Genomic DNA, 57,671 nt, shown 5'->3' with positions numbered 1-57,671 from the left:
TTGATAAGCTAATTGAAAACGGCATGAGCAAAGAAGATTTCGAATCAACTCGTAACTTCTTAACTAACTTTGTGCCGCAAATGGTTGCAAGCCAAGATCGCCAGTTAGGTTATGCACTTGATAGCAAGTTCTACAATACTGATGAATTTGTTGCGTATGTTCGTAAGCAGCTTGCGAGCTTAACCGTTGAAGATGTAAACCGTGTTATTCGTGACAACCTGCAAAATAAAAACATTCACTATGTATTTATTACCGGTGATGCGAAAGACATGAAAGCACGCTTAGCAAACGAAACGGTTTCTCCGCTTAAATACAATGCTGAAAACCAAAATCACTTACTGATGAAGATAAGGTAATTGAAAGCTACAAGCTAGCTATCGATAAAGCCAACATCGAAGTGATGGATGTAAAAGACGTTTTTAAGTAATTTAATGTCCGTTTAATATATTTTAAAAAGCCCACTAAATGTGGGCTTTTTTATTGGCTAGATTGTAACTTCAGCGATTAACTTTTTAGATGCGTTAAACTCTCTACTATGCTGCTGACATTCGATTGATTAATAGCTAATAATGTGTGTTATTTTATTTAAATAAACCTGAAGCTTAGTGATCTTTGTTTGGTACATCTCTTCGAGGTTGTCATCATGGGTTAATTTAAGTGCTGTTTCAAAAGCATTTTTTGCCTTACCTGCATTATTTAACTTTAAGTAAGAACGCCCTAACCCTTGGTAAGCATTCCTGAGATAAGGTGCAAATTTGGCCGCTTGTTTGTAGTATTTAATAGCCAGTTGATAATCCTTATTGTGAAATGCTTCGTCAGCTAAATTAAGCCAGGCAAATGGTGTCGGATCATTGGAATTGTTTATTCTAGTTGTGATGCGATTAACTGTTTCATTGTCTTTGATGTTTTTGCCAAAATCCGATAGTTGATTAAAATATCGAGATTATCAGGTGCGACGTTTAGCCCTTGTTGATAGATACTTTCAGCTTCATCATAGCGTTTTAATCGAGATAAACTAACAGCCAACGTATTAAGTAAATTTAAGTTTTGGGGAGAAATAAGGCACGCCTTGTTTTGCTATTGCAAGCGCTGCTTCATAGTGGTTATTCGCAATCGCTTCAGATGCTAAGTTTTGATAGTAAAGGCTGATAAAATAGTCATGATCGATGTTTTTTTTGATATGTGTTCTTCTTGCTGGAAAGTAATCGACGATTATACCTCCTCTTAATGAGAGTAGCTGTTGCTCTGTTTCCGCCTGAGATGCGAACAGCTTAGTTCTTACGTGGTTAGAAATTAGATCTAAGCCATCTTGTCTCAAATACAAGGGACTACTTGAGATAAGATCAAACCCATACTCAATGTCGACTAACTGAGCATAAGCCGAGGTTAATATTGCCAGCGATAAACAATTTCCTCCTTTTTTATAAATAGACTCAGCTGCCGTTAATGTATTGCCATAGTAATTAAAGTTAGCAAGTTTGCTCTCTAAGTATTTATAGAGATGATCGTATGCTGTCTTGTTTTCTGGCTTACGCTGCATATGTTCAAGTACTTTGAAGCGCTCAGCTTGGGGTAAATCAAAAATATGTTGGTGTGAGATCTCTAGAAGCTTATTGGTTTTAATCGCTTGCACAGAATGTTCGAGCGTATGTTTAGGCTCACTAATTTGTTTTGGCGCAGTTTTATATGCACACCCAGAAGTAGCTAAAGCCAGTAATATGATCAGTACTTTCAATGTTAAATGTGAACCTTACTAAAGTGAGACGCTAAATTTATCCTAATACTTAAATCAACCTATTAAAAGCTGTTATTTGAGGGGAAAAAACAGAGGCATTACCATTCATACTCAATTTATTTTCGTTGCATAGCGCAGATGTCTTTCAAAATATTTCGCTTTCAACAGATGTGAATGAAATTTACCTGTACGGTCGAAAAGTCGAACATGAGCCGTTGTTACATTATGCCAAACCTGGTTTTATTCAATATGCCAAGTTATTTTTGGGTTTGAGCGGTAAGGCGATTGGTTAAGTTAATCACAAGTTTACTTACAAATATTAACTAATAAGTAAATTACATGGCTGGATAAATAGCTAACGCAATGAAATAATGAGGCTAACTTAGCGCATGTTTGCTCATGCGACATATTGATAGGAAGCTTTATGATTAAAAAATTTGCGTTGGTAAGTGTTTTACTAGCTAGCTTAACAGCCTGTAAAACGACAGTGCCGATGAGAGACTTTAACAATAATTTAGTAGCCAACAACGAACCAAACATTAACACAAACGATGTTGCCAAGGCGATTTTAAAAGCCTGTGTTCAGCTTGGTTGGCAATGTCAAAAGCTAGAATCAGGTAAGATTGCTGGACAGCTTAATATTCGTAGCCACCAATTAATGGTTGATATTAACTACAACGCTAAAACCTATGATATTAAATATAAAGACTCGGTAAATTTAAAATACAATGGTAAAAAAATTCACCGCCAATATGTTAACTGGGTGAATAATTTGATTCGTCATACTAATGCAGAACTGATTTAAGCTTAAAGGCAGCCAAGGCTGCCTTTATTCGTTTAATGTTATATTAATCTCAAAATTAACGGAGCGCGCTAAAAAGCAGGCTTCATGAGCTTGGTGGTGTAACTCTACCAAGCTTTTTTTATGCGCAATTGATTGCTCTGCCAATATCACCTCAGGTTTTAACGTGACACTCGTAATACATAGTTTGCCTTCATCGTTCTTAGCAAGTTCGCCAACTGGGTTATCAGTATAACCTTCAATCACAATACCTTGATTAGCGGCAAAGTGCAGAAAAAAATAACATATGACAACTTGCAAGCGATGCAATAAAGGCTTCTTCAGGGTCGACAAAATCAGGGTTAGAAAAAGGGGGGAGCACTATCATTGGAGAGGGTGAGGCAGGCATTGAAAAGCCGCCATCAAAACGCCATTGATGAACTCGGTTGTAACGTCCATCAATAAACATTTCATTAGGCGCTTTTGCCATTCAATATGAGCACTGTGTTGCGACATCTGGTTTCCTAATTTAAAACAGCTTTAAAGGAATTTTGCTGGTTATCTGTGATTAAATAAAGTGATAATATTTTCAAGTGATGTGAGTAAAATTTGAATCATAATTATGAACACTAGCCTGTTATCCAATTTACACACCTTTGTTGTGGCCGCTGAACAGCTTAACTTTAGCCGAGCAAGCGATTTACTTCACATAACGCCAAGTGCGGTAAGTCACCAAATGAAACAGTTAGAAACGCATTTAGATGTGAAATTATTTGTTCGCAAATCAAAAGGGGTAGCACTTACCAATGAAGCGAAACTGCTTTATAGCTCAGTAAAAAAAGCCTTTTCAGAAATAGAGTCTGGTGTTGAAAAAGCGCAAGCGCCGAACACCCAAAAGCTGGTTATAGCGGCTATCCCGAGTGTTGTTTCTTGTGTATTAGTGAATAAATTAGCCGAGCTGCAAGCTTTGTTACCTAACTATCAAATACAATTTATTAGTCAGCATCACATTGTTAACTTTGAACAGCAAAATATTGATTGTCATATTCACTTTGGTAATGGCAAATATGCTAATGCAGTTGCTAAAAAATTGGCAAATGAAGTTGTGTATCCGGTGTGTGCACCGGAATGTGATTAATCAACATAACGCATTGAAGCTTATTCAGTATGCTGCCGGAATGGAAGATAAGCCCGGAGGCTTAAGCTGGCAACAGTGGCAAAAGCACTTTAATCTTCCCATGCAATCACCCTGTTTGGTTTTTGATGAGGTGGGGCTTGCATTAAGTGCAGCGCAGCAAGCGCAGGGTAAGACATTGGCTTGGCATCAATTAGCGAAACATGCGATTTCTCAAAACCAACTGGATCGTATTGGCACTGAGCAAATAACACTGCCTTTTAGCTATTATTTTGTTACTCACAAAGATTACAGTGAGCGCGATGAACTTAAACTGCTTTTTACTTGGTTAGAGCAGTTATTTTGTCCTTAACTCGCTTTTAAATTGGTTTGTAAGTTACCTTTTTGTTTTTAACTTATAAACTGTTAACCACGTAATTGTGATAAGTAAAATCGGCAAGGTAACAAGGTTTAAAGTCTGCCAGCCTACGGTGGCTTCTAACCAACCTGCACTTAATGCAGAGAGGGTTACCATGCTAAACACTAAAAACTCATTGGTGGCTTGGGCTTTAGCACGCTCTTGCGGTAGGTAAGTTTGGCTCACCATTTGTGTCGCGCTGATAAACATAAAATTCCAACCTACGCCTAATAAAAACAGTGCTGCTAAAAAGTGCCAATGGCTTAAACCAAGCAAATTTACTAAGCAGCAGAGCGCTATCAATACTATTCCAGCATACATCATGGTGACTTGGCCAAAACGTTCTATTAATTTGCCGCTAAAAAATGACGGTAAAAACATGCCCAATACGTGCCATTCAATCACTAATGCAGATTCTGCTAAGTCAAAGCCATGGCGATGCATTGCCAGTGGCGTTGCCGTCATCAATAAGTTCATAACCGTGTAACTCACCATGGCAATAAACACCGCGGTCATAAATTTAGGTGAAGTGGCGATGGTTTTTAATGATCTGCTTTCTCCAATATTTTGTGTCTGTGACACTTCATTAAATTTAACGAGCTGCAACAGTAGCAGTGCAATGGCGTATAAAAACGCAAGGGCAATAAACGCATTTGCATAGTTTAATGTTGGATAGTGAAGGTTGACCCATACCGCTAAATTGGGGCCAAGTATCGCGGCGACAACACCACTTGCCATTACGGTTGATATTGCCACAGCTGGTTTGTCGCTTGCTTCAATTGCAGCAAAGCGATAGAGCGTGGCAAAGCCTATACCAATGCCAATTAAGAAAGTGGCAAAGCTAAATAACCAAAACTGACTTTGTATTAAACTAAAATAACCTAGTACAGCACCACTTATTCCAATGGTATTGCCTAGACTAAAGCCAAGTTTGCGACCTGTTTTTGCCATAATCAATGACGCTGGAATAGTGGTTAACAATAGTCCAAACATTTGCATAGCCACAGGGAAGGTGATAAACGTCGTACTGGGACTTAATGCTTGCCCAACGAGCGCAGAAATCGTCACAAGTAAGATGTTTCCAGTAGTAATAAGTCCTTGGCAAAAAGCCAAAAGTACAACGTTCTTATTCATTAAGCGGCACGATTAAATTTGGATTTGGGGCACCATTTCTAGCACACATTTATCTAAAGGCAAATAAATCAGTCTAACAACTTGTCTTTAATTACTTACTCAAGTTAACAAAAAGCGTTAAACTCGTTTAAAATTAAGCTATAAAGCTAAAAGTAGTTAAAGTGATTGGTGTTGTTATGCGTCATAATATTTGGCAAGAATTACGTAAAGAAGCAGAAGCCCTTGTGCAAAAAGAGCCATTACTGGCAAGCCACGTTTATTCGTGCGTATTAAATCACGAGTGTCTAGGTTCTGCGTTAAGCTTTATTGTAGCCAATAAGTTATCTGACGCGGTGGTTTCAGCTTTCACATTCCGTGAATTATTTGATCAGGCATTTGTTAATTGCGATACCATGCTTGATCACGTCGCTCATGATATAAAAGCAGTGCGAGATCGTGACCCTGCAGTTGATAACTACCTAACAGTGCTTTTGAACTTAAAAGGTTTTCAGTCAATTCAAGTTCATCGTCTAGCACACTGCTTATGGCGTCAAGATAGAAAAGAACTCGCACAATTTATCCAAAGTCGTAATTCAGAGGTATTTGGTGTAGATATTCACCCTGCATGCCAGGTGGGTAAAGGCATCATGTTTGACCATGCAACGGGTATTGTTGTAGGTGAAACCGCAATCATTGAAGACAATGTCTCTATTTTACAAGGTGTAACTTTAGGTGGTACGGGTAACGAACAAGGCGATCGTCACCCGAAAATTCGCCACGGTGTTATGATTGGCGCAGGCGCCAAAGTACTGGGTAATATTGATGTTGGGGAAGGTGCTAAAATTGGCGCAGGCTCAGTGGTTGTCGCTGATGTTGAAGAACACACGACGGTGGTCGGTGTACCAGCTAAAGTAGTGGGTAAACCAACTACAGAGTGTCCAGCGGAAACTATGGATCAGTGTTTTGTTTCAGATATGTCTGACGAAGCTGTTTGCTCGCTATCGAGCGCTGCATTGTAAAACTGCTTTTCTAATCTAGCAATTTCTCCACTTTCAGACAGCGCATTAATTGCTTTGGCAAATGCGCTGGCTTTCGAACTCTCATCAACTTTATACGGTAAATTATCGACTGATGTGGCTTTATCGGCTTGGTAATTTTCGTTTGTTATTGCTTTAAAATGTTTTGATCTTTTAGAAAAACCCAAAAACATCGGTTTTGCGTTAAAGCAGCAGTCGTGAACATTGACGTGTGCATTTGGGTTGTTATTTAAGTAATAGGTTATTGATGCTTTGTTGTAGATAAAAAAGTCAGCTTGTTTTTTCTCAAGTACTTTAATTGCATCGCTAATACCCAAATCTTGCCCATAACGCACCAAGATATCCTGCTGCTCAACTTGCGATTTTCTGCCGCCGTAAGGTTTTAATAAGACTTTGTGGTTTAAATCATCAAATGACTTTATTTCGGTTATGTCCTTATGCGTTAGGATAATGCTATGACTGCTTAGGCCATTCTCAAAAAAGTAAATATCCTTACTACGTTCAATACTAAAACCGAAACCAGGGTAAAAATCGATATTGCCGTCTTTGAGTAATTTGATAATACGTTTTTTGGGTGCTCTTTTTACTTTTAACGTGCAGTTAATAAGCGTAGCGGCACGTTCAAAAATAGCATGGTAGAGTCCGTTATTTGATGGCAAAGCATCAATCAAAGGTAGGCGAGCACTTGTGCGGTAACCCATGGTGATTTCGCAACCTAAGGTAACACCGCTGCAAACCAGTAAAAATAATAAAAAAGATAAGCGATACATCATGTTGCATTTAAATATTACTGTCTGCTTATAACAGCATATTCTGCTTTTTTACTCAAATAAGTTCAAAAATTTCATATTCTTTATCGAGCCAATCAAAATAAACGTCATCCCCCACAGACTGTTTTAGTAATTTCTTCGCAATCGGCGCATTGGGAGTCACAATTTGGCATATGACATCATTTAGTTTTACCTTATTGCCGCCAGCTACGGGAAGAATAAATACCCATAGTGGCGCATCTGTTTGGTTATCAACTAGATGTACAAGGTGGGCGAGTTGTACTTGCTCGCGTTGGCTGGGAAAAGCGGTTTCTTTAAGTACCTGTATATCTTGTCTTAGTGATTCTATACGTTTGCTTTGGCCTTCAGCGAGGTAAGCCATTTCTATGCCGAGACTATCGTATTGAGTCTCAGCTTTACTTTGCTCATGCGTAGCATCTTGATGGGCGTGAGTTGCAGATTGCACGGCGATATTTAAGCTATTTTCAAGTTGCAAAATAAGCGTATCAATCACTTGGTGTTTATTTATCATTGCGTTTTGATACCTGTGTTACTGTGCTTTCAATGTGACCATCGGCAAGCTGGGTAACCAAGTTATCGCCTTCTGTAATGTTGGCTACTGTGTTAACCACTTTAGAGTCTTTTTGAGTCATAGAATAGCCGCGTGCTAATACTGCAAGTGGGCTGGTGGCATTTAATTTTGCAGCCAGTACCGCAAGTTGCTTTTCGGAAAACTCTAATTGTTTTGCTTGGCTTGAATGAAGTCGTGTCACTAAATTTTGCAGCGTTTGTCCTGCGTGACTTAGTTTGGTTTGCGGCGTTGCTTTTTCTAATCTTGCTTTTAAAGTGTGTTGTGTATATTTAGCCGATTCAAGCTGGCGGTTTATGCTGTTTAGCAAGCGAATTTCGAGTTCATCTCGTAATTGTGCTTGTTGGTTTAAACGATTAGTTGGGTGGTAGCGTAATAGACGCTGCTCAAGTACTTGGTAATTGTGTGATGCAACTTGCAGGTGTTTTCTCATATGTTGATGTAATTGGCTTTGCAGTACATCGATATGCTGAGTTAAATGATTTTTATCTGGGCTAACAATTTCAGCTGCTTGCGATGGCGTTGCTGCACGTAAGTCCGCAACATAATCAGAAATAGTGGTATCAATTTCATGACCAACAGCACTCACTACAGGAATGTGTGAGTTGAAAATAGCGCGTGCAAGCATTTCATGGTTAAAGCACCATAAATCTTCCATTGAGCCACCACCTCGTCCAAGAATAATCACATCGACTTCGTTTCGCTGATTCGCGAGTTGTAACTGTTCTATTAACTGGGTGTGAGCTTCATTACCTTGCACCAGTGCAGGATAAATCACTACCTCAAGTTGCGGCGCACGTTTTTCGAGTACCGTGAGAATATCTTTAATTGCAGCGCCAGTCGGAGAGGTGATCACCCCTAAGCGGCGAATGTTATTAGGTAGCGGTTTTTTAAATTCACTGGCAAATAGGCCTTCGCCAGCTAGTTGCATTTTTAGCGCATCAAACTGTTGCTTTAGCTGGCCTTCACCTGCTGGTTCAATGTGCTCCACAATCAGCTGATAATCACCGCGAGGTTCGTACAGTGATACGCGAGCTCGTACTAATACTTGGTCACCGTTTTTTGGTTTGAAAGTTGCGCTACGGTTATTACCACGCCACATTGCCGCACGAATTTGCGCGTTATCGTCTTTTAAACTGAAATACCAATGGCCAGAACTTGGGGAAATAAAGTTCGATATTTCCCCAGTAAGTTGCAAAGAATAGAAATTTTGTTCAAGTAAATAGCGTATTTCTTTGTTTAGTAGGGAAACGGTATAGGTTTTTTGTATCTGATTTTGCAACATAACAGTTTGATTTAACGCTGAATGGGAAATATTCTAACATAAAATATCAAATTTTATTTTACTAGAATGAGATTCGCTGATAAAATCCTCCCGCAACTCCCTACACCCACATATATCATGAGAAGTTGCAAATGCTTAGGATCGCTAAAGAAGCTTTAACCTTTGATGACGTACTATTAGTACCAGGCCACTCAACTGTATTACCTCATACAGCTAACCTTAAAACGCGTCTAACTAAATCAATCGAACTAAACCTACCTATCGTTTCTGCGTCTATGGACACAGTAACCGAGGCACGTTTAGCGATTGCGTTAGCACAAGAAGGTGGTCTTGGTTTTATCCACAAGAACATGACAATTGAAGAACAAGCTGCCAACGTACGTAAAGTAAAAACGTACGAAGCGGGTATTGTTTCTCACCCTGTTACTGTTACTGCTGACCTGACAATCGCGGGTGCACTTCAATTAGCACACGATAAAGGTTTCTCAGGTTTCCCTGTTGTTGATGCTGAAAACAACTTAGTTGGTATTGTAACAAGCCGCGATATGCGTTTTGAAACAAAACTAGACCAACCAGTTTCAACGGTTATGACGAAAAAAGAGCAGCTGGTAACGGTAAAAGAAGGCGCAGATCGTGAAACGATTCTAGGCCTGATGCACGAGCACCGTATCGAAAAAATCTTAGTTGTTAATGATGACTTTAAACTTAAAGGCATGATTACTGTTAAGGATTACCAAAAAGCACAAGATAAACCAAATGCATGTAAAGACGAACAAGGTCGTTTACGCGTAGGTGCAGCTGTTGGTGTTGGTGCAGGCACAGATGAGCGTATCACAGCCTTAGTTGAAGCGGGTGTTGATATTCTGCTTATCGATACTTCTCACGGTCACTCACAAGGTGTTATCGACCGCGTAAAAGCAACCCGTGAAGCATTCCCAGATTTACAAATCGTTGCAGGTAACGTAGCAACCGCTGAAGGTGCAGTCGCACTTGCTGATGCTGGTGCAAACGCTGTTAAAGTAGGTATTGGCCCAGGTTCAATTTGTACTACGCGTATCGTAACAGGTTGTGGTGTGCCTCAAATTACTGCAATTTCAGATGCTGTTGAAGGTTTAAAAGGCCGTGATATTCCAGTTATTGCTGATGGTGGTATTCGTTTCTCTGGTGACATCGCAAAAGCACTTGTTGCTGGTGCATCACTGGTAATGGTTGGTTCAATGCTAGCAGGTACTGAAGAAGCACCAGGTGAAGTAGAGCTTTATCAAGGTCGTTACTACAAGTCTTACCGTGGCATGGGTAGCTTAGGTGCAATGAACCAAAAAGAAGGTTCATCTGACCGTTACTTCCAAGATGCTAAATCAGAAGAGAAGCTGGTTCCAGAAGGTATTGAAGGTCGCGTAGCGTATAAAGGTCCAATTGCGAACATTATTCACCAACAAGTTGGTGGTATTCGCAGTGCGATGGGTCTTACTGGCTGTGCAACAATTGAAGAGCTAAACACTAAGCCTCAGTTTGTACGTGTTACCGCTGCAGGTATGGGCGAATCGCACGTTCACGACGTACAAATCACAAAAGAAGCTCCTAACTACCGTTTAGGTTAATTCGCGCTTTAATTTATCGATAAGGCTAGCTTTTTGCTAGCCTTAGTTAATTGTATCCCGATTGAAATTGCCGTTTTCAATCGAGTTGTTGGATTTTTAGAAAGAGACAACTAATGAGCAAAAATATTCATGATTCTCGCGTACTGATTTTAGATTTCGGTTCGCAATACACTCAACTAATCGCCCGCCGCATTCGTGAAATCGGTGTTTACTGTGAACTATGGGCATGGGATGTAACTGAAGAGCAAATTCGCGAATTTAACCCGCAGGGTATTATTTTATCGGGTGGCCCAGAGTCAACGACAGAAGAAAATAGCCCTCGCGCGCCTGAGTATGTATTTAATGCTGGCGTACCTGTACTTGGTATTTGTTACGGTATGCAAACAATGGCAATGCAACTGGGTGGCCAAGTACATAGCTCAGATAAGAAAGAGTTTGGTTACGCGAAAGTTGAAAAAGTAGGTAACTGTGCGCTGTTTGATGCGATTGAAGATCATATCGAAGATGGCATTGGCAAACTTGACGTTTGGATGAGCCACGGCGACAAAGTTGTTGAAGTGCCTGAAACGTTTGTTACGTCAGCTAAAACAGATACCTGTCCACATGCAGCGATGTCATGGGAAGAGAAAAAGTTCTACGGTGTACAATTTCACCCAGAAGTAACGCACACGCACCAAGGTTTACGTTTATTAGAGCGTTTCGTAATTGACATCTGTGGTTGTGAAAAACTATGGACGCCAGCCTCAATTATTGAAGATGCTGTTGCGCGTATTAAAGAAAAAGTAGGTGATGATGAAGTTATTCTTGGCCTATCAGGTGGTGTTGATTCATCTGTAGTAGCGATGTTGATTCACCGTGCAATTGGTAAAAAATTAACCTGTGTATTTGTTGATAACGGTTTACTTCGTTTAAACGAAGGTCAACAAGTGATGGACATGTTTGGTGACAAGTTCGGTTTAAACATTATCAAAGTTGATGCTGAACAGCAGTTTTTAGATGATTTAGCGGGTTTATCGGATCCTGAAGATAAGCGTAAAGCGATTGGCCATACATTTATTGATGTATTTGATGCTGAATCTAAAAAGCTGAAAAATGCGAAGTGGTTAGCACAAGGTACAATTTACCCAGACGTAATCGAATCAGCAGCATCTAAAACAGGTAAAGCACATGTAATTAAATCACACCATAACGTAGGTGGTTTACCTGACGACATGGAAATGGGCTTAGTCGAGCCACTGCGTGAACTATTTAAAGATGAAGTTCGCAAAATTGGTTTAGAGTTAGGTCTTCCTTACGATATGCTTTACCGTCATCCGTTCCCTGGTCCAGGCTTAGGTGTACGTGTACTTGGTGAAATTAAGAAAGAATATTGTGATTTATTACGCCGTGCTGATGCAATCTTTATTGAAGAACTTCACAAGGCTGATATTTACCACAAAGTGTCACAAGCATTCACTGTATTCCTACCTGTTAAGTCAGTAGGTGTAATGGGTGATGCGCGAAAGTATGATTGGGTTGTATCATTGCGTTGTGTTGAAACAATTGACTTTATGACGGCACGTTGGTCACACTTACCATATGATTTCTTAGGTTTAGTTTCAAACCGTATTATCAACGAAATCGACGGTATTTCGCGTGTGGTTTACGATATTTCTGGTAAGCCGCCAGCGACAATTGAGTGGGAATAAACCCTACTTAAAAGATAATAAATAACGCCAGCTAAAAGCTGGCGTTTTTATTTGATTAGAACAATTCAATATCGTTAGTCGGAGGAATATTTTCGTTTTCCGAGTTAATAATATCACCATAATAAACACATTGATTTCGGCCATTATTCTTAGCCACATACAATGCTTTATCGGCATTTTCGATAACTGAAATTGGGAAGTCGTAAGGGCTCATTCGGGCAAAGCCAATACTTAACGTGAGTTCTTCAACAAAAGGAAATTTCTGGTCGCTAATAAAATCTTGAAAATGTGCGAGTTTGGTTGCGATATGAAGCAAGGTTGTGGGTTCAAATACAATTACAAACTCTTCGCCACCAAAGCGAAAAATAAGATCGCTTGAACGGAAATATTGCTGCATTCTTTGCGACAGGGTTAATAACACTTCATCACCACAAACGTGACCATAGGTATCGTTCACTTTTTTAAAGTGGTCTATGTCAATCATTGCCAGCCAAGAAGACTCATCATAGTGTTTATTACGAACCCCTTTTTCAAGCGGTGAGTTATGAGAGTGGAGCTGATCTTCAAGAAGCTGTTTGATTTTTCTATCAAATGTTTGTCGATTAAGTAAGCCCGTTAGCTTATCACGCTCACTTTCATTGAGTATAGTGAGGTAGTTTTCATATATGCGGCAAAGTGCGTTGAGAGTAACTTGCTCTGTTGAAGTGAGGTGCTTAACCACAAGATAAACTGCGCCCATAACTTGGTCATCAATGATCACTGGGATCCAACGTTTTTCATTGCCTTGTTTGTCTTGCAAACTGATTGTGCAAGCCGATTCAATACAACACAAAAGTTCTTTGTTTGGGGTGGCAATCATTTTTCGTGATGACCATTTTATTGCACCGGTTTTATCGGTTTCTATTGAGGCGCTCTTTTCGATACCAGCGCTGTTAAAACGCGATAAATCTTTATATAAAGCTGCTTCGCTCGGTGACAAAAACTCACTAATAGTAGATAGCAAGCTCAGCTCAAGTGAATCTACGTCACGGTGTTTTGTTATTTTAACAACGGAGTTTAAGAGATCTTTTTGCAAAATTACCTCTGCTTCAGATTCCATTCCGATATATTTAAGCACTTACCTAAATTTCGGACAAACGCTATGCAAGGTCAATCATGATTTGTAATATTTGCCTGTTAATTGAGCAACTAAAAAATTTTGCTCATTTTTTTCTTTACCTTTAGTAAAGAGTCCTTATAATGCGACGTCATTGCAGGGGCGTAGTTCCAATTGGTAGAACAGCGGTCTCCAAAACCGACGGTTACGGGTTCGAGTCCTGTCGCCCCTGCCACTTCCTTTCTCAATATTCTTTTGTTCCACTACGAAATCAAGATATGCACACAAACTGGCTTTGTTCACTTTTTGACATTGAGTTGCTGCAACTAAAGCAAAAGAATGAATCACAAAAATCGCTTCCATCTCAGCTGGAAAACGACTTAAATTTTGTATTAGCTTCTAATGATATTAAAGTTGAAGTATGTGTATTAAATGCACCATTTAAAGTTGAAAAGTCGCGAATCAAGGTGAATAATCAAGGACTGACAAGCGCGGAGAAACGCGCGTTATGGCAAACGTTATGGCACCATATCCAATAATAAAATTAGATCCTACTCAGATAAATGACTTGATGGCGATTGAAAAGCAATGTCATCAGTTTCCAATGTCTGAAAAATTAATGTTATCTTGCTTGACGGGTCGTTACAGCGCATTTGGTTGTTTTGAAGAGCAAGTGCTAATCGCCTTTTATATTGTGGAACAAGTAGGGCCCGATTATACATTAACAGACATTTGTGTAAGCCCGTCAAACCAAGGCGCTGGTATTGCAAAATATATGCTAAACCATCTACTGGACTTAGTTAGATCTGCACAAGGTGAAAATATTTTTCTCGAAGTACGTAAGTCAAATGAGAATGCAATCGGACTGTATTCATCTATGGGCTTTGCTGAGGTTGGTGTACGTAAAAACTATTATCCAAATGAGAGCGGACGTGAAGACGCTATTTTAATGGCGCTAACGGTTTAAGGTTAAATTTCTAGCCATACGACAGCAGCTCTTAATCATCTTCTTTTAGGTTTAAAATAAAGATAATTGCTTGTTCCAGCTTTAACACATGATAATCCAATGCTTCTTCATTATGCTCTCGAATACACAGTTCTAGTTCAGCTGCAGCATCACTAATATGGTTAAAGCCAAAGCATCCAGCACTGCCTTTTATGCTGTGTGCAAGTGCCAATAGTTCATTTAAGTCTTGCTGCTCATTGAGTGAAGCAATTTGTTTCAGCAGATTAGGTAATTTAGATTTGTAATTATCACTAATTTGCTTGAAACGTTCTCCTTGGAACAGCTCTTCCCAATTCTGTTGACCGTCACGTTCAAGGGCCAAGTACTGCTGTAGTGTTTGCTCAAGTTGCATTTTATCAATGGGTTTAGCAAGTGCTTTATCACAGCCAGCTTCAAGATAAGCGTCAACATCGTTTTTCATCACATTTGCAGTGAGCGCCACAATTGGGCCATCATAAGCGGCGTTTCTTAGCATTTCAGTTGCTTCTAAGCCGCCCATAACAGGCATTTGCATATCCATTAAAATCAAATCATAGTCATTGGTAAGTGCTTGCTCTACGGCTTCTGCTCCGTTATTCGCAAAATCAGGCGAAATACCCCATTGACTGAGCAATAACCTTATTAGGTCTTGGTTGTCTTTATTATCTTCGGCAACCAGAATATTTCCTTCAAACTGTTGCGCATGCGAGCCTACGTCTTCTTTTAGCATTGCTTTAGCGGAGTTCGCGCTATTAACCATATCTACACTATGGTTTTGGTTGTTGGTGGCAATAATAACCTCAAAGCGACTTCCTTCACTTAGCTTACTTGTTACTGAGATATCGCCTCCCAAAATTTGGGCTAAGTTTTTCGCAATACACAGGCCAAGGCCGGTACCTCCAAATTTTCGCGTCGTACTGATATCTGCTTGCTCGAAGGGTTTAAAGGCCCTTTCTTGTTCTTGTTGTGACATCCCAATACCACTATCGATCACGGTAAAGATAAGTTTTTCGGTAGAAGGGGAGTAGCGCACATTAAGTTCAACTTCGCCCTTTTCAGTAAATTTTACGGCGTTAGTACAGATATTTAGCAGTACCTGTTTTAAACGCGTTTCATCACTGTGTATTATGCTAGGCAGTGGGTAGTCAATATTTAACGAGAGTTCGAGCTTTTTCTCAGCCGCCATAGGCTCAATAATGCTTTTGATATCATTGATAAAAGGAATAAGCTCAACAACACGGGTCTCAACTTCGAGTTTATCGGCTTCTATTTTTGATAGATCGAGAATATTGTTAATTAATTCAAGCAGGTGTTTGGAGTTTCTTAATACAGTACTTAAGTATTTCGCTTTTTTGTTGTTTGACTCTTGCGCCAGGATGGTTTCAGTAAATCCCATTATCGCCGTAAGAGGTGTACGGATCTCATGGCTCATATTTGCTAAAAATCGACTTTTTAGGTGATTAGCTTGTTCAGCTTCAATAATGGCTTTTTCTAACTTTTTATTTATTTTTGCAATGGCTTGAGTACGAGTAACTACCTTTTCTTCAAGATGCTCTCGATAATCAAGTAATTCTGTTTGATATTGCTTAATTTGATTAACCATGTGATTAAAATCACGAAACAACATGCCCAATTCATCACTGCGATCTTGTTGTAGTTTTACATTTAAATCACCATCACCGACTTTATGACTTGCTTCAGCCAATGATTCAATCGGTTTTAACAGCATTCGGCGCACCACTAAAAAGATAATGCCGGGTAAAAATATCGCTGTAGATAAAATTAATAACGCGGTGTACATGGTAATGGTTTGGCCGGCCTTATACAGTGAGTTTTTATTTAAGGCGGTCACAAAATAGAGATCATTCCCCATTGAGTTTGCTAAGATCATGCGCGTATCGTCAGCAAGAGTGTGTAACGACAGTTGATTAAAGACTTCGGTATTTGCGGTGTTTTTTAGCAGTTGCAATTCGTACTCAGAAACATAGCTATTGTTCAAGCTTGTTTGATTACAGAACAAAATTTTACCTGAGCTATCCATAATAAAATTAATTGTATCTGAGAAGTAATCATTGGCAACGCTACGTGCGATTTCATCACTATCGATGTGAAAAATTAAATACCCAAGTACTTTTGGAGAATCTAACGTAAAGCGGGAATCAAATAAGCGGTAAGAGAGATAGATAGATGTTTTATCTTCTTCAGGAACAAAAAACGTATTTTGTTGCTTTCTGTTATTGGCAAGTTGGTCACTGAAGGGGTAACTATCTCGTGTTTCAAGTACCGCTTTTGGGTAATAGCTAAGTACATCACCCTCAGGGTTAATGACACCGATGCTGAGAATATGTGGAAACGAATCAACATAATTGCCAAATTCATCGACTAGTGAAGATACTAGCTTTGTACGCGCTTTAGATGGTTTGTTATCTTCATCATAACTGTAAATTAAATAATTATTGAGTACAGGTGAAGCCGAGAGTAGCTCGATTATTGAGTTATAGAATTGTGTAAAGTTTTGGCTTTTATTAACTTGTTGCTCAACAAAGCGTGTTACGATTGCCTCAGCTTGTTTTTCTGAGGAGCTTGTAACATTAGTTAGGGAGAAAACGCCTTGAATTGCCATAGGAATAATCACAAGTGGGGTAATATACCACAGCAGTCTTACGCTCAACTTGTTGTTATTCATCGTTTTCCATTTCTCGACAAAAAGTTACTCTATAATCTAGCATATTTTTGTACTAGTATAAGAATATAATTACAATCAGTACAATAATTTGCGTGTGTGATACATCAATTTTAATGTGCAGTAGCTTATTAATAGGGAGTGTTTAAGTAAGTGTATGTGTAAGGTGTGTTCTAAGACGGCAGGAAAACAGTGTCGTTAAGCTTAACAAGGAAGAGTTACTTCTTAGCTGCTCTCACACTTTTGTTTTTGAGTTCATCTTGGCACGCAGTGGCCAATGAATTGCCTGCGAATTTGCAGGTAGTATTACTTTCTAAACTAATGCCTTATGAAAAGGTATTGTCAAAAAAACCGAAGCTATCTGTTTTTGTTGTTAACAATCGCGATGTTTATCAAGCGTTCAACTTGTTGAAAGCAAAGCAACGGAACCAGCAACTAGGCACCATTAAATTTGGTAATGAGCTGCCAAAGAAACCTTATGATATTGTCTTCCTCGATCAACAAATAGATTTGAGTGATGCACTTATTTACAGCTTAAAACACACTAGTTTATTAGTAACGAATGATATTGATATGGTGAAACAGGGTATTACGTTAGGACTAAGTGTGAAAAATGGACGCCCAATTTTTTATTTGAATAAAAAAAGTAGTGATGCAACGGGTCTTAGTTGGGATAAAACAGTACTCGATATTGTCACACTTTATAATTAAAACGCCTCTCTTCGCCTTTTTACAAGCCTAGAAACTGACTAATAGTTGCAATGCGACTGTCCGCCCAAGTTGTGGGTGATAAGCTGGTGTAAATCCATCCGGGTCTGCATTGTTATTAATATCATATGCGTTCACGTCACTGGCACCGTCTTGTCTGCCGACTAGAACATAGTCTTTGTCAAATAAGTTGTTGACGATAAATTGTGGTGTTATTGATACACCTGACAAGCTTAAATCAGGCGCAGAAATAACTAAGTTATAAAGTGATAAATTACCAATATCACCTGAAAAATAAGCATTGCTTACAGGTGCGTTTCGTCCAATTAAATGGTTTGCTCTTAAATCTACTGCTAAATGTGGCAAGAGGCGATAATTAACACCCCAATTGATTTTATGATCCGTAATATGATTCAGTGCATTGGTCGTTAAATCTTGTTCGCCATCAGAGTAATGATAATTAAAATAAGCTGTTAGAGATTGTTTATAACTATAATTTGCATCAAATGATAATCCCCAGTAATCACTGTGTTTGGCATTTTCATAACTAACGTTACTGGCCGATGCAAAGCGCATATTTGCATCATCGTCTTGGATATTGAGGGTAATGCGATTGTCTTCTTGGCTTAAGTAAATGGCTGTTTTTAAGTCTAGTTGATGTTCAGCCTGCTCATAAAAATAATGGCTTACTAACTCAGTGGTTTTAATTTTCTCTGGCTTTAGGCTGCTATTTCCGCGAAATTCATCGTTGAGCTCAAAAATACTCGGTTCACGAAAGGCTTCGCCATAGAGTAACTTAAACACTAAGTTTTGGTTGGCGTTATAGTTAATTGCAGCACGCGGGTTTGTGGTGCTGCCAAAGGCGTCACTGCGGTCATAGCGAAAACCAAGCGTGTAGTTGATTTTATCCGTTAAGAACCCTTGAGCTTCTGCATAAAACGCTTTTTCATCAACCTCTTCAACAGGATATTCCACATAGGAATTTAGTCCAAGTCCTGCCTCAGCGATAAGCCAATCTGAGGCAGTAGATGCTTGGTTACCTAGTTGATAATCACCCAGTGAGACGATTTGCCCCATTTTTTCTGAGCGCATTAATCTGTAGCCAAACTGCCAATCAATGTCGTGCCATTTGGAAATGGTTAGTTGTTGCTCAAATGCGCTTTGCTTGCTCACACTGTGATAGCTTTTCACTAAATCGACGAAGCGATAGCTGTATTTAAACCCGGTGTCGGGTTCTTGGGTATTTTCTCTTTGCCATAGTCTGCTAGCGAGTTCTAGCTGGTGAGAAAATTGATAATCCAAATCAAGGTAATAATGTTGTGCACTGTGGTGTTTTTTATATGAAGTATCACGTGTTTGATACTCAAAACCCGCTACATAACTAGCAAGTCCTTGTTCTTGCTCCCAGCTGTTAAAACCAAGCTCAAAATGTGTGATGCCAACAGTATGTTGAGATGGGTTTTGCCAAACGAGCTTGCCCCTAAGAGCGTTATCATCACTTTGATTATTGTACCCAGCGAGTTGGTATTGCCCAGCAAGTGGGTTATTGCCTGCAACAATATATTCGCCATTAACATACTGTTGCGTTAGATAATTAGGATACAGGTGATTAGTAAAGTAACCTGCAGGATCATAACTATCTAATCCTGAATCACCATCACGGCTTGAAAAGCGACCAGAGAGTTGCAAACTTAACTCAGAAACTTGATGGTTGAACATAAATTGAACTGACCGTTCGCCATGTTCACCCGTTAACACACTTAATCGTTGACCTGATGATTGCTTTGCCTGTTTCGTTATAAAGTGGATCACCCCTGAGTAAGCATTTGCCCCATAACTTGCAGAGCCTGGGCCTTGCACTATTTCAATGCGCTCAATATCAGCGAGAATTTGTTGGTTGCCCCAAGGTTGTGACCAATTAAAGGCTATGTGGTTTTGCACAATACCATCAACCATAATTAGTAACTGAACATTGCCAGGAGTACCACCAATACCACGGTTTATACTGTGACTTGTGTATTCACCAGCGCCGTCTTGGTAGTTGGCAAAGTCAAAGCCAGGTACATCACGCAAAATATCAATTAGGTTCTGATAGCCGCGTTGTTTGATTTGTTCAGCAGTAACGATTTTTATATTGGCAGGGGCATCTAATAAAGATTGTTGTTTTAGGCCAGCTGTTTTCACTTGAACATTGAGTAAATCTTTTAAGCTGAGTGCTTGTAGAGCATCAAGATCATAATCAGCATCAACAGCAGCGACTGTGGGTGCATAAAGTGATAATACTATTGCAGACGTAAGCAAATTTATTCGGCTAGCCATAATTGCGAAATTTGAATCGACATTTATTAGATTTATAGCTCAACCATAGCACAGTTTAATTGCAATAGGTATTTATGCTAAAAGCCTATCTTGTTGGTTGTAAACAACTTAACACATCAGCCAAATTTTAGACTATTGCGCGGTGATTTTATTGCTTTAACGAGTGTTTTTAGCCATTCATGAAAAATCGTTTGATTTTTATTTTAAAAATAATTCTCGTGAGATGAACAAAAACCACATTGCAATTTTGGCAAGTAAATAGAAGTGAATTTTGAGAACCACAGTTATTGTAAAATTAAAAAACAAAATTCAGCGAAAAAACACACATATTAACTACGCTTTAATTGCACTCTAAGTGGGTAAACAGGTATAATTTCGCCCCATTTTTAACCTTGAATTTTAAGCGATTGGCGGGTATTCATGTCCAGTATTTCAACTGAAGTTGGCAAACGTCGCACCTTTGCGATTATCTCCCACCCGGATGCGGGTAAAACAACCATTACTGAAAAGGTACTTCTTTTCGGACAAGCTCTGCAAAAAGCAGGTACAGTAAAAGGTCGTGGTTCGAATCAACATGCTAAATCAGACTGGATGGAAATGGAAAAAGAACGTGGTATCTCGGTTACTACCTCTGTAATGCAATTCCCGTACAATGACTGTTTGGTTAACCTACTGGATACCCCAGGACACGAGGACTTCTCGGAAGATACTTACCGTACACTCACGGCGGTTGACTCGTGCCTAATGGTAATTGACGCTGCGAAAGGTGTAGAAGACCGTACCCGTAAGCTTATGGAAGTAACGCGTCTACGTGATACGCCAATTGTTACCTTTATGAACAAACTCGACCGTGATATCCGTGACCCAATGGAAGTCATGGACGAAGTTGAAAGTGAGCTAAACATCGCGTGTGCTCCGGTTACCTGGCCAATTGGCTGTGGTAAAGAGTTTAAAGGTGTTTACCACATTCATCGCGATGAAACGATTTTGTACCAAACAGGTCAAGGTCACACAATTCAAGACGTGCGTATTGTTAAAGGATTAGATAACCCAGAGCTTGACGCAGCCGTGGGTGAAGAACTGGCTGAATTACTACGCGAAGAACTTGAGCTGGTAGTTGGTGCATCACACGAATTTGATCAAGAGCTTTTCCTAGCAGGTGAATTAACACCGGTATTCTTTGGTACCGCACTTGGTAATTTTGGTGTTGACCACATGCTTGACGGTTTAACAAAGTGGGCACCAGCACCACAGCCGCGTCAAACAGATGACCGCCTCGTTACTGCTGACGAAGAAAAGTTCTCAGGCTTTGTCTTTAAAATTCAAGCTAACATGGACCCGAAACACCGCGACCGTATTGCCTTTATGCGTATTGTGTCGGGTAAATATGAGCAAGGTATGAAAATGGACCATGTGCGTATTGGTAAAAAGGTCAGCATCTCTGATGCGGTAACCTTTATGGCCGGTGACCGTGAGCGTGCAGCAGAAGCGTACGCTGGTGACATTATTGGCCTTCACAACCATGGTACGATTCAAATTGGTGATACCTTTACGCAAGGTGAAAAAATTAAGTTCAGCGGTATACCAAACTTTGCGCCAGAATTATTCCGTCGTATTCGCTTACGCGATCCACTTAAGCAAAAGCAGCTACTTAAAGGCCTTATCCAGCTTTCGGAAGAGGGTGCAGTACAGGTATTTAGACCACTGCAAAACAATGATCTAATCGTAGGCGCGGTAGGTGTACTTCAGTTTGATGTTGTTGTAGCGCGTTTAAAAGCCGAATACAACGTAGATGCCATGTACGAAAGCGTAAGCGTTGCAACAGCGCGCTGGGTAACCTGTGATGATGCGAAAAAGCTAGAAGAATTCCGCCGTAAATGCGAAGTAAACTTAGCACTCGACGGTGGTGATAACCTAACTTATATCGCGCCAACACGCGTTAACTTAAACTTGTCGCAAGAGCGTTATCCGGAAGTTGAGTTCCATCAGACACGTGAACACTAATTTTTACGTCATAAATTTGCGATAGCGTCATTGCTATCGTATTTTTTGTAAGTTTTTAGCGGACTAAACTCCTAGCGAAAAATACTCTGTGGCTTTGCTCTCGCTGCATTTATTTAGTAAAAAAGTTAAGTTACATTGATAACGTGTTATGTCGTTATCAGTTTTAAAACGAATAAAAATGACATGGCTTGGTTGAGATTACTCCCAAGCGGTGTGTAACAGGAAATAGAGAATGAATATTCGTCAGATATTAGTAGAAAAAGCCATAGCAGCCATGGTTGCAGCAGGCTTACCAGAAGATACCAACCCAGCGGTAACACAAAGTACCCGCCCGCAGTTTGGTGATTACCAAATTAATGGTGCAATGGGCGCTGCAAAAAAGTTAAAAACGAATCCGCGTGAACTGGCACAAAAAATTATCGACAATTTAGATGTAAGCGACATTGCCTCGCAAACTGAAATTGCTGGCCCAGGGTTTATTAATATTCACTTAAAGCCGGAATTTTTAGCTGACACACTTTCGTCTGCAAACCAAGATGAAAAACTGGGTGTAGCTGAGCATGCTAGCGCACAAAATGTGGTAGTAGATTACTCATCACCAAACCTTGCAAAAGAAATGCACGTTGGTCATTTACGCTCAACCATTATTGGTGATGCAGTTGTACGTGCACTTGAGTTCCGTGGCGACTCCGTTACACGTCAAAACCATGTAGGTGACTGGGGTACGCAATTTGGTATGTTGATTGCGCACTTAGAGGATTTACTAAACCAAGGTGTGGATCTTGAATCAGTTGCCTTAGCTGATTTAGAAACCTTCTACCGCGATGCGAAAAAACGTTTTGACGATGAAGACGGTTTTGCTGATAAAGCACGTGACTACGTAGTTAAGCTGCAAGGCGGCGATGCACACTGTGAAAAGCTGTGGAAACTGTTTATTGATACCTCAGTAAAACACTCTGAAGAAGTGTACGCAAAGCTAAACGTTACCCTTAAGCCTGAAGATATTAAGGCTGAAAGTGCTTATAACGATGCGCTACAAGGTGTTATTACACTACTTAAAGAGAAAGGCATTGCTGTTGAAGACCAAGGTGCACAAGTTGTATTCCTTGATGAATTGGCCAATAAAGATGGTGAACCATCTGTATTTATCGTGCAAAAATCAGGTGGTGGCTTCTTATATGCAACTACCGACTTAGCAGCGTGTGATTACCGTTCTAACAAACTAGGCGCAGACCGTATTTTAATCTTTGTAGATGCGCGTCAAAGCCTTCACTTCAGCCAAGTTGAGTTAACAGCACGTAAAGCTGGCCTGTTACGTGACGAAACAACGTATGAGTTCTGCCCATTCGGCACCATGATGGGTGAAGATGGTAAACCATTTAAAACCCGTACTGGTGGCATAGTTAAACTAGCTGAACTATTAGAAGAAGCAGTAAGCCGCGCAACTGACAAGCTAGCAGAGCGCGAGTCAGACCTAAGCGTTGAAGAACGCGCCGAAATCGCTCGTAAAGTGGGTATTGGGGCTGTGAAATACGCGGATCTTTCTAAGAACCGTACCAGCGATTATATCTTCAACTGGGATACCATGTTGAGCTTTGAAGGTGCAACAGCGCCTTACTTACAGTATGCCTACACGCGTGTACGCAGTATCTTCCGTAAAGCAGGTATTGACGCTGCAAGCTTAAATGCACCAATCTCAATTGTTGAAGCGCAAGAAAAGGCGTTAGCAATCAAACTAATCCAGTTTGAAGAAGTGCTAGATCAAATGATTGCTGAGGCGACGCCGCACGTTTTATGTAGTTACTTATATGAGCTTGCGAGCCTATATATGAGCTTCTACGAAGCATGTCCGGTACTAAAAGAGGGTGTAGAGCCAGCTACCAAAGAAAGCCGCTTAATGCTGTGTAATTTAGTGGCGAAGACGCTAGCGAAGGGTCTAGATCTACTAGGTATCGAAGTAATGGAGCAAATGTAACCTACTGCATATGCTTCGCTTTGACAGCGTTACATAAAGCTTTTTACCGAATCACATACTAAAGTATGCTCAGCGGCTAAAAAGCTTACTCTTTGTTTGGAAGTAAGGCCTTGCCAATTTCTCGCCTATTTGTAGGGGTTTGCTTCCTGCGTCAGGTTTTTAATCTACCCCAATCACATAGCGCACTATGCTCATGGGGCTAGATTAGCTCTTATTTACAAGATGCTTTCTTGTCTAAATGCAAACTAGTTTGCAAATAGTATCAATTTTTTTCTTCAATAAATCTCCAATCACATACTAAAGTATGCTCAGCGGCTAAAAAGCTTACTCTTTGTTTGGAAGGAAAGCCTTGTCAATTTCTCGCCTATTTGTAGAACGTTGCTTCCTATTTACATTGATCCTTCGTTAGAGTTTTAATTTACCCCAATCACATAGCAGGCTATGTTCATGAGGCTAAATTAGCTCTTATTTACAAGATGCTTTCTTGTCCAAATGCATATTAGTTTGCAAATAGTATCAATTTTCTTCTTCAATAATTTTCCAGTCACATACTAAATTTTGCTCAGCGGCTAAAAAGCATAATTTCTGTTTCAATCTTTCGCTTATTTTTAGGGAGTTGCTTCTTATATCTCATTAATTCAACTTCAGACTTTCAATTTAATAACAAGTATCACTTAATCTATTGAAAAAGCTGATAAAAGCAGATAACTTAAAAACTGATTCACAAGGAAGATAAATAACTAAGGAAAGAATTATGAGAAAAGTGGTTTTATTAATCGTATTGTCTTTGCAATGTTTTACTGTTAGTGCTCAATCACTCTTTGGCGACGTGAAGTTGACACATTTACAACCGACTGAAGAAAAAGCTAACTGGGTTAGGAAAAAACAAGTAACACCAAAATACCCAATATCATTAGCGAAAAAAGGCATCGCGGGTTGTGGGATTTTTAAGGTGGTTGTAAATGACGAAGGCAAAACAGACTCTGTTGAACTTATCCAAAGCGTTCCCGAAAAAGTGATTTACAGACCAAGTAAGAAAATTATTAGAAAGTGGAATTGGGTGCAAGCTAAAAATGGTAACCCTGTCGCTGAAGAGAAATTAATTCGCCTCGACTTTTGCTTAGGTGGTAACTCAGTTGAAGAGGCTGAAGCAATTTGCCTTAAACAGTCACAATATCGATGCAGTGTCTAAGAATTTTGATGTAATAAATTAAACCAATGTCAGCAAAAACATTGGTTTTTGATTATTGTATTTTGCCAAGAAGCAGCTTCAGTTTTGAATTTACTTTTGGGCGTCGTTAGAGACTGCGGTAGTCGAGCTGTAAGACTCACCCGCTGCTAAGATTGATTCAAATATTCAAAACTAAAATCTAACCCCCAACCCTTTATTTTAAATCAACTATATAACCAATCTTTATTGGTATTTCACACGTATCTGTTTACCATAAGCTTATACAATATCTTTTGGAAAAGATGATGAAAATTGATGATATTCGCCGTGAGTATTTAAAGGATGGTTTGTCTGAAGAGAAGCTATTAGACAACCCAATTGAGCAGTTTGAGTCTTGGTTGCAATTAGCGGTAGACGCTAAACTGGATGACCCAACAGCCATGGTTGTGGCAACAGTAGATGGCAATGGGCAGCCGTCACAGCGCATTGTGTTATTAAAGGATGTAAATCCAAATGGGTTTGTCTTTTTTACTAATACAGAGTCACGCAAGGCTCAGGAAATTGCGGGTAATAATAAAGTGAGCTTACATTTTCCATGGCACAGCTTGGAGCGTCAGGTGATTGTTTATGGCACGGCGAAGCCATTATCAAATTTGGCGGTGACTAAGTACTTTTTATCGCGTCCTAAAGAGAGCCAACTTGCAGCGTGGGCATCGGCGCAAAGTCGCCCGGTATCATCACGTAAAGTGCTGATGGAAAAATTCCAGCAAATTAAAAATAAGTTTAGTGAAGGTGAAGTGCCATTGCCGTCGTTTTGGGGTGGTTACTGCATTGAACCGCATCAAATTGAGTTTTGGCAAGGTGGTGCAAACCGATTACACGACCGCTTTATGTATAAACTTGAAGATGGCGTGTGGACTAAGCAGCGCTTAAATCCATAGTATGACGTTTTTTGATACGCACTGTCATATCGACTTTGATGAGTTTGAAAATGACCGTGACAAGGTGTTAGCAGATGCGGCGCACTTCAATGTGTCGCATATACTGGTACCGGGCGTAACACTTGCACAAAGCGCCAAGCTACTTTCCTTTGAAAATACCCAAGGCATTACGTTTTACAAAGCTCTTGGATTACACCCTTATTTTTTTAATGAGCATCAACAGGGTGACTTTGAACGCCTTGCCACACTTGCAAATACTCATCGCGAATTCTTGGTGGCAATCGGTGAGTGCGGTATCGACCGCAGTATCGAAAAGCTCGATTACCAACAGCAACTTTTTATACAGCATATTGAGCTTGCGAATCAGTTGTCACTGCCGCTGGTGGTGCATCACCGAAAAAGTCATGATTTAATAGCCGAATCATTTAAAACACTCAAACCAAAATGTGGCGGCATTATTCATGCTTTCAGTGGTTCTGCGCAGGTGGCTAATTACTACATTGAGCAGGGCTTTAAATTGGGGGTAGGCGGTACAATTACTTACTCGCGTGCCGAGAAAACGCGCAATGTGATAGCCAACTTACCGGCTGAACACCTAGTGCTTGAAACCGATGCACCATCAATGCCGCTTTCTGGTTATCAGGGGGAACGCAATGTGCCTGCGCAAATTATTCGAGTGTTTGATGCTCTGTGTGAATTGAAAGGTGTTGAAACGCAAAGTGCGCGACAGCTTCTTGCCGAACAGCTTTATGCCTCTTCTTGCTCGGCGTTACGGATATAGCGTTTAACCTGCCAACGCTTGATCTTGCGTGCTAAGACCCAGGTAAGTATTACACTTAAGATCAACATAAGGGCGATTTGTTTACTGACTTCGTGAAGGTAATCGTGAGCTTCGCGGATAGCCGCTGGAAAGGTATAGGTTAGCCTGACAAAACCCACCCGTTTACCTTGAACAAACACATCACTTATAACTGGTGTGGCAAGCTTAGAAAGCCCAGGTAAAGCACTGGGTGTCTTTAATAAATCTTGGTATGACGCTGCAAAATTACTTTGTACCAGCAAATTGCCGTACTTATCGAATATAGCTGCAGTTTGAATAAATTCATCTTGGGCAAAATTATTGACCAGTTGTGAAAGTGATTTTTTATCTTGCTCTTTGATGGCAGTTCGGGCACCGAGTGCAAGTTGTTTAGCGAGACCTTGAGCCGTTGTTTTGCTTTGCTGTTCAAGTATCTGATGGCCTTTAAAGCTAGTATTAAAACCAATATGAGTAAGCGCAACGAGGCATATCGCAGCAATCATTAAGCGCGATATGCGTTGATATGTGGAGGCGAAAGCCGGGTTACGGTCTTGGTTTTTTTTCATATTGCTCAATGCCTTTTGGACAGTGTGCTGTTTTCTTGGTTAAATTGCAACAACACAAAAGTCTAGCTGTAAGAGAGTCGCTGATGTTTGAAAGTATGGCGCAGTTTGAGCAATTTTTCTCGAATATTCACACCAATAAATGGCACGAAGTTGCTGAAATTAATAATCAAAATAACGCGAGTTGTTATGTGTTACTGTCAACCACTCACTCAGAACTTGCACTGAATGAGGGGTTGTTAGCGCTATTAAAAAGCTTACCAGTATCGAAGGCGGCTAAGTTATCTGTGCACCCAGAATTACCAAGTGCGCTGGTTCTGCAGGTCAGTGAAGAGCTAGATAAAACCAAACAAGTGCTTCAAGAGTATTTGTCTCCAAATGAAGCACTGGAAGTTAATGTTTTTGCTAAAGCGCCAAACATAAACCAACCTGGCTTACTTGTAATGGATATGGATTCAACAGCCATACAAATTGAGTGTATTGATGAAATTGCTCGATTAGCCAATGTCTATGAAGAAGTTGCGAGTGTAACGCGCCAAGCAATGCAAGGAGCGTTGCCTTTTTCTGAAAGTCTGCGAAAGCGTGTTGCCAAGCTAGAAGGTGTGTCGCTTGAGCTAATGGCGCAGCTTAAAGATAATCTGCCTTTAATGCCTGGTGTCAAGGCGCTATGCCAGCACCTAAAAGCAAAAGGCTGGACGTTGGCGATTGCATCGGGAGGTTTTGTGCCTTTTGCGCAGCGAGTACAAACCTTGCTTGAACTTGATGCGATTCACGCAAATACCCTAGAAGACAATGGTGTTGAGCTGACTGGAAAGGTACTTGGAACCATAGTTGATGCTGATGAGAAAGCACGTTTTTTAACTCAGTATGCTGAACAACTTAATATTGATAAGTCACAAACGATGGCAATGGGTGATGGCGCTAACGATTTAGTGATGATGGCAGCCAGCGGTCTTGGTGTAGCAGTTCATGGTAAGCCACTTGTGGCTCAAAGTGCTGATGTGGCGATTAATTTTGGCAGCCTTTTACAGGTACTTTATTTTATTAGTTTGCCTGAGTAGTTAAATGGAATACAGCCTGAATGAGTAACATTTATTCAGGCTGAGTTTTACACGTGGCAGGTCAAACGTTACTCAAATAAGTTACTTAATTGATACTGCGCTGTTTTAGACCAAAGTGCTTTGCGTTTAGTTAGGTTTGTCTGAACTTCTGGCGCTATGGCGTAGCGCGTTAACACCTCTTGGGTGATGTCTACCGCATCGCCAACGCCAATAACCGACCACAACTCTTCTTCTAAATCTTTTGCTTTATGCTGTGCATATTGGCTGATGTAGCTTAATTCTTTAGATATGTAGTCTGTATCTGGACGACCTGTTCTTGAAATATATAATCTAAAAGCAAAAAATAAGTCTTCAGCAACGCTTGCTTTGACAAAGTTACTACGGTCACTTACTTCTTTACTATTGAGCAGTTCACTTATAAACGCGTTTTCCATATTGCGCTCTTTAGGTTGCAGTCGTATATATAAATCGAACTGTAATGGTGCATCATGGCGCGCCATCTCTTTGAGCGGCATTGCGATCATGCTTTCAAAAGCATCGTGTTTAATGAGCTGTTTAAAATCAAATTGATTAACCAAACCTGCGATATGACTCAATAGTAAATGGAAGGTATTTGGATACACTCCTTTAGCAATTGCACCTACTTTTATATGCGCCCCGCGTTTGTGCAAATAAAATGGGAATTGGCAGACATTTTTGGTCACCATATTACGCAGGGCAGTAGAAAGCCCTGGGGTTTTTGGTGATTCTTCTGATGCAACTAATTTTGATTTGTTATTAGCAATTAACTGATTAAAAAAGCGAGTACCTTGATGATCAGTATCCGCTGTCGGTTTGTAACTGCGCAAATTAACAATTGTTTTTGTTTTACTAACAGCCATTACTTCGTAAGGAAGTTTGTTTAGCTGATATTTCTTTGACAGTTTTTGTAGCTCAGGAAATGCGACAAGCAATAGGTCGCCTTTTTCATAGTCAGTCGGAGATGCTAATTCAATTTGTAACCCATTGACTGAAAAATCCAATGTATGACCGATTATTTCGCCTTTTTCTTCTTGCTCTAACTGAATTGGTGTTTTATACAAATAGCGTGTTTCATTGCGCAAATTAATATAATCGAGAGCGACAAATTCAAGGCTCGGATAACTGCGAAGTTTCTGATGGCCATATTGTTTTAAGTGATTAACATGGCTTTTATCAAAGCTAATTTTCTTAAACTGTTCTGTCGAAGATATACTTGTTATATCTGTAATAAGTAATAAATATTTAGCGTCTTTTACAATGCCTTGAACACGCGGTGAGGGAGGCTTATTAAGTTTTGCTACTTCACTACTTGCACTATCAGGAAGTGATAAAGGTATAAAACTATCTTCGCTTGAACAGGGCATTAGCTGGACATTAAAAATACGGAAGCTTGGCTTTTGGCTAGCAAAACCCCAGTACAAATTTCGTAAATTAGGCGTGTTGTTGAGTTCTAACTCACTGGCAGAATAAAAGAATAACTTACCGTTGTTACTATGCGTAAAACAAAAGAGGTTTAGCTGCTTTACATCGCCAGGTGATTGTTGAAGCTGGTTAACTCGCGATGGATTCAATATTTGAGGTAGCACTGAGTTGCGGTTTTCATCATTAAAATAACGTGCCACATTCAGGTTGTTTTCATTGGTTAGTACCAAAGACGGTGAAATACGCGCATCTTTTGCACTTAAGAAGATAAAAAGTGATGACACGCGAGGTAAGTAATACTGCTCATATCCTTTAACAATTACTGCATCGAGCGTGTTATCTAAATTCACTTTGTAACGACGTTTATTGCCATGAATAAAGCTTTTTAAAAACTCATCAATGGTTTTATTTTCGTCATTAAAAGTGCGTTTCATACGCACATAGTTGTGTTCTGCATTGATTTTCTCAACGGCAACGACTTCGTACTCAAGCCCGTTTTTAATGCCCATTTCAAAGTCTTGTTCTAACCCGACTAGGCGCATCCTTAGGCTTTCGCCTTTGGCGAGTTGGTAGCGAGAATATAACTTTACTTTACAGCCACTAACAGAAATATCTGAGGTTGAAGCTTCCACTTCACTGCCAGAGTTTAAAAACAGCTTAACTTTAATAGAGTAATTCATGCGTTCTTCTGAACGCGATTCGTAGGAAGCGAACGATACCCAATTGATAGTGGGCTTTTCTTCTTGTGACTTGGTTGCGACAGGTTGTGGGGCGAGCTCGCCACGTTCCTGTGCTTTTCGTTGCATCACTTTATGGTTGTTTTCGGTATTCATTACCGCTTCGTAAACGGCGAGGGTGTAACGCTTATAGCGACGGATCCCTGCTTCAAATACATTGATTGCCGTTTCATCCATAAAGTGTTGTTTGCCGTTATAAGTATAAGCACGTACTTCGCCAGTAACTTGACCGCGTAAATCAATAAAACGGTTGATCGGCTGAAGTAGTCGATTCATCTCCATTTTTACAAGAAATCGGTCTGAGCTGCTTAATGTCTTGGTCTTCTTGGCAAAAATCGCATCAAAATTTGGACGGCCTAAGTCGCGCTTAAGTTCTTCAATAAGCGATTGATACTTTATCAATACATCTTCAGCCATAAAAAAGAAGCGTTCCTTATTTTTTTATTATTCTACCTGTGTGAATAGGTTAAGATAACAGGCAATTTTTGTTTTAGCTTGCCGCATTTTTGCGGTTGAGCGCTATTAAATAAGTAAAGCAATTAGTGTACCAGTATCTTAGCAATTTATTTAATTCAGTACGAGCTAAGAGATAATTGCGTTCAAACTTATAAGAGTCGGTTTTTATGGGTAAAAATAAAACAGCATTTGTGTGCAGTGAGTGTGGCGCAGAATTCGCGCGATGGCAAGGTCAATGTGGCGAGTGTAAAGCATGGAATACTGTCACTGAGTTTCGCGTGCCTTCAATTAAGCAAGCACCTAGAGTTGCTGCAACTTCTGGTTATGCTGGCGCTATTGAAGCAAAGGTTCAAACCCTTGATGAAGTTAATTTAGAGCAGCTACCGCGTTTTACCACTGGTTTTGCTGAATTTGATCGCGTACTGGGTGGTGGAGTGGTGCCAGGCAGTGCAATCTTAATTGGTGGTTCACCAGGGGCGGGTAAAAGTACTTTATTATTGCAAACGATGTGTTTACTCGCACAGACCATGAATACCCTTTATGTTACTGGTGAAGAATCGTTACAGCAGGTTGCAATGCGGGCAAAGCGTTTAGGCCTACCAACGGATAAGCTAAAAACACTTGCAGAAACCAATGTAGAAACGATTTGCCAGTTAGCTTTGCGTGAAAAACCTCAGATTATGGTTATTGATTCAATTCAAGTAATGCACATGGCTGATATTCAATCGGCGCCGGGCAGTGTATCGCAGGTGCGAGAAGGTGCGGCTTACTTAACTCGTTTTGCTAAACAAAACCAAGTAGCTATTATCATGGTTGGTCATGTAACTAAAGATGGCACTTTGGCAGGTCCAAAAGTGTTAGAGCACTGCATTGACTGTTCTATTTTACTAGAAGGCAGTAGTGATAGTCGCTTTAGAACACTGCGCGGTAACAAAAACCGCTTTGGTGCAGTGAATGAATTGGGCGTATTTGCAATGACAGGTCAGGGCTTAAAAGAAGTCAGTAACCCATCGGCCATTTTCTTAAACCGTTCAGATGAACAAACGCCGGGCTCGCTTGTGATGGTTATTTGGGAGGGAACGCGGCCACTGCTTGTTGAAGTGCAAGCGCTGGTGGACTATTCCCAGCTTGGTAATCCAAGACGGGTGACTGTTGGCTTAGAGCAAAATCGCCTTGCTATGCTATTGGCAGTGTTGCACCGACATGGTGGCCTACAAGTATCTGATCAGGATGTGTTTGTTAATGTGGTTGGTGGGGTAAAAGTAACGGAGACGAGCGCAGATTTAGCTTTGATCACGGCACTTGTATCAAGTTTTAAAAATGCGTCATTGGCGCGAGAACTTGTAGTTTTCGGTGAAGTGGGGTTAGGTGGTGAAATTCGCCCTGTACCAAGTGGTGTAGAACGTTTAAAAGAAGCGGCCAAACATGGCTTTAAACGCGCGATTGTGCCGATTGCCAATAAACCAAAAGAGGACATTGAAGGCATGGAAGTGATTGGTGTCAGTTCATTGTCACAAGCACTGGAAGCGCTGTTTTAAATTCATTCATTGATACTAAATAGGCACAAAAAAAGCAGCTCTTAGCTGCTTTTTTGCTGTGTTTACGTGAAATTAGTGAAGAATACGGGCGCGAATAGTGCCATCAATTGCGCGTAATTCTTTTAGTGCCACTTCAGAATGATCTGTTTCTACGTCGATTACTACATAACCGATATTTTCATTGGTTTGTAAGTATTGCGCCGCGATATTAATACCATGCTGAGTAAATGCTTGGTTAATTTGCGTAAGCACACCCGGACGGTTGTGGTGAATGTGCAATAAGCGGCTGCGTTTAGCTAGTTCAGGTAGCGATACTTCTGGGAAGTTGACTGCAGAAACAGTCGAACCGTTATCTGAATATTTAGCGAGTTTTCCGGCAACTTCTACCCCAATATTTTCTTGTGCTTCTTGAGTTGAGCCACCAATGTGAGGCGTTAAAATTACATTATCGAATTCACGCAGTGGCGATACAAATTCTTCGTTATTGCCTTTTGGTTCAACAGGGAAAACATCAATAGCAGCACCTGAAATTTTCTTTTCTTGTAAGCTACTTGCTAGCGCGTCGATATCCACAACTGTACCGCGCGATGCATTGATTAAAATGGCACCTTGTTTCATGATTTCTAATTCGGCTGCGCCAATTAGATTTTTGGTTTGTGCCGTTTCAGGCACATGCAGACTGATTACATCAGAGGTTTGTAATAGCTGGGTTAGGTTGGCAACTTGTGTTGCATTACCAAGTACAAGTTTATCTTCAATATCAAAGAACTGGACTTTCATACCGATATTTTCGGCCATAATGCTCAGCTGCGTACCTATATGGCCATAACCGATGATACCAAGTGTTTTACCACGCGCTTCAAATGAGCCCGCTGCTGATTTTTGCCACTCACCACGGTGCGCTTTGGCGTTCTTCTCAGGAATACCGCGTAATAGCAATAGGATTTCACCTAGTACTAGCTCTGCTACTGAACGTGTGTTTGAAAATGGTGCGTTAAATACTGGAATACCAAATTTTTGTGCCGCATCAAGTGAAACCTGGTTTGTACCAATACAAAAGCAGCCGATGGCTACAAGCTTATCCGCTTGTTCAAGTACGGCTTCTGTAAGGTGTGTGCGAGAGCGAATGCCAACAAAGTGGGCATCGCGCAAACGCTCAATGAGTTCTGGTTCAGGCAAGGACGTTTTAACATAATCAATGTTGGTGTAACCATTACGCTTAAGTGTTTCAACGGCACTTTGATGCACGCCTTCAAGCAGTAAAATTTTAATTTTGTCTTTTGCTAACGATACCTTGCTCATAACCTTTCCTAAATTTACTTCAGTGTTTTAGGACCTTGTGGAGTGCCTACAATCACTGTGTTTGCGCCGCGATGGGCAAATAAACCGTTGGTTACTACACCAACAATTTGATTTATTTTTTCTTCAAGCTGTTTTGCATTGTCGATATGCATATTGTGCACATCTAAAATGACGTTGCCGTTATCCGTTACAACTCCCTCACGGTAAACTGGGTCACCACCAAGTTCTACTAATTCGCGAGCCACATAACTGCGCGCCATTGGAATCACTTCAACTGGTAATGGGAAGTTGCCAAGAACATCGACAAGCTTTGTCTCATCAACAATACAAACAAATTGTTTAGCGACTGCTGCCACGATTTTTTCACGAGTCAGCGCTGCACCACCACCTTTGATCATTTCATTAAGCTTGTTGATTTCATCTGCGCCATCAACATACACACTTAAGCTATCAACGTTGTTGAGTTCGAAAATCTCAATACCAAGCGCTTTTAGCTTTTCTGTTGAGGCTTCAGAACTCGAAACGGCACCGCGGATGTCATCTTTCATCGTCGCAAGTGCATCAATAAAATGGTTTACCGTTGAACCTGTTCCAACACCAACAATGCTGTCTTTTTCAACGTATTCGAGTGCAGCCCATGCAGCTGCTTTTTTCATTTCATCTTGAGTCATAGGTAAAGGCCTAATTTTTGAACGGAAATAGAGTTTTGTATTATACCTAGTTGGCTGTTACATGCTTACCATAAATAACACTTTTTTGGCGTTACGATGGTTTTAAGAGGTACATCCCAACTTTCAATTGGTAATAGATCAACTTGTTGGCAATTATGGGCAAGACCAATAATTTCAGGCTTGCTTCGTTTCTCGCGATAATATTTAGCAAGTGTACGATCATAAAAGCCACCACCCATTCCTAGGCGATTACCTTGTAAGTCGAATGCAACAAGTGGTGTACAAAGCACATCTAAGTCCTCCACTGGGCAAACCTGACTACAATTTAACTTGGGTTCCAAGATACCATAGCGATTTATCGTCATGGGTGAATTTTTCTCATATCTTTGGAAGAGTAAGTAACCGCTACAAAACGGGTGTAGTATGGGCAAATAAACAGCGATGTTGTGATGCCATAATTCCTCAATTATCAATGAGGTATCGATTTCGCTGTCATTTGATAAGTAAATGCCAAGACGGCGTATATCAGCGTTTTTTAAGTGTTGAAAAATGTTCACTTTAATTTTTTTCGCGGCTTCCAGTTGTTCGTTTTCTGAAAGCTCATTTCGACGTGAACGCATCAACTTGCGAATATTTTGACGTTCCATGGTGATTTATTAGTATTTAAAATGGCAGTAAATTTGGAAATGCGACGACTACACCTAACAGTGATAGCAGAATTACAATTAAGGTAATGAATAACCAATTTATATTTTTGGGTTTACTGGTAGCTTCAAGTTCTTCTTCGAACTCTAAGTCATCCCCCCAGCTGTTTTTATTTTCAACATCTAGTTCTAAGTCAGCTTCGCCACTTTGGACTTGCTGTAAGCGCGCTAAATCATCGACTTTTTCTTCAAGGCGAATTATTGATGTGGTGATGTAATCAAGGGCGGCTAATATTCGTTCATCGACATCGCTGCTGCGCTCTGTTTGTATCTCTTTTTCAGTGCTAATGAGCTTTACTTGAATGCCCAATGCTGCGAAAGTCTTTTGTTGTTTAAGGGCTTTTTGTTCAGGAATAGGGCTAAAAATTTGCTTGCCCGCAAGAAATTGATTTGCTTTAGTATCAGATAACTTAAGCTTTGTGGTCAAAATAGATTTCGCTTGCTCAGCGGTAACACCGTTATTTAACTGTGCGAATTGGATGCGGTAGCTCATATACAAGGCAAATTTTATTGTTTTGCTAAGTATATAGTTGTTAAAAGCTTTTTTGCAAAGTTAAAAAGCGGCATAAAATGCCGCTTGGGTGGTTGAGTTGAGAGTATAATTAGTATTTTGCAGAGCCAGTTGGCAGTGCGTTTAAAATAAACTCACGCACATCTTGGTTTGAGGTTTCTAAGTCAGCGCGACGAAGGTACATCATGTGACCACTTTCATAACCTTTAAAACTTAGACGCTCGCGCATCTTGCCACTCGGATCAAGTTGCCACATGGTGTATTTGGCATCGAAATAATTAGTGGCACCATCAAAATAGCCTGACTGTACCATTACTTTTAAATATGGGTTTTGTGCCATTGCCAAACGCAAGTTTTCACCTGTTTTATTGTTTGAGCGATCCCATGGGTGAACAGAACCAAACATATTGTATTTAAGGTCGGTTTTGTAACCTAGCTCTTGCTGCAAATAGTAATTGATTGCTGGTGTGAATGAGTGCAGCCATGAGGTTAATTCAGCCCAGTAATCAGGGCGGCTGCCAGCATCACGCTTATCAATACCTTTATAACGCGAATCTAAACGCCCCACTGTAAAACCGTCTTCACGAAGTAGCTCTTTCCAAAACGCATCATTTGGAATATCCAAATTGTTACGTAATACAAAGGTTTCACTTAAAGCGGTGTAGTTTGCAATCGTTGCGGCTATTTGTTGCTTTTCGCTTGCCTCGATAAAGCCGCCTTTACTGATAGCTGGGATAACTTTATTGATAGTAAAGTTTTCAACTTCTGCCAAGAAAGCAGTCAACGGCATTGATTGGTATTTCTCATCCAGTTTGTTGTGGTACCAAGCAGTTGCTGCAAAATAAGGAATACGATTTGCAGCTTCAACAGGGCCTTCGCGTTTGATGCCAATTTCGGTTGGTGATACCAAGATTACACCATTCAGATACATCCATTGACGGTTTTGTAACTCAAGAGCAAGCCCAGAAACGCGTGTGGTACCGTAGCTTTCACCAATTAAAAATTTAGGCGATAACCAGCGATTGTTGCGAGTGACGAAGGTATTAATCCATTCAGCAAGGTATTTAATATCTGCATTTACACCAAAAAATAACGCTTTTTGTTTGTCTTTGCTTGGTAACTCGCCTTTGTCATTTTCAAGAATACGTGAGTAGCCAGTATTAACTGGGTTGACGTAAACAATATCGGCAACATCCAGCACTGAATATGGGTTATTTTTAACCCCGTAAGGTTGAACTGGATAACCTTCGTCATCAATATTGAGAATTTTTGGGCCAGTGTAGGCTAAGTGCATCCATACTGAGGCGGAGCCCGGTCCACCATTAAAAGAAATAAGCAATGGACGCTTACCGTAATCTTTTACCCCTGATTTTTGGTAGTAAGTGAAGTGTAAGCTAGCAATAGGATTTCCTGCATCATCCCAGACAGGTTGAGTGCCAATTGTTGCACTGTATTTAATTTTTTTACCGAGGATTTTTGCTTGATGATGAGAGGTTTGCTTTTCATCTATAGGTATTTTTCTTTCTGTTGCTTGTATTGGGCTTACGATTACAAGTGCAGAAAAAACAAATAACTGGAGAAGTTTTTTCATGATGCCATTGCCTTTAAGTTATTTTGTCTGGTCGATAAACAGATTACTTAATTTAAACTTATTTGGTCAAAGAGAGTGAGACTAATACAGGCATTTTTTCGTTGAATTACAAAATCTACCCTATACTGATTAATGGCGCATAAAAAATACAAATGAATTATTAGTGAATGATTCAGTTGTGTTTAATGCTGTTTTAGATTGTTTTTTAGGTTTAGCACTGATTAAAAATAAAGCTAAACCTAAAAGGCAGCTTGTTACGTATATTAAAACGATAAGTTCTGTTTCAGCTAACTGATTCAAATAAGGAGAAAGTTATGCCTCAAACTCCAGTAGCAGAAAAGCATACGACTTTTGCCAGATGTTTAGAATGTAATAAAGTTGGACTTTTTGCCCCACTGCATTGGCTTGCTCTAGGCTTTAAAGATATGGCAAGTGCGCCTCTATTAAGCCTTTTTTATGGCGTTGTGTTTAGCCTGATCCCGGTTGCGATTTTGTATTTCGTATATCAATCAGGTACCCACTTAGTAATATTGCCAGCCACAGTGGCGTTTGCGTTAATTGGCCCTGTGTTTGCTGTTGGCTTATACGACATAGCCTGGGAGCTCGAAAAACAACATAAGCCCACATTGAGTCACAGTTTAAAATCAATGTTTCGTAATCCGGTAGGCGAGTGGGGGTTTGCTATCTTATTAATGGTGGTAATGATTATTTGGATGCGTTTAGCCGCATTAGTACATGCGCTTTATCCAAATAGTGTCAACCCGACATTAGAGGAGCTATCTGCATTTCTTACTTTAGGGTCATTTATTGGTGCCATTATGCTTGGCAGTGTGTTTGCAATTTCGGCATTTACCCCGCAAATTATGATGGAACGTAGGGTCGATTTAATGACTGCTGTTGTGTCTTCAATCAATGCTGTTAAAGAAAATGTCGGCGCAATGATAGTGTGGGCGTTCTGTATTGTTGCTTTGGTAGCACTTGGTTTTGTTACTGGTGCAACAGGATTTATTGTCATAATGCCACTGCTAAGTTACGCCAGTTGGCACGGCTATATTGCCATTATTAAACATAAAGGACCTCGTGGTTACGAGTAATGTAAATAATTATAAAAAAGGGTAACGCATGTTGCCCTTTTTTTAATGGTTCTGTGGTATAAGTGTGTCACAATAATAAGCCTGTTAAAGGCGTTTAGCTTAGTTGGAGTGTAACTATGCAACGTATTTTAATCGTTGAAGATAGCAAAATGGTGCAACAAGTGTTGCGTCACTTGGTATCGCAGTACCTATCTGTGCCGGTAGATTTTGCCGCATCGCTACGTGAGTCTGCGGGGCTCATTAAAAATAATAAATATACTTTGGCGTTGGTTGATTTAAACCTACCAGATGCGAGTAATGGCGAAGTGGCTACTTTGACCTTGCGTTGTGGTATTCCAACATTGGTACTGACAGGTAGCATCGACGAATTTAAGCGACAGCAAATGCTTGAAATGGGTGTGGTGGATTATGTACTTAAGGAAAACCGCGATTCTTATACTTACGCTGTTAAACAACTTGCTCAATTATTGGGGAATCAGGGGACTAAAGTGTTAGTTGCTGATGATTCTCAAACTAGTCGTACCATGATGCGACAAAATCTTGAACGCTTACTTTACGATGTGGAAGAGGCGGAAGATGGTGAGCAAGCATATGAAAAGTTATTAGCTGATGAGAGTATTAAACTGCTGCTCACTGATTATGCTATGCCGAAGAAAGATGGTTTCGAACTTGTAAAAAGTATTCGTTCAAAACGCGGTCGCGATAGTTTAGGTATTATTGGTATTTCGGGCTCTGGCAGTCAAAGCCTATCAGCAAAATTTATAAAGCATGGTGCAAATGATTTCTTAACTAAACCTTTTGCGCCAGAAGAGTTTCATTGTCGTGTAATGATGACGATGGAACAATTAAACCTCATTGAAACAATCAAAGATTCTGCAAATAAAGATTATTTAACGGGCCTGTATAATCGCCGTTACTTCTATCAAGCTGCAGAACAAAAAGTAGCTCAGCAATCGGTGTTAAGCCTTGCGGTTATAGATATTGATCACTTTAAACAGATTAATGATACTTATGGCCATCAAGCAGGAGACGAAGTGTTGAGCTTCTTATCCAACAAAATGGCATCGCAATTTGACGATGCCTTAATGGCACGCCTGGGTGGTGAGGAATTTGCTATCTTGTTCAGCGATGAAGATCAGGATGCCGCATTTGAAAAATTAGATGAGCTTCGCTTTTCACTATCAAATATACAAGTTGAAGCAGCTGGACAATTTATCAGCTTCTCTATAAGTGCGGGCGTTGCGCAATTGCAGCAGGATGAAGAATTAACTGACTTAATTAATCGCGCCGATGTTGCATTATATGATGCTAAAGGTGGGGGGCGAAATCAGGTGGTTATCCACCAGTAAGAGATACTGCACTAGAATGAAAAAAGAGGCGTTTAGCCTCTTTTTATTATGTCGTTTTACAACTGAGTAAATTCAAGAAGTTGGCGTAATTTAGTTGCCTGTCTACGGGAAATTTCGACGGTTTGACCATTGCTCAATGTCGCTGTTAAACCGTAACTAATTGCTTGTTCCATACTTTCAATTGCATCGAGACGAATAATGTCAGAACGGCTTGCTCTGAAATAATGTCTTTCATCTAATTTAGCTTCAATTTTGTTTAATGAACTGTGAAGGTATGCTTTACCATGAGGTGTATAAATAGCGGCATGGTTACCAATTGACTCAAATCGAATAATTTCACGAAGTTCAATAATGCGCATGGTTTCGCCGTATTTCACCATTAATTTATGGTCGTCTGGTAAGCCTGTATTTGATGCGCTTTGTTCGATGCGTTTTTCTAATTTTTCAATGCTCTCAGCTAAACGGGCAGGGTTTACAGGTTTTACTAAGTAATCCATAGCGTTTAACGAAAATGCTTCGACAGCAAATTGGTCGTAAGCAGTACAAAAGATGATGTTTACATCGTCACCCAGTGATTCAGCTAATTCTAAGCCAGTTGCGCCAGGCATATGAATATCTAGAAAGATGGCGTCAGGTTTATGCTCTGCAATTTTTTCACTGGCCTCTTCAGCGTTTTTAGCTTCATCAACAATTTCAATTTGGCTATGCTTTGACAGCAGGCGCTTTAGTTCACTGCGTGCAAGACGTTCGTCATCAACAATTATTATTCTAATACTCATTGTTAAAAGTTAACTCCATCGTGTAAGTGTTTGCATCACATGTTTGTGTTGCACTGCAAATATTGCCCATGCCTAATTGCTCAATTAGGTTATCTAGCGGTAAGTCGCCCGATTTAATTTTAGGTGACTGTGTTAAGTTAAGTGTAAAAACAAGTGCACTGCCAGCTTCTTTTGTACTTATAACAAGGTTGTTGTGGCTTACGCTGTAGATGTCTTTTTTTATAAACACGTATTCAACTAATGGTAAGAGCACTGAGCAAGGTAATGGGTGAGGGCTTACCAGTTTGCTTAAATTCTTAGTTAGGGTAAATCGCTCTTCTAAGCGCAATGCTTCTAAATCAAGTAAGTGCTCGAGTTGTGTTAAATCATCGCTAAAACTTGTATTCGTTACACCGTCGTTTAATTGATAACGAATAAGCTCAGCTAATTTGCCTAGTAAGTCGCTCGCTAAATCTTGATTTTCGAAAATCATATAGCGGATAGCGTTCATGCTATTAAACAAGAAGTGAGGATTTAGTGGTGCTTCCGCATTTTTTTCAAACATATAAAAAGAAAGTCTCTTTTTTGACAGACTATTTTGAGTCTATCGATTTTATAATTATCGCGCCAATTAAAATGATAAACGGCAAAAAACTAAGATGAGTGGTTACGCTGTTTTATCGAGCTGTTGTTGCCAGTCGATTGGCAGTTCAATAATAACTTTTCTTTGTTTGCCTTTTTTTACTAAAACCATGCTCGCTGAAGTTGCATACATATGCTCTAGTCGGCTTTTTACATTATCGTAATGCTCTGTATCTAAAAAGAATTTGCCATGGCTATGATGCGAAATTTCTATTCGATACGTGTTGTGTTTTATAAATCCTACTAGGCTCAACTCACCCGTACGTTGACGCGACGAGTTAAGTAAAAATGAACAGATGAAAATGAGTGTCATGCTAGGAATATTAGGACCTAGAGCATCATCATGAAGTTTTATTGTATGCTTTTTGGGTGCACGGTTTTGCTCTTCCAGCAGTTCAAGATAATTTGTTAAGCTGGTAACTTCATCAGTGAGTTTTGCATCCGCCGCTTTACTTGACATAAGATTGTAACGGAATAAATCAGACGCTTTCGTAACTAGCTCTGCCGCTTTTTCTTCATCAATATCAATTTGTTGCTTAATGGCTTCCATTGTATCGAAAAGAAACTCTGGGTTTACTCGGTTAGTCAGGATTTGTAGCTTTTGTTTCTTTAATAACAGAGCAAGTTGCTTGTAATTTGAAATGCTCGCCGCAAGCACATAGAAATATGCCCAGACCAACATAAAGATGATGTTATAAACAACATAGGCAACGAGTGACTGTCCTAGGCTATCCAAATGCATAATGCTATTTAGATATTCCTCTAGTGAGTAAGGGGTGATTGAAAGTAATACTGGCAAGAAATCTAAAATTATTATTGCCAGAGCCGTTACTGTTGAAGCGGCAAGTAGCAGTAAGAATAGTTTCCACTTGGTTTTTGCATAGGCTTTGTAGTGTTTATAAATACCGCGCAGGCCGATATGAAACACGGCAAAAATCATGATTAGTTGATATGTGGTTAGTGCAAAAGCACCGTACCAACCTAGTTGGATAATAGGCATAGCCTCGGCATCAGGTTCGTTAAAAACACCCCAAACACCCAAATAACTGAATAAAAAAGAAATAACTAATATAGGCCCTTGGTATCGCCAATAATTAGGGCTGGTATTTCGAATGTAACTGAAATTCATAACCGTATTTGGACCTTATATTAAATTGGTAGCGTTAAGCATGCGACGTATTTATCGTCTTCTAACGCAGCATTCAGTGAAGCGTTTTCGTTATACATTAGCTGTAAACGTTTTATCAGGTTTTCTTGACCAGTGCCTGTGCTCTCTACTTTGTATGTTCCGCTATAGATTGGGTTGCTTACAGTAACCACCAATTGATTTTTGTCCTTTGCAATATCAACAACTAAAAGACTTTGTTCTTGTCTTGGCGCAATGCCATGTTTAATTGAATTTTCAATCAAGGTGAGAATACCCATGGTAGGCACTTTAATGTTCAAACACGTTTCATCAACGTGCATCTCGATTAGCAAGCGCTCTTCAAGGCGAATATGTTCTATATCAAGATAAAATTCACAAATGCGCAACTCTTCTTTTAACTTTACGGTAGGATGTTTATTTGCTGTTAAGTTATAGCGGAATAGCTCATTTAACTTGTCAATCAGCTCTTTTGCTAGCTGTTTATCCTCAAATATCATGCCGCGAATACTGTTCAATGAGTTAAACAAAAAATGCGGATTGAGTTGGCTCATTAGTAAGGCAATTTGGCTTTGCTTTAGTTGGTTTTTAACTTGAAAGCGGCGATTTAATGCTGATAAAGGTAAGTAAGCCAGTAGCCATAAAGCAAAAAAGCCAAGCTCAGATCTAAATCGTTTTGAATTAGCACGGTCTATGGCCTCTTGATCACCTTGGTGCATTTTTTCGAGTTCTTTTCGAGCGTTAAGGTGGGCTTGACTGTATCCCTCTTTAAAGCCTTTTTTAAATTCAGATGGGACCGAATGTTCGGTATTTACCTGTTCGCTGTCTTGGTTTTTAACTTTTTCTTCAGCTGATTCTACCGGTTGGTTAAGTGGATCTTTGTCTGGGTTAGCTTGGTAGTAAGCAATCTCTTTATCTATTGGTTTAAATACGTCCCGTCCTAATTCACGAAGGCTAGCACCAAGGTAAGCGCCAATAACTACAAATATGATGCCAAACAGACAAATTTTAAAAAAGCCAGATTCTTTGTTGCGTAAGAAATTAATAGGAGCACGAATTAAAAAGTGGGTGATCAGAAATACGAGCGCTACGCGGGTACCAGCATAGGCGAATGTATTTGCTAGGCCATGCATTTCTCTATCGGTGTCAATGTCAGATAAACCACCTAAGAGCATGATGACTGCGATAATAGCTTGGATAACCCAATAAGCCATATGCTTATATATCCTTTCGTTATAGTTATTTATTCCATCGAGTTAGCTATGCTTTGGGTTATGTGCCAACTCCGTTGTCCATATTCTGTGTCAAAAACGGTTACTAAAGCAAGTTTCAATATTTCATTTTTTGCACCAAAACGTTCATAAAGCCAATATTTACGCACCCTTGTGGTGCACTCACTTTCTTGTAACACATTGTAAATTGCTTAACCTTATGAATTAGATAAGAAAATATTATTGGCATAAAGGTTGGATTTAACTTGATACAAATTAAAAAAACGACAACAGGTACTCCTTATGAAAATGATCAGTGCGATTATTAAGCCATTTAAGCTTGATGATGTGAGAGAGGCAATGTCAGATCTTGGCATTGAGGGCATGACAGTAGTTGATGTAAAAGGTTTTGGCCGTCAACGAGGGCATACTGAACTATATCGCGGTGCAGAATATCAAGTTGATTTTATTCCAAAAATCAAAGTAGAAATCGCAACCCAAAGTGACAATGTAGATCGGGTAATTGAAGCGATTAGCAATGTGGCACAGACCGGCAAGATTGGTGATGGCAAAATTTTTGTCTACGACCTAGAGCAAATTGTTCGTATTCGTACGGGCGAACTAGACGAAGCAGCAATTTAAGGGGAATGTCATGGAAAATACAGTAGTTGAATTAAAATTTGCACTCGATACATTTTACTTCTTAATGTCGGGTATTTTAGTTATGTGGATGGCAGCAGGTTTTGCCATGTTAGAAGCTGGTTTAGTGCGCTCTAAAAATACCACTGAAATTTTAACCAAAAACGTAGCACTCTATGCTATTGCGTGTACGGTTTACTTAATTGTTGGCTACAACATTATGTATGTAGACAACGCTGAAGGTGGCTTTTTACCTTCGCTTGGAATGTTGATAGGAACAGAGGCAGCTGATGCAGATCATGCGCTACAATCTGATTTCTTTTTTCAGGTAGTGTTTGTTGCAACGGCAATGTCTATTGTATCTGGTGCAGTTGCTGAACGTATGAAGCTCTGGTCATTCCTTGTTTTTTGTGTTGTGTTAACAGGTTTTATTTATCCTTTAGAAGGGTATTGGACGTGGGGCGGTGGCTTCTTATCAGAAATGGGTTTTGTTGATTTTGCGGGTTCCGGCATTGTGCATATGGCTGGCGCAGCAGCTGCGCTTGCTGGTGTATTATTACTTGGCGCACGTAAAGGCAAGTACGGTAAAAATGGTGAAATTTATCCAATTCCAGGTTCTAACCTACCATTAGCTACATTAGGTACGTTTATTTTGTGGATGGGTTGGTTTGGTTTTAACGGTGGTTCGCAATTACTGCTTTCAGACAAAGAAAATGCAACCGCAGTGAGTCAAATCCTGCTAAATACCAATGCGGCGGCAGCTGCTGGTGCAATCGCTGCACTGTTATTATGTAAAGTATTGTGGCGTAAAGCTGATTTAACTATGGTGCTAAATGGTGCGTTAGCAGGTCTTGTGGTTATAACGGCAGAGCCAGCGTCACCAAGCCCGCTGCTTGCTGTGTTAGGTGGTGCATTAGGTGGCAGCCTTGTGGTGTTTAGTATTGTGGCACTTGATAAGGCTAAGATTGATGACCCTGTAGGCGCGATTTCTGTGCATGGTGTATGTGGTTTCTTAGGGCTTATGTTAGTACCATTCTCTAATAGCGATGCAACCTTTGTTAATCAGCTTATTGGTGCATTGGTTATCTTTGGTTTTGTTTTTGTGAGCTCTTATATTGTTTGGGCTGTACTTAAAAAGACGATGGGCATTCGTGTTGGTGAAGAAGAAGAAATTAATGGTATGGATCAACATGATTGTGGTGTAGATGCCTACCCTGAATTTGTAACTGTAAGAGGCAACATTTAAGCCTAAAATAGACTACGTGTTACTTTAAGTTACAAAGTTATTTAAAAGCCCAATGCTAGCAGCTATTGGGCTTTTTTATTTGTGATATTATCCTATGATTAAAGTTGTAGTTAAAAATGTGCTTAGATTATGAAAATTAACTTATTAATCGCCGAAGATGATGTTTGTTTAAATGAACTTGTTGCTTCGAGTCTGACAGATGAATATCAGATTTCGCAGGCATATAGCTTAGAGCAAGCTAAAGCCTTGTGTGAAAATGCTGATTTTAGTGTCATAGTGTTAGATTACTATTTTCCAGATGGTAACGGTGTTGAGTTAATTGAGTATGTTAAGAAGCAAGCAAACCCACCGATTATTATTTTCTTGAGTGCTTCAGAAGACCTTGAAGTGAAAATGGCTGCTTTTGATGCAGGTGCAGCCGATTGGATTGATAAACGTACTTTTATTCCGCCATTATTACTTATCAAAATTAAAAAAGCGTTGGCAAATCAGCAAGAGTTTGATGCGCTTAAAATTGCTGAACAGGATGCAAACACTGCAGTGTTTTCTGCGATGTCTGATTCTTTTATGTGGGGTAATACGGCAAGAGCCATGCAGTCATGCCTTTCATGCACAAATTACAGCGAGTTTTTGCTGCATATTTTTTCCTACCTTCAAAGCTTGGAAATCACCGCTTCAGTGGCATATAACGAAAATACCCAAATTAGTTATTGGGATAGTCCTTCTGCGAGAGCTTGTGGCATGGAAGAGGACTTGTTTAAGCTGGTTATGCAGCGTGATGATCGTATTATTAATGCAGGTCGCAGATACTTTTTTAAAGACAGCAATATCTGTATTTTAATCAAAAACATGCCTGAAGATGAGGTGCGTAAAGGGCAAATATTAGATGTTGTAGCTGCCTATATTGAGTGCGCGAACCACCAAATTGAAACCCTCAATCAAGAGTATGTAAAACAGCTTTATTTCAAAAAAATCGCATTTGAGCTCGATGATTTACAAAATAAAATGGGACTCTTTACTGAACAGACTCAACAAATTCAAAGCAATCAATCGCTCGCATTCTTCGAGATCTTTAGCCAGTTAGAGCTCACCACAGATGAAGAGACTAAGCTCACAAAAGTAACCGATGAAACCCTTCTGAAATTTGAAGAGCTGGCTTTCAGCCATGTTAAAATTATCAATTCGTTAAATAGCGTTATTAAAGATTTCAAACGTCAGTTATCTTAGTTTTGTTTCAATAAAGCGGAAATTCCATTATGGGTAAGTAGCGCAACTGGTTATTTACCCGTGTTGAGTGAAATAATTTGAATTGCTTAAACTCGACATTAAATGGCGTAATATTCTTATTTATTCTCGGTTGCTGCTTGCAGTTTCTTTTTAATGTAATATGTGGGTGAAATGCATGCGGGTTTTTGTAAATGCCTAAACGCTCACCTTCTGCGCGTAATGACGTCGCAAGTTCTGTAAGTTGTGTTGTTACTTTATTCGGCTTTAAATAGAAAATCCCTGTATCTTGCCAATAACCTGTGTGTTCGAATTGCAATTGAAAAGGTGAAAGCGTTAAGTGTTTAGCAAATTCAATTAGTTTTTGTTCATTATCAAGTGTGACATTTGGTAAAAAAGCTAAGGTTAAATGCAGATTATGCTCAAGCACAGACTTTCGTTTGTTATCAACAGAGCTTTCCAACCAGTTGAATATTCTATACTTATCCTCTTTTTCGAAATCTAACCCAAAAAATAACCGTTTATTTTCTTGATTTTTATCTAGCATCTTTTAATATTTGCCTATGCGTATATATGGTTAAGCGAATTTATGGTTGTAGCACAATTTCACAAGGCTTTGAGCGAGCATACTCGTCTCAGAATTATGGCGTTAATTTTAGAACATAACGAAGTATGTGTCTGTGATCTCGTTGCTGTTCTTGAAATGCCTCAAGGGTCGGTAAGCCGTCACTTAAGTTATTTAAAAAAGTCAGGGTTAGTTGAGTCTGTAACACGGGGTACTTGGCGCTATTACCAGTTAAATAAAGCTATGGATGAGTCATTTATGGCTATATTAAATCTAACATTCGATTCACTAAAACGCGATTGCCAAGTGCAACGCGATTTAACTTCTTTCAAACCTTCAAATTGTTAGGCTGATTATTATGAAAATTGCGATTAATGGCTTCGGCCGTATGGGGAAATTGTTAGCACGTATTGTGTTAGCAGAAGGGCATCATGAGTTGGTTTATATTAATGACCCAGCAGCGAGTAATGAAGCAATAGCGCATTTATTAGCGTTTGATTCCGTTCAAGGGCGATTTAAAGACAGTGCCATTTATGCAGATGATGACTCACTTTATGTTGAAGAACGTAAAATAGCGTTATTACATGAGAAAGCGTTAACTGCTTTACCTGTAGATGGTATAGATTTGCTAATTGACTGCTCAGGCTTGTACCGCAAATCAGAATTATTTCAACCGTTACTTGATAAAGGCCTTGCGCGTGTATTGGTTTCGTGCCCGGTAAAAGACGAAGGGGCGATTAATTTAGTTTATGGCGTAAACCACGATTTATATCAAGCAGATAAGCACCAAGTGGTAACAGCAGCTTCCTGTACAACTAACTGCTTAGCTCCAGTTGTAAAAGTGCTGAAAGACACCGTAGGTATTAAGCGTGGTTCAATGACTACCATTCACGATATTACTAATACCCAAACGATTGTTGATAAAGCGCACAAAGATTTGCGTCGCGCACGTGCATGTGGTGAGTCGCTTATTCCTACTAGTTCAGGCTCAACTACTGCAATCATGACGATTTTCCCTGAATTACAAGGAAAGCTTGATGGCTTAGCTGTACGCGTACCTTTGCTGAGTGGTTCGTTAGTTGATTTAGTTATTGAAACGGAACAGGCGACTAGTGTTGAAGCAATTAATAATGCTTTTGAAGAAGCTAAAAACGGTGAACTAAAAGGGATTTTAGACATTGAAATGCGTCCGCTAGTATCGGTTGATTTTGTTGGTGATACACATAGTGCGATTGTTGATGGCTTATCAACTCAGGTCATTGATAACCATTTAGTTAAAGTGCTTGCTTGGTATGATAATGAAATTAATTACGTGTCGCGCATGAACGATATCGTCAACCTGATTGCAGCCTCTTAATTTATTTGGTCGTGATTCTTTTTGCTAAACCAAGGTGAGCGATTACCTTGGTTTAGATGTTCAACCTTTTTCATCTCAAACTTAAAATTATGTTAGCAGCAACAAAAACAGTTAATCAGGGAATTAAGGATTATATTCAAATAACCCTCGCTTATTGGGGATTTACCTTAACGGATGGGGCGCTACGTATGCTTGTAGTGCTCTATTTTCATACCCTTGGCTATACACCCATTGAAGTTGCCATGCTGTTTTTGTTTTACGAATTCTTTGGCATCGTTACAAATCTGTTTGGTGGCTGGCTAGGTGCTCGCTTTGGCTTAAAACTCACTTTATTTAGTGGTTTATTTTTGCAAATTAGTGCGCTTGTATTGCTAGCACAAACTCAATGGTTAAGTGTTGCGTATGTTATGGCACTACAAGCTGTGTCTGGTATAGCTAAAGACCTTAATAAAATGAGTGCTAAAACTGCGATCAAACAGTTGGTACCTAGCGATGAAGGCAGCACTTTATTTAAGTGGGTCGCACTGCTCACTGGATCGAAAAATACCTTAAAAGGTTGTGGTTTCTTTTTAGGTGGATTTCTTTTGGCCATGTTTGGTTATCAGCAAAGCTTATATATTCTTGCCGCAGGGCTTGGGATAATTAGCTTGCTGGTGGCGTTAAGACTTAAGCGAAGCTTAGAGGCAAAGGAATTTAAACCTAAATTTAATCAAGTTTTTTCATCAAGCAGTAAGGTAAATTTACTGTCATTTGCGCGATGCTTTTTATTTGCTAGTCGCGATGTGTGGTTTGTTGTGGCTTTGCCTGTTTTTTTAACTATGGAAGCAGGTTGGTCAAGCACTGAAGTGGGTACCATGATGGCAGCTTGGGTGATCATTTACGGTGTATTTCAGTCTAGCACGCCTAAAATGTTTAAGGCTTTTAATAAACAGGCAAATGCAAATGCTGCATTATTTGCTGCGATTTCGCTATTGCTTGTTATTTTGGTCATGTTATTAGCTGCTTATTTTGCTTTACCGCTAGTTGATATTGCTATTTTAGGGTTAATTCTATTTGCCATTATATTTGCTGTTAACTCCGCCATTCATTCCTTTTTAATTGTGCATTATGCCCGTGATGAAGGGGCATCGATGGATGTTGGGCTTTACTATATGGCCAATGCCTGCGGTAGGTTATTTGGTACTGTGTTATCGGGTGTTGTGTATCAACAATTTGGCTTACTTGCCTGTGTGTTTGTTAGTGGCATATTTGTTGCGATTTGTGTGCCAATTACTGCGAAGTTAAAGCAAAACAGTTAAACTTCAGCAAAAAACTGTTGGATATAAGTTTTGCTGCCTATTCAGAGTGTTTATCACACATTAGTAAACGAACTATTACATAACGAGCGAGTTGTTTTACAGGCACCACCTGGCGCCGGTAAATCGACCTGGTTGCCGTTACAGCTAATAAAAGATAATCATTTTAAACGCATTGTTATGCTGGAGCCGCGCAGGCTTGCAGCACGTAATATCGCAAATTTTCTAGCCGAATGCTTGGATGAACCTTTGGGGCAAACCATTGGTTTGTGTATTCGTGGAGAGCGCTTTGTCAGTAAGCAAACGCGCCTTGAAATTGTAACCGAAGGTATGCTCACTCGCATGCTGCAAGATGATCCCGAGTTAAATAACATTGATTTGGTTATTTTTGATGAATTCCATGAGCGCTCAATCCAAGCAGAAACTGCCTTAGCACTGGCATTTGAAGCGCAGATGGCATATCGCGATGATTTAAAATTGCTGGTGATGTCAGCAACATTAGACGGCGAGCGGCTATCAACAGAGTTTGACGCACCCCTAGTACACAGTGAAGGTCGCCAATTCCCAATTTCTGAGGTTTATACGCCACTCACTAATGAGGCTGATTGGTTGTCACACATTGCGCCGCTTACTCTTAAAGCAGTCGCTGAGCAAACAGGCAGTGCGCTGGTTTTTTTACCGGGTGTGAAAGAAATCAAAGCGGTTGAAAGTGCCTTACTTGATGCAAAAAAGGCTGGGGTTATTGGACAAAATACCGCTATTTACGCGCTTTTTGGCAAGCAAGATAAAAGCACACAGCAAGCAGCACTGAAACCATGTGATGATGAGTCTCGTAAAATTGTACTAACTACTAATGTTGCTGAAACCAGTTTGACCATCGATGGTATTCGTATCGTAGTTGATTCAGGCAAAGAAAAAATCACCCAATACAATGTTAAAAATGGCATCAGCCAATTACTTACTGTGAATATTGCCAAGTCTTCAGCGGTTCAACGTGCGGGACGAGCTGGGCGCATAGAGGCGGGAGTCGTGTATCGCTTAGGTAGCAAAGAGCTGTTTGAGCGCAGAGCAAGCCATTCAACTCCTGAAATATTACGCAGCGATATTAGCCAACTTATCTTAGAGTGTGCTAATTGGGGAACAACAATCGATGATTTAGTATTACTTGATAAACCAAGCGTCAAGCAAATTGATGCTGCGCATGAGTTATTGTTAATGCTAGAGGCCATTACCCCTGATGGCAAAATCACGGCGCTTGGGAAAAAAATGTTGAGCTATGGTACGGAGCTGCGTTTTGCCCATATGCTGCTTAAAGCTGAAAAACTCGATACTGATTATCCAGGAGTTTATGTGTTAGCTGCTTATCTTGTAGCGCTTTTTACTAGTCAAAGCAATCGCAGTAACGATATTGCAGTCGGGCTTAGTTTACAACTGAGTAAACCGCAGCCAAGCTTTACAAAGGAACTTAAACTTTGGCTTAAACGTTTAAAGTTATCAGCGGTTAAGTATCTACCTCTTGAATATTTATCGCTTGTTATGGCACTTGCATTTCCTGACCGAATTGCACAAAAACGAGGCAATGGCCTGCGTTTAGCAAATGGCGCTGGTGCGTCACTGCCGCCTGATTTCCCAATTTATGATGATGTGTTATGCATTGGTGATATGGGCGGCGCCAGCGGGCAACATGTTTTTAATGCGTGCAAATGTGACTTAACATTAATTGAAAGTGCATTACCTTATTTATTTTCTAGTAAAGACATTGCACAGTTTGATGAGAGTACTGGGCGCTTTATTGCTGAAACACATGACTGTTTAGGTAAGCTCGTACTTTCGCGAAAACCAAGTAATAACCCTTTGAGTGCTGATGAAAAAGCCGCAGCATGGTGCAAGATTATTGAAAGAAAAGGGTGGCAATTAGTTAACTTAGATGATGACGCTGAACAATATATTATACGTATATCACTCGCACATCAGTTTTTTCCAAATGAATTCCCAGCGATCAGTAAATCACTTTTACTTGATAATTTAGTTAGTTGGTTATCGCCTTATTTGCGCGAAGTGAATAGCCTTGTAGCGCTTAAAAAAATAGTGATTTTACCTGCTATTAAAAACCTGCTTGATTGGCAGCAGCAATCGCGTTTAGATGAATTGTTACCTGAACGTTTAGCTGTGCCGACAGGGTCGAAATTGAAAATACATTATCAAGTAGATGGGCCTGCAAAGTTAGCAGTAAAAATGCAAGAAATGTATGGTGTTGCCACCACGCCGGCTCTCGCTGATGGTAATTTAGCGCTCGCTATTGAGTTACTTTCACCAGCCATGAGGCCACTGCAAATAACGCAAGATTTAGCGGGGTTTTGGTCGTCGAGCTATCGTGAAGTGCAAAAAGAAATGAAAGGTCGCTATCCAAAACACTTTTGGCCGGATGATCCCGCCAATGCTAAATCGACCAATAAAGTAAAGAGCAGAATGTAACATCACTCTGCTCTTTCGCTGAAATTTACACCACAGCGTGATGCAGCTGAGCTGCAAAAAATAAGTGACAAACCAACACAACACCCGTAATACGTTCACGCATACGTTGGTAGTCAGGCGCTAGAATAGGCCAGTCTTCGGTGCGCTTTTGTAGCGCTAATATAAACACATAACACGCACCTAAATAGAGTAGGGCGAGTTTAGTATCGAACAATGCAAGTGCGAGCGTCGGTATTGTTGGTAACACGACTAACCAATTAAACTTGTTAGTGTTTGATGTGCGCCATAAGCTACCCGCAACAAAACTCATAATGCTAATGCTGTAAAACAAAAACGCCTGGCCTAATAATGGGTGTTCAAATAAAAAGTGGGCACCAACTAACAATAAAAAAGGTACAAGGCCAAGATAACCCAAAAATGTTTGATTGTTGTATTTAGACATAAACATACTTCGCAATTAAGGTAAATGGAGCGTATTTGTTATGATTGTACGCGAGAATACGCAATTTTGTTTAGTTTATTATGGATTTAGATAAACCGGCTTTGTTATTCTGGTTAGAGTATAAACTCTACTTTGGCGGTTAAGTGGGAACTATTCAACAGACGAAAGATTTTAGTTGGCCTAATAACTGGTTGAACGATGCTCAAATTAACGAGCTAAAATTAATTTTTGCCAGTTGCTTCAAAGGTATTTCAAGCGATGATTATTATCAAAAATACTTTGCCGATGCCAAATCATTTAAACGGACATTAAGGTGTTATTACTTTGATGGAAAACTTGTTGGTTACTGTTTACTTACGTTTGAGCACTCAAATAAAAAGGTATTAATCCGCGCATCAGCGGGTTTTTATCCGGAGTTTCGTAAAGGTGGTAACACCCTTTCATTCTCAATTAGCCAAGCATTTAAATATTGGTTAACCCACCCTTGGCAGCAAATTTTTTATGCTGATACTATGTTAAGCCCAGCAATGTACCGCGCTATTGTAAAACGTGTAGCAATCTCGTATCCCAGTAATCAAAGCGTAGCTGGTCAGCAAATGTTGTTTGATGAGTTCAATGGTTCTGGTTTTGAAAGTGCTTATACAAAAACGAAGTGTTTAGTTGAGACCGGACGCAGCAGTAATTACAGCGCGCAAGAACTGGCATCATTTTTGGCGAGCAATAAGCCCGAAATCGCATTTTATTGTAAGGCAAACCCAGACTTTGCATCTGGGGTTGCGTTGTTTGTAGTGATGCCTGTAACTCTAAAGCAATTAGTGCTTACGCTTTTTAAGTAGACTAGTAAGGTAGTGGGTATTTACGCCAAATCTCGTCTACTCGAGCCATAAAGTCTGAGGGTAAATTGAGCTGAAATGCTGCAATGTTTTCTTGTAATTGTTCTTGGGTGGTTGCGCCAATAATGGTTGACGTTACACCATCAACTTGATCGCACCATGCAAGTGCCAACTGACTTGGCGTGATGCCTAACTGGTTGGCAAGTTGACAATATTCAGCAACAGCTTGCTGCGCAAATTCGGTATTCCTAAATAAGCCATTACGTTGCATTAATGTCCAACGACTGCCTTCTGGTCTTGCATTATTCAAGTATTTACCACTCAGCATCCCGGTGGCTAATGGTGACCAAGGTAGATAAGCAATCTCTTCATGTACACAATGTTCAATTAAATATGGCCAATCTTTTGCGTGCAGTAAATTAAACTCATTTTGAATCGATACTGGTCTTGGCAAGTTATGTTCTTTGGCAAGTTCAATAAAAGTATGAATACCCCAAGTCGTGTCATCCGAAAGGCCATAATGGCGGATTTTTCCGGCTTTAATACAGTGTTCAAGTCCCTGTAAAATATCTAACATTTGCGCTTTGTGTTCTTTGGTATCCACATTTGAGAAGCTGATTTGATTTGGTCTATGCTTTGCAAAGTGTGGTGAAGTACGGTTTGGCCAATGCAATTGGTAAACATCAATGGTATCGATTTGTAAGCGTTTTAAAGACGCATCAACGGCGTTAATTACTGCCTGGCCAGTAATGTTTGTGGCGTTTCTGATCCAAGGTAAACCATTGCCAGCTATTTTTGTGGCAACCACCCAGTTGTTTCGTTTTTGTGGGTTTTTGGCAAAGTAGTTACCGATGATCTCTTCAGTTTTACCATATGTCTCTGGTGTAGGTGGAACAGCGTACATTTCGGCTGTATCCATAAAATTGATGCCGCATTCGCTAGCAAAAGCAATTTGCTGATCTGCATCGTGTTGGTTATTTTGCACACCCCATGTCATGGTGCCTAAACAAACACGTGACACATTAATGTTTGAGCTGCCTAATTGTGTGTATTTCATCGCTAGCCTTTTGGTTTTATATCAAGATTTTTATCATGGGATACTTCGTTGCAGTTACATTTGATTGTTGCATTAACGTTTCAGTAAACATTGAAGGCTTTATAAACAACAAAGAATAACATCATATTATAATGGCGTTTTAACCTAGTATTAGCAATGAAATACGATATAAAAATCGGTATGATAAAGACGATTTTTCTCAACTCTATGCGCAATGACAGATAAAAAGAAACCAGCTAAAACGACAGCCTCAAAATCGACTAAAAAACGTAAAGCGAGTACCAAAAGAAAAGGAAAAGCGCCTAAAAAACCTAGTTTTTTAAAGCGTGCTGCTATTTTCTCGTTCAAGCTTGGCATTGGCTTGTGTGTAGCGTTAGCACTTTATTTGATTTATTTAGACAGCAAAATAAGTCGCAAGTTTGAAGGCAACAAGTGGCAATTGCCTGCGCAAATCTATGCCCGTGCAATGACGTTTTATCCCGGGCAATATCTATCTAAAGATGAAGTGATATGGGAACTGCAGCGTCTTAACTATTCAGAAGTTAACCGTATCAATAATACTGGCCAATATGTGATCAAAGGAAACTCAATTCGTATTTATCGTCGCGCCTTTGAATTTTATGATGGTGTTGAGCAGCAAACAGGTTTTGACCTGATATTTGGCCCGAAAAAGCTTGCAGCCATTAAAGGCGAACAAGGTGAAAACCTTACTATGGCGCGCTTAGAGCCAGTGCAATTGGCGCGTTTGGCAAATGAAACCAAACAAGATCGAGAATTTGTACCGCTAAGCAATATTCCCAAAGTAGTACAAGAAACCTTACTGCTGGTTGAAGACCGTGATTTTTATCAACATCACGGCGTGTCAGTTTGGTCAATTGTGCGCGCGCTTGTCGCTAATATTCGCGCAGGGCGGACTGTACAAGGTGGTAGTACACTGACTCAGCAGTTGGCTAAAAACTTCTATTTAAGTCGTGAACGTACTCTGACACGTAAGATTAATGAGGCGTTAATTGCTTTGACTTTAGATTTCAGATACAGCAAAGATGAAATTTTAGAAGCGTATTTAAACGAAGTATACCTTGGGCAATCACGTTCTCAGGGAGTACATGGCTTTGGCTTGGCCAGTGAATTTTATTTTGGTAAACCATTAAATGAAATTGAGTATGACCAAGTTGCCTTATTAGTTGCGATGGTTAAAGGGCCGAGTTACTACAATCCGCGCCGCTTTAAAGAGCGCACAATGGAAAGGCGTGATTTAGTGCTGCGTTTAATGGCTGAAAATGGCTTAATTTCAACTAAGAGTTATAAACTTGCACTTGCTCGTGATATTAAAATTGAGCCATTGTCGCGATTTGATATCAACCAGCATCCTGGTTATATGGATTTGGTACGCCGTGAACTAAAAGATATTCTGAATTCAAAAGATACAATTGACGCGGGTGTGCGTGTATTTACGTACTTTGATTTACAAAAACAAGCAGCGATGGAAAGCTCGTTTGAGAGTTGTTTACCCTATTTAGAGCGCTTAAAGTCGACTGCCAAACTTGAAGCTGCAATGTTGTCAGTAAATGTTAAATACGGTGGGGTGTCAGCTTTAGTTGGTGCTCGCGATAGTGACTTTAATGGTTTTAATCGCGCGTTAGATACCAAACGAAATATCGGTTCGTTAATTAAACCAGCAATTTATATGACAGCATTCGAATCAGGTAAATATACGTTAGGCAGTTTAGTTGATGATGAACCGATGGAAATTAGCAACGAGTCTGGTCATACTTGGTCGCCGTCTAATTTCGACCAAAAATTCCGTGGTAAAATGCCGCTTTACCAAGCGTTCAGCAAGAGTGTCAATCTGCCAGCTGTGGCAGTTGGTTTAGATCTTGGGTTACCAGCGGTGACGCAATCAATTAAACGTTTGGGAATAGATCAGACGATAAATCAGTATCCATCCTTATTGTTAGGTGCACAAGAGTTATCGCCAATCGATGTCGCACAAATGTACTCTACGATTGCCTTTGATGGTGATTATCGCAAAATTACCTCTGTTGCTGCGATCACCAACGCAGTAGGCGAATTAATCTATCAACATCAAAGTAAACCCCAAAGGCGTTTTTCACCTGCGACTAGTTATATGACTAAATACGCTATGCAAAAAGTGACTCGAGAAGGAACTGCAAAACGCTTGAAATTGCATTTTCCAACCATTCAGCTAGCGGGTAAAACGGGCTCAACCAACAACTTGCGTGATAGCTGGTATGCTGGGTTTGATCAGAATACGGTAACGGTTACTTGGGTTGGGCGTGATGATAATAAACCGACCAAACTCACCGGAAGTGTAGGGGCACTTGAACTGTATATTCGTTATTTAAGACAGCTTAACCCTGAATCAATTGCGACACCAAGGCCGCCATCAATTAAGTGGGCATTTGTGAATACCGAAACAGGTAAACAGGCTCCACCGGGTTGTGGCACGGTACTTAAATTACCAATACCAGCGGAACAGTTTGACGCACGACCGCGTTGTCAGTAGTGCGTTATCTGTGAATTAGAGCTTAAATTGTCCCAGAGACTGTTTTAGTTTATTGGCAATTTGTAAAATGTGATTTGCTTCAGATGCAGTGCTTTGGGCCGAACTTAAGCTATGCTGTGCTAATTGGCTGATTTCATCGCTGCGAGTCACCACATTTAATGTGCTACTGGTTTGCAAGCTTGCTTGATCCATGATTGCCGCACCAGAGCGATCGATTGACTGCATATCTTGCTCTGCATCGGCCAGAATATCACGTGTTTGATTAGCTTGTTCAACACCCAGTTCCATTTTATCTACGCTGTTTTGCATTTTGTTTTGGGTATCTTGCGCAGCCACCTGTAAGGTACTGACAATGGTGTGAATTTCTTGCGTTTGTTGTTGGGTACGAGCAGCAAGGGTTCTTACTTCGTCTGCTACTACCGCA

Annotated in this window: 55 protein-coding genes and 1 tRNA gene (2 of these 56 running past the window's edge); 29 read left to right on the top strand and 27 right to left on the bottom strand. The window is 40.0% G+C overall.

Features of this window, described 5'->3' with window-relative positions:
* Positions 1–356, top strand: partial view of a peptidase M16 family protein gene (locus tag OM33_RS22760; protein ID WP_234402706.1) — the 3' portion only. Its footprint begins 238 nt before the window's first position; only the last 356 of its 594 coding nucleotides appear in the window; its start codon lies off the left edge, out of view; the stop codon is at positions 354–356.
* A gap of 200 nt (positions 357–556) precedes the next feature.
* On the opposite strand, the gene OM33_RS23060 is transcribed toward OM33_RS22760, so the two are convergent.
* From OM33_RS23060 to OM33_RS14745, 3 genes are read right to left on the bottom strand one after another with little or no spacing between them, the layout of a single operon-like run.
* Complete coding sequence (locus OM33_RS23060) at positions 557–865, bottom strand: tetratricopeptide repeat protein (protein ID WP_407681052.1); 309 nt, start codon at positions 863–865, stop codon at positions 557–559.
* Positions 862–1,026 (bottom strand): hypothetical protein, encoded by a 165-nt coding sequence (locus tag OM33_RS22575; protein ID WP_199922460.1) that lies wholly within the window; start codon positions 1,024–1,026, stop codon positions 862–864. Before OM33_RS22575 ends, OM33_RS23060 begins: the two co-directional genes overlap by 4 nt.
* Before the next feature lie 4 nt (positions 1,027–1,030).
* On the bottom strand, positions 1,031–1,735 hold the full coding sequence (locus tag OM33_RS14745; RefSeq protein ID WP_038642810.1) for a hypothetical protein: 705 nt from the start codon (positions 1,733–1,735) through the stop codon (positions 1,031–1,033).
* A 424-nt stretch (positions 1,736–2,159) separates the two neighbouring features.
* Between OM33_RS14745 and OM33_RS14740 the strand changes: the two genes are divergently transcribed.
* Positions 2,160–2,540: a hypothetical protein gene (locus tag OM33_RS14740; protein ID WP_234402705.1), complete on the top strand. Its 381-nt coding sequence runs from the start codon at positions 2,160–2,162 to the stop codon at positions 2,538–2,540.
* 24 nt (positions 2,541–2,564) lie between these two features.
* Here OM33_RS14740 and OM33_RS22755 read toward each other — a convergent pair whose 3' ends face one another.
* Together OM33_RS22755 and OM33_RS22750 are read right to left on the bottom strand one after the other, a co-directional pair.
* The gene (locus OM33_RS22755) at positions 2,565–2,783 is read right to left on the bottom strand and encodes an OsmC family protein (RefSeq protein ID WP_234402704.1); all 219 of its coding nucleotides are present in this window, start codon (positions 2,781–2,783) and stop codon (positions 2,565–2,567) included.
* 10 nt (positions 2,784–2,793) lie between these two features.
* Positions 2,794–3,006 (bottom strand): hypothetical protein, encoded by a 213-nt coding sequence (locus tag OM33_RS22750; protein ID WP_234402703.1) that lies wholly within the window; start codon positions 3,004–3,006, stop codon positions 2,794–2,796.
* Positions 3,007–3,138: 132 nt separating this feature from the next.
* Here OM33_RS22750 and OM33_RS14730 point away from each other — a divergent pair, with 132 nt between their 5' ends.
* Together OM33_RS14730 and OM33_RS14725 are read left to right on the top strand one after the other, a co-directional pair.
* Positions 3,139–3,654, top strand: a complete 516-nt coding sequence (locus OM33_RS14730) for a LysR family transcriptional regulator (RefSeq protein WP_038642809.1) — start codon at positions 3,139–3,141, stop codon at positions 3,652–3,654.
* Positions 3,647–4,003 carry a type 2 periplasmic-binding domain-containing protein gene (locus OM33_RS14725; protein WP_038642807.1) on the top strand — a complete coding sequence of 119 codons (357 nt, stop codon included), beginning with the start codon at positions 3,647–3,649 and terminating at the stop codon, positions 4,001–4,003. The genes OM33_RS14730 and OM33_RS14725 overlap by 8 nt, the downstream gene beginning before the upstream one ends.
* A 24-nt stretch (positions 4,004–4,027) precedes the next feature.
* Here the strand turns inward: OM33_RS14725 and OM33_RS14720 are convergent, their stop codons facing one another.
* On the bottom strand, positions 4,028–5,182 hold the full coding sequence (locus OM33_RS14720; RefSeq protein ID WP_038642806.1) for an MFS transporter: 1,155 nt from the start codon (positions 5,180–5,182) through the stop codon (positions 4,028–4,030).
* Positions 5,183–5,358: 176 nt separating this feature from the next.
* Here OM33_RS14720 and cysE point away from each other — a divergent pair, with 176 nt between their 5' ends.
* On the top strand, positions 5,359–6,180 hold the full coding sequence (gene cysE / locus OM33_RS14715) for a serine O-acetyltransferase (RefSeq protein WP_038643471.1): 822 nt from the start codon (positions 5,359–5,361) through the stop codon (positions 6,178–6,180).
* Here cysE and OM33_RS14710 read toward each other — a convergent pair.
* The 3 genes from OM33_RS14710 to xseA are packed head-to-tail and all read right to left on the bottom strand — an operon-like array spanning position 6,117 to position 8,842.
* Positions 6,117–6,971 (bottom strand): substrate-binding periplasmic protein, encoded by an 855-nt coding sequence (locus OM33_RS14710; protein ID WP_081991097.1) that lies wholly within the window; start codon positions 6,969–6,971, stop codon positions 6,117–6,119. The genes cysE and OM33_RS14710 overlap by 64 nt on opposite strands.
* Before the next feature lie 52 nt (positions 6,972–7,023).
* A complete protein-coding gene (locus OM33_RS14705; protein WP_052141035.1) occupies positions 7,024–7,500 on the bottom strand; it encodes a hypothetical protein in 477 nt (158 codons plus the stop codon).
* Positions 7,490–8,842 (bottom strand): exodeoxyribonuclease VII large subunit, encoded by a 1,353-nt coding sequence (xseA, locus tag OM33_RS14700; protein WP_038642805.1) that lies wholly within the window; start codon positions 8,840–8,842, stop codon positions 7,490–7,492. The genes OM33_RS14705 and xseA overlap by 11 nt, the downstream gene beginning before the upstream one ends.
* A 131-nt stretch (positions 8,843–8,973) precedes the next feature.
* Here xseA and guaB point away from each other — a divergent pair, with 131 nt between their 5' ends.
* Together guaB and guaA are read left to right on the top strand one after the other, a co-directional pair.
* The gene (gene guaB / locus OM33_RS14695; protein WP_038642804.1) at positions 8,974–10,443 is read left to right on the top strand and encodes an IMP dehydrogenase; all 1,470 of its coding nucleotides are present in this window, start codon (positions 8,974–8,976) and stop codon (positions 10,441–10,443) included.
* Positions 10,444–10,556: 113 nt separating this feature from the next.
* Positions 10,557–12,131, top strand: coding sequence for a glutamine-hydrolyzing GMP synthase (guaA, locus tag OM33_RS14690; RefSeq protein ID WP_038642803.1), 1,575 nt, complete (start codon positions 10,557–10,559; stop codon positions 12,129–12,131).
* 55 nt (positions 12,132–12,186) lie between these two features.
* On the opposite strand, the gene OM33_RS14685 is transcribed toward guaA, so the two are convergent.
* Positions 12,187–13,206 carry a GGDEF domain-containing protein gene (locus tag OM33_RS14685; RefSeq protein ID WP_038643465.1) on the bottom strand — a complete coding sequence of 340 codons (1,020 nt, stop codon included), beginning with the start codon at positions 13,204–13,206 and terminating at the stop codon, positions 12,187–12,189.
* A gap of 179 nt (positions 13,207–13,385) precedes the next feature.
* Between OM33_RS14685 and OM33_RS14680 the strand changes: the two genes are divergently transcribed.
* The 3 genes from OM33_RS14680 (at position 13,386) to rimI (ending at position 14,194) form a co-directional block, all read left to right on the top strand.
* Positions 13,386–13,462: transfer RNA gene (locus tag OM33_RS14680), tRNA-Trp, on the top strand.
* Positions 13,463–13,505: 43 nt separating this feature from the next.
* Positions 13,506–13,766 carry a hypothetical protein gene (locus OM33_RS14675; RefSeq protein ID WP_038642801.1) on the top strand — a complete coding sequence of 87 codons (261 nt, stop codon included), beginning with the start codon at positions 13,506–13,508 and terminating at the stop codon, positions 13,764–13,766.
* Positions 13,748–14,194, top strand: a complete 447-nt coding sequence (rimI, locus tag OM33_RS14670) for a ribosomal protein S18-alanine N-acetyltransferase (protein ID WP_052141034.1) — start codon at positions 13,748–13,750, stop codon at positions 14,192–14,194. The genes OM33_RS14675 and rimI overlap by 19 nt, the downstream gene beginning before the upstream one ends.
* 31 nt (positions 14,195–14,225) lie before the next feature.
* On the opposite strand, the gene OM33_RS14665 is transcribed toward rimI, so the two are convergent.
* On the bottom strand, positions 14,226–16,898 hold the full coding sequence (locus tag OM33_RS14665; RefSeq protein WP_038642800.1) for a hybrid sensor histidine kinase/response regulator: 2,673 nt from the start codon (positions 16,896–16,898) through the stop codon (positions 14,226–14,228).
* Positions 16,899–17,087: 189 nt separating this feature from the next.
* Here OM33_RS14665 and OM33_RS14660 point away from each other — a divergent pair, with 189 nt between their 5' ends.
* Positions 17,088–17,606 (top strand): YfiR/HmsC family protein, encoded by a 519-nt coding sequence (locus OM33_RS14660; RefSeq protein ID WP_199922459.1) that lies wholly within the window; start codon positions 17,088–17,090, stop codon positions 17,604–17,606.
* 27 nt (positions 17,607–17,633) lie between these two features.
* Here the strand turns inward: OM33_RS14660 and OM33_RS14655 are convergent, their stop codons facing one another.
* The gene (locus tag OM33_RS14655; RefSeq protein ID WP_234402702.1) at positions 17,634–19,904 is read right to left on the bottom strand and encodes a TonB-dependent receptor plug domain-containing protein; all 2,271 of its coding nucleotides are present in this window, start codon (positions 19,902–19,904) and stop codon (positions 17,634–17,636) included.
* Between the two features lie 438 nt (positions 19,905–20,342).
* Here OM33_RS14655 and prfC point away from each other — a divergent pair, with 438 nt between their 5' ends.
* From prfC to OM33_RS14630, 5 genes are all read left to right on the top strand, one after another.
* Positions 20,343–21,926 carry a peptide chain release factor 3 gene (gene prfC / locus OM33_RS14650; RefSeq protein WP_038642797.1) on the top strand — a complete coding sequence of 528 codons (1,584 nt, stop codon included), beginning with the start codon at positions 20,343–20,345 and terminating at the stop codon, positions 21,924–21,926.
* A 232-nt stretch (positions 21,927–22,158) separates the two neighbouring features.
* On the top strand, positions 22,159–23,901 hold the full coding sequence (gene argS, locus OM33_RS14645; RefSeq protein ID WP_038642796.1) for an arginine--tRNA ligase: 1,743 nt from the start codon (positions 22,159–22,161) through the stop codon (positions 23,899–23,901).
* A 754-nt stretch (positions 23,902–24,655) separates the two neighbouring features.
* A complete protein-coding gene (locus tag OM33_RS14640; RefSeq protein ID WP_038642795.1) occupies positions 24,656–25,093 on the top strand; it encodes an energy transducer TonB in 438 nt (145 codons plus the stop codon).
* 284 nt (positions 25,094–25,377) lie between these two features.
* The gene (gene pdxH, locus OM33_RS14635) at positions 25,378–26,013 is read left to right on the top strand and encodes a pyridoxamine 5'-phosphate oxidase (RefSeq protein ID WP_038642794.1); all 636 of its coding nucleotides are present in this window, start codon (positions 25,378–25,380) and stop codon (positions 26,011–26,013) included.
* Position 26,014: 1 nt separating this feature from the next.
* Positions 26,015–26,794 carry a TatD family hydrolase gene (locus OM33_RS14630; protein WP_038642793.1) on the top strand — a complete coding sequence of 260 codons (780 nt, stop codon included), beginning with the start codon at positions 26,015–26,017 and terminating at the stop codon, positions 26,792–26,794.
* On the opposite strand, the gene OM33_RS14625 is transcribed toward OM33_RS14630, so the two are convergent.
* Entirely contained in the window at positions 26,761–27,378 is a 618-nt protein-coding gene (locus tag OM33_RS14625) for an AhpA/YtjB family protein (protein WP_038642792.1), read from the bottom strand. The two genes, OM33_RS14630 and OM33_RS14625, sit on opposite strands and share 34 nt — an antisense overlap.
* Positions 27,379–27,461: 83 nt before the next feature.
* On the opposite strand from OM33_RS14625, the gene serB reads away from it, so the two are divergent.
* Complete coding sequence (serB, locus tag OM33_RS14620) at positions 27,462–28,436, top strand: phosphoserine phosphatase SerB (protein WP_038642790.1); 975 nt, start codon at positions 27,462–27,464, stop codon at positions 28,434–28,436.
* Positions 28,437–28,504: 68 nt separating this feature from the next.
* On the opposite strand, the gene OM33_RS14615 is transcribed toward serB, so the two are convergent.
* Positions 28,505–31,033: a PilZ domain-containing protein gene (locus OM33_RS14615; protein ID WP_038642789.1), complete on the bottom strand. Its 2,529-nt coding sequence runs from the start codon at positions 31,031–31,033 to the stop codon at positions 28,505–28,507.
* A gap of 206 nt (positions 31,034–31,239) precedes the next feature.
* Here OM33_RS14615 and radA point away from each other — a divergent pair, with 206 nt between their 5' ends.
* Positions 31,240–32,610 (top strand): DNA repair protein RadA, encoded by a 1,371-nt coding sequence (gene radA, locus OM33_RS14610; RefSeq protein WP_038642788.1) that lies wholly within the window; start codon positions 31,240–31,242, stop codon positions 32,608–32,610.
* Between the two features lie 72 nt (positions 32,611–32,682).
* Here the strand turns inward: radA and serA are convergent, their stop codons facing one another.
* The 5 genes from serA to OM33_RS14585 all read right to left on the bottom strand — a co-directional run bounded on the left by serA (position 32,683) and on the right by OM33_RS14585 (position 37,389).
* Entirely contained in the window at positions 32,683–33,912 is a 1,230-nt protein-coding gene (gene serA, locus OM33_RS14605; protein WP_038642787.1) for a phosphoglycerate dehydrogenase, read from the bottom strand.
* Between the two features lie 14 nt (positions 33,913–33,926).
* Positions 33,927–34,583 carry a ribose-5-phosphate isomerase RpiA gene (rpiA, locus tag OM33_RS14600; protein WP_038642786.1) on the bottom strand — a complete coding sequence of 219 codons (657 nt, stop codon included), beginning with the start codon at positions 34,581–34,583 and terminating at the stop codon, positions 33,927–33,929.
* Positions 34,584–34,648: 65 nt separating this feature from the next.
* Entirely contained in the window at positions 34,649–35,236 is a 588-nt protein-coding gene (locus OM33_RS14595; RefSeq protein ID WP_407681051.1) for a 5-formyltetrahydrofolate cyclo-ligase, read from the bottom strand.
* 10 nt (positions 35,237–35,246) lie between these two features.
* The gene (locus OM33_RS14590; protein WP_038642783.1) at positions 35,247–35,780 is read right to left on the bottom strand and encodes a hypothetical protein; all 534 of its coding nucleotides are present in this window, start codon (positions 35,778–35,780) and stop codon (positions 35,247–35,249) included.
* 109 nt (positions 35,781–35,889) lie between these two features.
* Positions 35,890–37,389, bottom strand: a complete 1,500-nt coding sequence (locus tag OM33_RS14585) for a S10 family peptidase (RefSeq protein WP_038642782.1) — start codon at positions 37,387–37,389, stop codon at positions 35,890–35,892.
* Between the two features lie 314 nt (positions 37,390–37,703).
* On the opposite strand from OM33_RS14585, the gene OM33_RS14580 reads away from it, so the two are divergent.
* The gene (locus OM33_RS14580; protein WP_038642781.1) at positions 37,704–38,483 is read left to right on the top strand and encodes a DUF2189 domain-containing protein; all 780 of its coding nucleotides are present in this window, start codon (positions 37,704–37,706) and stop codon (positions 38,481–38,483) included.
* A gap of 116 nt (positions 38,484–38,599) precedes the next feature.
* Positions 38,600–39,832 carry a GGDEF domain-containing response regulator gene (locus tag OM33_RS14575; protein ID WP_038642780.1) on the top strand — a complete coding sequence of 411 codons (1,233 nt, stop codon included), beginning with the start codon at positions 38,600–38,602 and terminating at the stop codon, positions 39,830–39,832.
* Between the two features lie 56 nt (positions 39,833–39,888).
* Here the strand turns inward: OM33_RS14575 and OM33_RS14570 are convergent, their stop codons facing one another.
* From OM33_RS14570 to OM33_RS14555, 4 genes are all read right to left on the bottom strand, one after another.
* On the bottom strand, positions 39,889–40,611 hold the full coding sequence (locus tag OM33_RS14570; protein ID WP_038642779.1) for a LytR/AlgR family response regulator transcription factor: 723 nt from the start codon (positions 40,609–40,611) through the stop codon (positions 39,889–39,891).
* Positions 40,601–41,155, bottom strand: coding sequence for a histidine kinase (locus tag OM33_RS14565; protein ID WP_038642777.1), 555 nt, complete (start codon positions 41,153–41,155; stop codon positions 40,601–40,603). The genes OM33_RS14570 and OM33_RS14565 overlap by 11 nt, the downstream gene beginning before the upstream one ends.
* Before the next feature lie 102 nt (positions 41,156–41,257).
* On the bottom strand, positions 41,258–42,361 hold the full coding sequence (locus OM33_RS14560) for a histidine kinase (RefSeq protein WP_038642775.1): 1,104 nt from the start codon (positions 42,359–42,361) through the stop codon (positions 41,258–41,260).
* 20 nt (positions 42,362–42,381) lie between these two features.
* Positions 42,382–43,590, bottom strand: coding sequence for a sensor histidine kinase (locus tag OM33_RS14555; RefSeq protein WP_038642773.1), 1,209 nt, complete (start codon positions 43,588–43,590; stop codon positions 42,382–42,384).
* Between the two features lie 300 nt (positions 43,591–43,890).
* Between OM33_RS14555 and OM33_RS14550 the strand changes: the two genes are divergently transcribed.
* From OM33_RS14550 to OM33_RS14540, 3 genes are all read left to right on the top strand, one after another.
* A complete protein-coding gene (locus OM33_RS14550) occupies positions 43,891–44,229 on the top strand; it encodes a P-II family nitrogen regulator (RefSeq protein ID WP_038642771.1) in 339 nt (112 codons plus the stop codon).
* 10 nt (positions 44,230–44,239) lie between these two features.
* The gene (locus OM33_RS14545) at positions 44,240–45,472 is read left to right on the top strand and encodes an ammonium transporter (RefSeq protein ID WP_038642769.1); all 1,233 of its coding nucleotides are present in this window, start codon (positions 44,240–44,242) and stop codon (positions 45,470–45,472) included.
* Between the two features lie 129 nt (positions 45,473–45,601).
* Positions 45,602–46,699: a response regulator gene (locus tag OM33_RS14540; RefSeq protein ID WP_038642767.1), complete on the top strand. Its 1,098-nt coding sequence runs from the start codon at positions 45,602–45,604 to the stop codon at positions 46,697–46,699.
* A gap of 7 nt (positions 46,700–46,706) precedes the next feature.
* Here the strand turns inward: OM33_RS14540 and thpR are convergent, their stop codons facing one another.
* Positions 46,707–47,243: an RNA 2',3'-cyclic phosphodiesterase gene (thpR, locus tag OM33_RS14535; RefSeq protein WP_038642765.1), complete on the bottom strand. Its 537-nt coding sequence runs from the start codon at positions 47,241–47,243 to the stop codon at positions 46,707–46,709.
* Positions 47,244–47,285: 42 nt separating this feature from the next.
* On the opposite strand from thpR, the gene OM33_RS14530 reads away from it, so the two are divergent.
* From OM33_RS14530 to hrpB, 4 genes are all read left to right on the top strand, one after another.
* A complete protein-coding gene (locus tag OM33_RS14530; RefSeq protein WP_038642763.1) occupies positions 47,286–47,609 on the top strand; it encodes an ArsR/SmtB family transcription factor in 324 nt (107 codons plus the stop codon).
* Between the two features lie 10 nt (positions 47,610–47,619).
* Positions 47,620–48,618 (top strand): ArsJ-associated glyceraldehyde-3-phosphate dehydrogenase, encoded by a 999-nt coding sequence (locus OM33_RS14525; RefSeq protein ID WP_038642761.1) that lies wholly within the window; start codon positions 47,620–47,622, stop codon positions 48,616–48,618.
* A gap of 89 nt (positions 48,619–48,707) precedes the next feature.
* A complete protein-coding gene (gene arsJ / locus OM33_RS14520; RefSeq protein ID WP_038643461.1) occupies positions 48,708–49,916 on the top strand; it encodes an organoarsenical effux MFS transporter ArsJ in 1,209 nt (402 codons plus the stop codon).
* A gap of 30 nt (positions 49,917–49,946) precedes the next feature.
* Positions 49,947–52,388: an ATP-dependent helicase HrpB gene (hrpB, locus tag OM33_RS14515; protein WP_038642759.1), complete on the top strand. Its 2,442-nt coding sequence runs from the start codon at positions 49,947–49,949 to the stop codon at positions 52,386–52,388.
* 25 nt (positions 52,389–52,413) lie between these two features.
* On the opposite strand, the gene OM33_RS14510 is transcribed toward hrpB, so the two are convergent.
* Positions 52,414–52,830 carry a DUF3429 domain-containing protein gene (locus tag OM33_RS14510; RefSeq protein WP_052141033.1) on the bottom strand — a complete coding sequence of 139 codons (417 nt, stop codon included), beginning with the start codon at positions 52,828–52,830 and terminating at the stop codon, positions 52,414–52,416.
* A gap of 143 nt (positions 52,831–52,973) precedes the next feature.
* Between OM33_RS14510 and OM33_RS14505 the strand changes: the two genes are divergently transcribed.
* Positions 52,974–53,666 carry a hypothetical protein gene (locus tag OM33_RS14505; protein ID WP_052141032.1) on the top strand — a complete coding sequence of 231 codons (693 nt, stop codon included), beginning with the start codon at positions 52,974–52,976 and terminating at the stop codon, positions 53,664–53,666.
* Between the two features lies 1 nt (position 53,667).
* On the opposite strand, the gene OM33_RS14500 is transcribed toward OM33_RS14505, so the two are convergent.
* A complete protein-coding gene (locus OM33_RS14500) occupies positions 53,668–54,720 on the bottom strand; it encodes an aldo/keto reductase (protein ID WP_038642757.1) in 1,053 nt (350 codons plus the stop codon).
* Positions 54,721–54,934: 214 nt separating this feature from the next.
* Between OM33_RS14500 and mrcB the strand changes: the two genes are divergently transcribed.
* Positions 54,935–57,247: a penicillin-binding protein 1B gene (mrcB, locus tag OM33_RS14495; RefSeq protein WP_038642756.1), complete on the top strand. Its 2,313-nt coding sequence runs from the start codon at positions 54,935–54,937 to the stop codon at positions 57,245–57,247.
* 15 nt (positions 57,248–57,262) lie between these two features.
* On the opposite strand, the gene OM33_RS14490 is transcribed toward mrcB, so the two are convergent.
* A protein-coding gene (locus OM33_RS14490; protein WP_038643455.1) for a methyl-accepting chemotaxis protein crosses the window boundary here: on the bottom strand, positions 57,263–57,671 show its 3' portion. Its footprint extends 1,421 nt past the window's final position; 409 of the gene's 1,830 nt are visible here — the last part of the coding sequence; its start codon lies off the right edge, out of view; its stop codon occupies positions 57,263–57,265.

It is taken from the genome of Pseudoalteromonas piratica (assembly GCF_000788395.1).
Taxonomy (GTDB): domain Bacteria; phylum Pseudomonadota; class Gammaproteobacteria; order Enterobacterales; family Alteromonadaceae; genus Pseudoalteromonas; species Pseudoalteromonas piratica.
This window is presented reverse-complemented; position numbering and strand designations above follow the sequence as displayed.

Excerpts from the sequence above, each read along its gene's own strand:
- OM33_RS14570 (WP_038642779.1), bottom strand. The coding sequence starts at position 40,611 with ATGAGTATTAGAATAATAATTGTTGATGACGAACGTCTTGCACGCAGT.
- OM33_RS14540 (WP_038642767.1), top strand. The coding sequence starts at position 45,602 with ATGAAAATTAACTTATTAATCGCCGAAGATGATGTTTGTTTAAATGAA.
- arsJ (WP_038643461.1), top strand. The coding sequence starts at position 48,708 with ATGTTAGCAGCAACAAAAACAGTTAATCAGGGAATTAAGGATTATATT.
- OM33_RS14740 (WP_234402705.1), top strand. The coding sequence starts at position 2,160 with ATGATTAAAAAATTTGCGTTGGTAAGTGTTTTACTAGCTAGCTTAACA.
- OM33_RS14730 (WP_038642809.1), top strand. The coding sequence starts at position 3,139 with ATGAACACTAGCCTGTTATCCAATTTACACACCTTTGTTGTGGCCGCT.
- OM33_RS14560 (WP_038642775.1), bottom strand. The coding sequence starts at position 42,361 with ATGAATTTCAGTTACATTCGAAATACCAGCCCTAATTATTGGCGATAC.
- OM33_RS14580 (WP_038642781.1), top strand. The coding sequence starts at position 37,704 with ATGCCTCAAACTCCAGTAGCAGAAAAGCATACGACTTTTGCCAGATGT.
- OM33_RS14555 (WP_038642773.1), bottom strand. The coding sequence starts at position 43,590 with ATGGCTTATTGGGTTATCCAAGCTATTATCGCAGTCATCATGCTCTTA.
- pdxH (WP_038642794.1), top strand. The coding sequence starts at position 25,378 with ATGAAAATTGATGATATTCGCCGTGAGTATTTAAAGGATGGTTTGTCT.
- OM33_RS14545 (WP_038642769.1), top strand. The coding sequence starts at position 44,240 with ATGGAAAATACAGTAGTTGAATTAAAATTTGCACTCGATACATTTTAC.
- prfC (WP_038642797.1), top strand. The coding sequence starts at position 20,343 with ATGTCCAGTATTTCAACTGAAGTTGGCAAACGTCGCACCTTTGCGATT.
- OM33_RS14510 (WP_052141033.1), bottom strand. The coding sequence starts at position 52,830 with ATGTCTAAATACAACAATCAAACATTTTTGGGTTATCTTGGCCTTGTA.
- serA (WP_038642787.1), bottom strand. The coding sequence starts at position 33,912 with ATGAGCAAGGTATCGTTAGCAAAAGACAAAATTAAAATTTTACTGCTT.
- rimI (WP_052141034.1), top strand. The coding sequence starts at position 13,748 with ATGGCACCATATCCAATAATAAAATTAGATCCTACTCAGATAAATGAC.
- rpiA (WP_038642786.1), bottom strand. The coding sequence starts at position 34,583 with ATGACTCAAGATGAAATGAAAAAAGCAGCTGCATGGGCTGCACTCGAA.
- OM33_RS14500 (WP_038642757.1), bottom strand. The coding sequence starts at position 54,720 with ATGAAATACACACAATTAGGCAGCTCAAACATTAATGTGTCACGTGTT.
- OM33_RS14575 (WP_038642780.1), top strand. The coding sequence starts at position 38,600 with ATGCAACGTATTTTAATCGTTGAAGATAGCAAAATGGTGCAACAAGTG.
- guaB (WP_038642804.1), top strand. The coding sequence starts at position 8,974 with ATGCTTAGGATCGCTAAAGAAGCTTTAACCTTTGATGACGTACTATTA.
- OM33_RS14525 (WP_038642761.1), top strand. The coding sequence starts at position 47,620 with ATGAAAATTGCGATTAATGGCTTCGGCCGTATGGGGAAATTGTTAGCA.
- OM33_RS14530 (WP_038642763.1), top strand. The coding sequence starts at position 47,286 with ATGGTTGTAGCACAATTTCACAAGGCTTTGAGCGAGCATACTCGTCTC.
- thpR (WP_038642765.1), bottom strand. The coding sequence starts at position 47,243 with ATGCTAGATAAAAATCAAGAAAATAAACGGTTATTTTTTGGGTTAGAT.
- radA (WP_038642788.1), top strand. The coding sequence starts at position 31,240 with ATGGGTAAAAATAAAACAGCATTTGTGTGCAGTGAGTGTGGCGCAGAA.
- OM33_RS14675 (WP_038642801.1), top strand. The coding sequence starts at position 13,506 with ATGCACACAAACTGGCTTTGTTCACTTTTTGACATTGAGTTGCTGCAA.
- OM33_RS14630 (WP_038642793.1), top strand. The coding sequence starts at position 26,015 with ATGACGTTTTTTGATACGCACTGTCATATCGACTTTGATGAGTTTGAA.
- OM33_RS14615 (WP_038642789.1), bottom strand. The coding sequence starts at position 31,033 with ATGGCTGAAGATGTATTGATAAAGTATCAATCGCTTATTGAAGAACTT.
- OM33_RS14585 (WP_038642782.1), bottom strand. The coding sequence starts at position 37,389 with ATGAAAAAACTTCTCCAGTTATTTGTTTTTTCTGCACTTGTAATCGTA.
- xseA (WP_038642805.1), bottom strand. The coding sequence starts at position 8,842 with ATGTTGCAAAATCAGATACAAAAAACCTATACCGTTTCCCTACTAAAC.
- OM33_RS14710 (WP_081991097.1), bottom strand. The coding sequence starts at position 6,971 with ATGATGTATCGCTTATCTTTTTTATTATTTTTACTGGTTTGCAGCGGT.
- OM33_RS14720 (WP_038642806.1), bottom strand. The coding sequence starts at position 5,182 with ATGAATAAGAACGTTGTACTTTTGGCTTTTTGCCAAGGACTTATTACT.
- mrcB (WP_038642756.1), top strand. The coding sequence starts at position 54,935 with ATGACAGATAAAAAGAAACCAGCTAAAACGACAGCCTCAAAATCGACT.
- cysE (WP_038643471.1), top strand. The coding sequence starts at position 5,359 with ATGCGTCATAATATTTGGCAAGAATTACGTAAAGAAGCAGAAGCCCTT.
- OM33_RS14565 (WP_038642777.1), bottom strand. The coding sequence starts at position 41,155 with ATGTTTGAAAAAAATGCGGAAGCACCACTAAATCCTCACTTCTTGTTT.
- serB (WP_038642790.1), top strand. The coding sequence starts at position 27,462 with ATGTTTGAAAGTATGGCGCAGTTTGAGCAATTTTTCTCGAATATTCAC.
- OM33_RS14550 (WP_038642771.1), top strand. The coding sequence starts at position 43,891 with ATGAAAATGATCAGTGCGATTATTAAGCCATTTAAGCTTGATGATGTG.
- argS (WP_038642796.1), top strand. The coding sequence starts at position 22,159 with ATGAATATTCGTCAGATATTAGTAGAAAAAGCCATAGCAGCCATGGTT.
- guaA (WP_038642803.1), top strand. The coding sequence starts at position 10,557 with ATGAGCAAAAATATTCATGATTCTCGCGTACTGATTTTAGATTTCGGT.
- OM33_RS14665 (WP_038642800.1), bottom strand. The coding sequence starts at position 16,898 with ATGAATAACAACAAGTTGAGCGTAAGACTGCTGTGGTATATTACCCCA.
- OM33_RS14705 (WP_052141035.1), bottom strand. The coding sequence starts at position 7,500 with ATGATAAATAAACACCAAGTGATTGATACGCTTATTTTGCAACTTGAA.
- OM33_RS14625 (WP_038642792.1), bottom strand. The coding sequence starts at position 27,378 with ATGAAAAAAAACCAAGACCGTAACCCGGCTTTCGCCTCCACATATCAA.
- OM33_RS14590 (WP_038642783.1), bottom strand. The coding sequence starts at position 35,780 with ATGAGCTACCGCATCCAATTCGCACAGTTAAATAACGGTGTTACCGCT.
- OM33_RS14640 (WP_038642795.1), top strand. The coding sequence starts at position 24,656 with ATGAGAAAAGTGGTTTTATTAATCGTATTGTCTTTGCAATGTTTTACT.
- OM33_RS22750 (WP_234402703.1), bottom strand. The coding sequence starts at position 3,006 with ATGGCAAAAGCGCCTAATGAAATGTTTATTGATGGACGTTACAACCGA.